The following is a 57,671-nucleotide window of genomic DNA, read 5'->3' as shown; positions in this document are numbered from 1 at the left end:
CCGATCCGCAGAGGATCGGGCCTTTCGCCGTCGTGGACCCGGGTGCACCGGGCCGAACTCAGTAGCTCGGAGCGATGAGCGACTCCGGGACCTCGGCCGCGGCCTCCTGGTCGACGAAGAAGACCGTTCGCTTGCGACCGAAGGCTCCGGCGACCGGCACCTCGTTCGTGTTCGCGCCGGCGAGCGCGAGCCCGAGAGCGGACGCCTTGTCCGCGCCCGCGAGCACCATCCAGATCCGGTCCGACTGGTTGATCAGCGGGAGGGTCAGGGTGAGGCGCTCCGGGGGCGGCTTGGGGGAGTTGCGCACCGGGAGCACGCCGGCCTCGGCGGAGCGGATCGCCGAGCGCTCGGGGAAGAGCGACGCGATGTGGCCGTCGGGACCCACTCCGAGGAACGTGATGTCGAAGCGCGGGTAGTCGCGACCCTCCGTCGCGTGCGCACGGAGCTCGGCGTCGTACAGGGTCGCGGCCGCGTCGAGGTCGATCCCGTCGTCCGACGCGGGGAACGAGTGCACGTTCCCCGCGGGGACGTCGAGGCGGGTGAACAGGTCGCCCGCCTGCACGTCGTTCCGGTCCTCGTGACCACGCGGTACCCAGCGCTCGTCCCCCCACCAGAAGTGCACCCGCGACCAGTCGACGTTGCCCGAGGCCGACGAGGAGCCGATCTCGGCGAGCGTCGCCGCCCCCATCGTTCCGCCGGTCAGGATCACGTTCGCCGTCCCGAGATCATCGAGGATGTCGATCGTCTTCGTGATGAAGCGGGCGGCGACCGACCCGGCGAGGGTCTGCTTGTCGCGGTGGACGAGCACTCGACGTTCGGTGGTCATGAGGGGTCTCCTTCGGTTGCGTCTGCCGATCGGCGGATGGTCGGCTCCGTGTCAGGAAGCGCTGCGGGCACCGGTCTGCTCGGAGAGCATGTCGACGCCGCGCGAGATGACTTCACCGTACAGGTCATCCGGGTCGAGCCTGCGCAGCTCCTCGGCCAGGCAGTCGCGGAGGCTGCGGCGGGGGAGCGAGATGTCGTGGACGGGCTGCTCCGGCTGCGTCAGCGTCGCCACGTTGGGGATCGAGCGCTCGAGCTCGATGGTCCCCGATGCGCGGATCAGCTTGACTCCGTGGATGCCGCTCGACCCGGTCGCGCTGATGGTCAGCTCGTGGTCGACCGGGATGTCGAGCTCGAGCTGGAGCCAGGCGGCGAGCAGGATCGTCGACGGCGAGTCCGGAGCACCCGACACCTCGACGGCCGTGATCGGCTCGTACGGCGGCTGATCGAGGACCGCGGCGAGCTGAGCGCGCCAGAGGGTCAGCCGCGTCCAGGCGAAGTCGGTGTCCCCGGGGGCGTAGGTGAAGGCGAGGTGGTGCAGCGCCTCCGCCGGGTTCGACTGTGCCGAGGCGTCGGTGATGCGCCGCTGGGCGATGCGGCCGATGGGCGATTTCGAGGCGCTCTCGGGGGCGCTGTTCGGCCACCAGGCGACCACGGGCGCATCCGGGAGCAGCAGTCCCGTGACCAGGCTCTCCTCGTCGTTCGCGGCGTCGCCGAAGGGGCGGAGCACGACGACCTCGCTCGCGCCGGCGTCGCCGCCGACCCGGATCTGGGCGTCGACCCGCGGAGTCGCGTCCACGGGGACGGTGGTGAGCCCGTCGTCCTTCGAGACGACGATGACCCGCATCGGGTGCTCGCGCGACGCGTCGTTCGCCGCGTCGATCGCTTCCTCCTCATGACCCCGGGAGGTCGCGATGATGAGGGTCAGCACGCGCCCGAGTGCGACGGCGCCGCCCTCCTCGCGGATCTTGACGAGGGTCTTGGAGACCTCGCTGGTCGTGGTGTCGGGCAGATCGACGATCATGGACGCCTCCAGGTGCGGCCGTCGCGGGCGAGGAGCTCGTCGGCGGATTCGGGACCCCAGGTTCCGGGGCGGTACTGCTCGGGCTGGCCCTGGGTCTCCCAGAACTCCTCGATCGGGTCGAGGATCTTCCAGGAGAGCTCGACCTCCTCGTGGCGGGGGAACAGCGGGGGCTCGCCCAGGAGGACGTCGAGGATCAGACGCTCGTAGGCCTCGGGGCTCGCCTCGGTGAACGCGTGGCCGTAGCCGAAGTCCATCGTGACGTCGCGCACCTGCATGCCCGCGCCCGGGACCTTCGAGCCGAAGCGCATGGTGACGCCCTCGTCGGGCTGCACGCGGATGACGAGCGCGTTCTGACCCAGCGACGTGGTCTGGCTCTCGGCGAAGAGCTGCTGCGGAGCGCGCTTGAACACGACGGCGATCTCGGTGACGCGACGGCCGAGGCGCTTGCCGGCGCGCAGGTAGAACGGGACACCCGCCCAGCGGCGCGTGCCGATGTCCAGGCGCATCGCCGCGAACGTCTCCGTCGTCGAGGTGGGGCTCATGCCGTCCTCCTCGAGGAAGCCGAGGACCTTCTCGCCGCCCTGCCAGCCGCCGGCGTACTGGCCGCGGGCGGTGGCGGTGGACAGGTCCTTCGGCAGACGGACCGCCGCGAGGACCTTCTCCTTCTCGGCGCGCAGGTCGGCGGCGTCGAACGAGATCGGCTCCTCCATCGCCGTGAGGGCGAGGAGCTGGAGGAGGTGGTTCTGGATGACGTCGCGCGCGGCGCCGATGCCGTCGTAGTAGCCGGCGCGGCCGCCCACTCCGATGTCCTCGGCCATCGTGATCTGCACGTGGTCGACGTAGTTCGAGTTCCAGAGCGGCTCGTACATCATGTTGGCGAAGCGCAGCGCCAGGATGTTCTGGACCGTCTCCTTGCCGAGGTAGTGGTCGATGCGGAACACGGAGTCGGGCGGGAAGACCGATTCGACGACGGCGTTGAGCTCACGGGCGGTGGTGAGGTCGCTGCCGAAGGGCTTCTCGATGACGACGCGGCGCCACTGGCCCTCCTTCTGCTCCGCGAGGCCCGAGTTGCGCAGCTGCTCGGTGACCTGCGGGAAGGACTTCGGGGGGATCGAGAGGTAGAAGGCGAAGTTGCCCATCGTGCCGCGCTCGCGATCGAGCTCGTCCACCGTCGTCTTCAGGCGGGTGAACGCCTCGGGGTCGTCGAACTCGCCCTGCACGAAGCGGATGCCCTGCGCGAGCTGGGTCCAGACCTCCTCGTGGAACTCGGTGCGCGCGTACTTCTTGACGGAGTCGTGCACCACCTGCTCGAAGTCCTGGTCGTCCCAGTCGCGCCGGGCGAAGCCGACGAGCGCGAATCCGGGGGGCAGCAGGCCGCGGTTGGCGAGGTCGTAGACCGCCGGCATGAGCTTCTTGCGCGAGAGATCGCCGGTGACGCCGAAGATGACGAGGCCGCTCGGCCCCGCGATCCGGTTCAACCGCCGGTCGAAGCTCAACCGCAGGGGGTTGAACTCGGGGGTGATGTCCACAGACATGTGCAGTGTCCTTCTGTGTGCCGGCTTCTCCGGCGCACTGCTCTCGATGAGGAGTGGGTGGGACCGATCGCGGGCACGCCGCCCCGCCCCGGCGAGGGGCGGGACGGCGTGCCCGTCGGATCAGCTGTTGAGGGCCTCGAAGAGGGCCTCGAGGTCGGCCTCGGGATCGGTCAGCGTCAGCGTCAGCACCGGTCGGCCGTGCTCCGCGAGCACGCTCGCGTCGCCGGCCGCCTGGGCGAGGATCAGCTGCCCGAAGGTGAAGGGGCTGTCCGGGATCTCGAGATCGGCGGTCGCGCGCTCGGTGATCTGGAGGAAGACGCCGGTCGGGGCGCCGCCCTTGTGGTACTGACCGGTCGAGTGCAGGAAGCGGGGACCCCACCCGAAGGTGACGGGGCGCTGGGCCTGCGCGGCGAGGAGGTCGCGGACTCCCTCCAGCTGCGGCACGGCGAGGCGGTCGACGTAGGCCTGGATGGCGACGTAGCCGCCCTCGCCGAGCTGGGCGAGGAGGCGGTCGACGGCCTCGGCGACGGTCGAGACGCCCTCGGTGACCACGGGGCTGCCCGTGACCTCGATGCCGGCGTCGGTGAAGGCCGGCGCCTCGGGCTCGGGGCGCTTCTCGAGCAGGGCCCGGGTCGCGATCTTCGCGGACTCGACGTCGGGCTGATCGAACGGGTTGATGCCGAGCAGTCGTCCTGCAACGGCGACCGCGTACTCCCAGGTCAGCATCTGCGCACCGAGCGAGCCGGAGAGCAGGATCTCGCCCTCGTGGCGGTCGCGCGGGAACAGGTGCAGAGCGGTCGCGTCGTCGACCAGGCGGACGACCTGCACGTCGGGCAGGTCCTCCGACAGCTCGGGGGCGAGCGTGCCCAGGACGACCGGCAGGATCCCGGTGCCGTCCTTGCCGGTGGACTCGGCGATCAGCTGCTCCGCCCAGTCGGCGAAGCCCACGATGTGGGTGCCGTCGGCGACGATCGCGAGCTTGTCGCGGCGAGGGCTGGTGGCGGCGATCGCCGCTCCGAGCACGAGCCCCGGGTTCTCGGGGGAGTCGACGGCGAGCCCGAGGGACGCCTCCGCCGCCTCGTCGAGCAGGGCCTCGATGTCGGCCCCGGCCAGCCCGGAGGGGACCAGTCCGAACGCGGAGAGCGCCGAGAAGCGGCCGCCGATGTTCGGGTCCGCGTTGAACACGCGGTAGCCGGCCTCGCGGGAGGACGTGTCCAGCGGCGAGCCGGGGTCGGTCACGATGACGATGCGCTCGAGCGGGTCGATGCCCGCCTCGGTGAACGCCTTCTCGTAGGCCTTCTTCTGGCTCGCGGTCTCGACGGTCGAGCCCGACTTCGACGAGATCACGACGGCGGTCGAGGCGAGGCGGTCGCGGAGGGCCGCGAGCACCTGACCGGGAGCGGTCGAGTCGAGGACGGTCAGCTCGACACCGGCCGTGCGCGTGATGACCTCGGGGGCGAGCGACGAGCCGCCCATCCCGCCGAGCACGATGTGGTCGATGCCCTTCGCGGCGAACTCCTCGCGGAGCGCGAGGATCTCGGGGATCAGCGGACGGGACACCGAGGTCGACTCGGTCCAGCCGAGGCGCTTGGCCGACTCCTCCTCCGCGGCGGCTCCCCAGAGGGTGGGGACCTGGGCGGTGATGCCCGAGGCGACCGCGTCGGCGACGAGATCGGGGACGACGCGGTCGACGGCCTTCTCGGCGTCTCCGCTGACGTGGATCTGGATCGACATGATCAGGCCTGCGCCTTCGCGCCCTCGAGAGCCGTGGTGACGGTGTCGAGCAGCTCGTTCCAGGAGACGATGAACTTCTCCACGCCCTCCTTCTCGAGCAGCTCGGTGACCTCGGCGTACGAGACGCCCTGCGCGGCGACGGCGTCGAGGACGGCGTTCGCGTCGGCGTAGGCGCCGGTGACCGTGTCGCCGGTGATGACGCCGTGGTCGAAGGTCGCCTCGAGGGTCTTCTCGGGCATCGTGTTGACGACGCCGGCCGCGACGAGCTCGGTGACGTAGAGGGTGTCGGGGAGCTCGGTCGACTTCACGCCGGTCGAGGCCCACAGCGGGCGCTGGCGGTTCGCGCCGGACTCCTGCAGGAGCAGCGCGCGCTCGGTCGCGAAGGCCTCGACGAAGACCTCGTAGGCGAGCTGGGCGTTGGCGACGCCCGACTTGCTCTTGAGCGCCTTCGCCTCGTCGGTGCCGACGGCCTCGAGGCGCTTGTCGATCTCGGTGTCGACGCGCGAGACGAAGAACGAGGCGACGGAGTGGATGGTCGACAGGTCGATGCCCGCGTCCTTGGCCTTCTCGAGGCCGGCGAGGTACGCGTTGATGACGGCGCGGTAGCGGGCGAGCGAGAAGATCAGCGTGACGTTCACGGAGATGCCGGAGCCGATGACCTCGGTGATGGCCTCGAGGCCCTCGACGGTCGCGGGGATCTTGATCATCGCGTTCGGACGGTCGACCTTCGCCCAGAGGGCCTTGGCCTGCTCGATGGTGCCCTGCGCGTCGTGCGCCAGGCCGGGCTCGACCTCGATCGAGACGCGGCCGTCGTAGCCGTTGGTGGCGTCGTAGATCGGACGGAAGACGTCCGAGGCCGCGGCGACGTCGTCGGTGGTGATCTCGAAGACGGCGTCGGTCACGGAGGTGCCGGAGGCGGCGAGCTCGCGGACCTGCGCGTCGTAGGACTCGCCGTTGGCGAGGGCGGCCGCGAAGATCGTCGGGTTCGTGGTGACTCCGACGACGTTCTTCTCGTCGATGAGCTTCTGCAGCCCGCCCGAGGAGATGCGCGTGCGCGAGAGGTCGTCGAGCCAGATGCTGACGCCGGCGGCGGAGAGGTCTGCGGTGGGGGTGTTCTCGGTCATGTCTCTTCTTCTCTTCTTCGTTCGGAGGTGATGCGGGTGTGGAGCCGGAGCCCCGACGGCGAAGGCCGCGTCCGTGGGGACGCGGCCTTCGGCTCAGGAGGCTGCGAGCGACTCCTTGGCGGCGGCGAGTGCCGCCTCCGTGGTGATCCCGAACTCGCGGAACAGGGTCTTGTAGTCGGCCGAGGCGCCGAAGTGCTCGATCGAGACCGAGCGACCGGCGTCGCCGACGTACTTCTGCCAGCCGAGGCTCAGTCCGGCCTCGATCGAGACGCGCGCCTTCACGGAGGACGGCAGGACCTTCTCGCGGTAGGCCGCGTCCTGCTCCTCGAACCACTCGAGCGACGGAGCCGAGACCACGCGGGCGTTGACGCCCTCGGCCTTCAGCTGCTCGCGCGTCTCGACGGCGATCTGGAGCTCGGAGCCGGTCGCGATGAGGATCACGTCCGGCGTGCCGCCGGGCGCCTCGGCGAGGACGTACGCGCCCTTGGCGACGTGGGAGGCGTGGGCGAAGGTCTCGCCCTCGGCCTCGCCCTCGCCGCGCTCGAACACCGGGATGTTCTGACGGGTCAGCGCGAGGCCGGCGGGGCCCTCGCGGCGCTCGAGGATCGTCTTCCAGGCGTAGGCGACCTCGTTCGCGTCGCCGGGGCGGACGATGTCCAGTCCCGGGATAGCGCGCAGGGCGGCGAGCTGCTCGACCGGCTGGTGCGTCGGGCCGTCCTCGCCGAGCGCCACGGAGTCGTGGGTCCAGACGTAGATGGCCGGCGCCTTCATGAGCGCGGCGAGACGGACCGCCGGGCGCATGTAGTCGGAGAAGATCAGGAAGGTGCCGCCGAAGGGGCGGGTGTTCCCGTGCAGGACGATGCCGTTGAGGATCGAGCCCATGGCGTGCTCGCGGATGCCGAAGTGCAGCACGCGGCCGCCCTTCTTCCCGGTCCACTCGTGGGTCGAGAACTCGGACGGCACGAACGAGCCGGCGCCCTCGATGGTGGTGTTGTTCGACTCCGCGAGGTCGGCCGAGCCGCCCCACAGCTCCGGGATCACGCCGGCGAGGGCGTTGATGACCTTGCCGGACGCGGCGCGGGTCGACACCTCCTTGCCGGGCTCGAACACGGGGAGGGCGTCGTCGACGCCCTCGGGGAGGTCGCCGCTCAGGACGCGGTCGAGCAGGACCTTCTTCTCGGGGTTGGCCGCCGCCCAGGCGTCGAACTGCTCGGTCCACTCGGCGTGCTGCGCCTGGCCGCGCTCGACGGCCTTGCGGGTGTGCTCGATGACCTCGTCGGCCACGTCGAAGGTCTTCTCGGGGTCGAAGCCGAGCACCTCCTTGAGGCCGCGCAGCTCGTCGGCGCCGAGGGCGGAGCCGTGGATCTTGCCGGTGTTCTGCTTCTTCGGCGAGGGCCAGCCGATGATGGTGCGCAGGATGATGAGCGACGGCTTGCCGGTCTCGCCCTTGGCGGCCTCGATCGCGGCGTGGAGCTCGGCGACGTCCTCGTGGTACTCGCCGGTCTTCTTCCAGTCGACGACCTGGACCTGCCAGTCGTACGACTCGTAGCGCGCCTTCACGTCCTCGGTGAAGGCGATGTTGGTGTCGTCCTCGATCGAGATCTGGTTGGAGTCGTAGATGACGACCAGGTTGCCGAGCTGCTGGTGGCCGGCCAGCGAGGAGGCCTCGCTGGTCACGCCCTCCTGCAGGTCGCCGTCGCCCGCGATCACGTAGACGAAGTGGTCGAACGGCGAGGTGCCCGCGGCGGCCTCGGGGTCGAACAGGTCGCGCTCGAAGCGCGAGGCGTAGGCGAAGCCGACGGCGGAGGCGAGGCCCTGGCCGAGCGGGCCGGTCGTGATCTCGACGCCGTCCGTGTGGCCGTACTCGGGGTGCCCGGGGGTCTTGGAGCCCCAGGTGCGCAGCGCCTTCAGGTCGTCGAGCTCGAGGCCGTAGCCGCCCAGGTAGAACTGGACGTACTGGGTCAGCGACGAGTGCCCGACAGAAAGGATGAACCGGTCGCGGCCGATCCAGGTGCTGTCGGAGGGGTCGCGGCGCATGACCTTCTGGAAGAGGAGGTACGCGGCCGGAGCGAGGCTCATGGCGGTCCCGGGATGGCCGTTGCCGACCTTCTCCACGGCATCCGCGGCGAGGACCCTCGCCGTGTCGACTGCCTTCTCGTCAATGGATTCCCATTGCAGTTCTGACACTTGGTACTGACCCTTCTCGAGACGTGGGGCAGACGCAGACCGTCCGCCCTCTCGCATGGTGGAGCACGCCGCGCGACGACTTCGGCACGATGCTCCGGCGGCGACCCTCTGGGCCTCGCGGCGACCGATCGGTCGGGGCGGGCTCGGGTGCGTGCCGGGCGCTCTGGCGAGCAGTCCCGAGTATACGGAGGGGGGTGCGCTCGCCGTCGGGGGTTGCGGGATGCATATGTAGGGAGTCGTTTGGGCAAGCGTGCACGGGGCGGGGGCGGTGTTGACGGAACCGACGGACCGGGCCCGGGCCCAGGCTCCGCGCATTACACTCGTTCGGGATTGTCGAACGTTAGAGGAGCAATGGACGTAGCCGTAGAGACCACCGCGACCGAACGGGGCGGATCGTCCGGGGCGACCCTGTCTCGCAAGGTGAAGGCCTTCGTCTCGCTGACGAAGCCCCGGGTGATCGAGCTGCTCCTCGTCGTGACGGCGCCGACGATGATCCTCGCCGAGGGCGGCATCCCGAACCTCTGGCTCGTGCTCAACGTCCTCATCGGCGGCGCGCTGAGCGCCGGTTCGGCCGGAGCCTTCAACTGCTACTTCGACCGCGACATCGACCGCATCATGAACCGGACGAGGAACCGCCCGCTCGTGACGGGGGAGATCTCGGACCGGGCCGCCCTGGTGTTCGCCACCACGATCGGCGTGCTCTCGATCGTCTGGCTCGGGCTGACGGCGAACTGGCTGGCAGCCGGCCTCTCGCTCGCGGCGATCCTGATCTACGTCGTCTTCTACACGCTCTTCCTCAAGCGCCGCACCCCGCAGAACATCGTCTGGGGCGGCATCGCCGGGTGCATGCCCGTGCTCATCGGCTGGGCCGCCGTCACCAACTCGCTCGACTGGGCGCCGGTGATCCTGTTCTCGGTCATCTTCCTGTGGACCCCGCCGCACTACTGGCCCCTGTCGATGAAGTACCGCGACGACTACCAGGCCGCCGGCGTGCCGATGCTCGCGGTGGTCCGCGGCCGCACGGTGGTCGGGCTGCAGGTCATCCTCTACGCGTGGGCGACGGTGGCCTGCTCGCTCCTGCTGATCCCGGTCGCGGAGATGGGCGTCGTGTACACGGTCGTCGCGCTCGCCGGCGGCGTCTGGTTCATCGCCGAGACGCACCGCCTCTACAGCCTCGCGATCCGCCACGAGCACGTCTCGCCGATGCGCGTGTTCCACGGCTCGATCGGATACCTCACCCTGCTGTTCCTCGCCGTCGGCATCGATCCCCTGCTGCCGTTCTGATGGTGACGCCCTTCTCGCTCCTCGCCGAGCGGGTCACGCTCTCGCCGCGGGCCCTGCGCTGGGGCACGACCGCGGCACTCGTGGCGAGCATCCTGATCATCTTCTTCGGGGGAGTGGTGCGGCTGACGGGATCGGGCCTCGGCTGCCCGACGTGGCCGGCCTGCGACGCGGGATCCCTCACCTCCACTCCCGAGCTCGGGATCCACGGCTTCATCGAGTTCACGAACCGCGCCTTCACGGGCGTCCTGATCGTCGCCGTCGGCTGGGCGATCACCGCCGCGCGACTGCAGAAGCCGCGCGACCGCACCATGACGCGACTCGCCTGGTCGCAGTTCTGGCTGGTCGTCGCCAACGCCCTCGCGGGTGGGGCGACCGTGCACTCCGGTCTGAACCCGTACATCGTCGCGGGGCACTTCGTCCTGGCGATAGCCCTGCTCACCACGACGTCGCTGACCTGGCACCGCGCGCACCGGTCGCAGTCCACGGCGTTCTCGCCCGACGCGCTCACCCGCGCCGTCAGCATCGCGCTCGTCGTCGTCACCCTCCTGGTGATCCTCGTCGGCACGCTCGTGACGGGCACCGGTCCGCACGCGGGCGACTCCGCGGAGGTGCCCCGGATGCGCTTCCACTGGGAGAGCGTCACGGCGGTGCACGGCGTGCTCGGCACGGCGTCGCTCGTGCTCGGCGTCGTGCTGCTCGTGCTCCTGCGCCGGGTCTCCGGGGCCGAGCTCGCACGCCGGCGCGTCGTGACCTACATCGCGGTGGTCGTGCTGCAGGCGCTCGTCGGGATCGCGCAGTCCCTCCTCGCTCTTCCGGAGGCCCTGGTCGCCGTCCACCTGCTGGGCTCGGCGCTCGTCTGGGTGGGCACCGTGCGGGTGCTCCTCGACGTGAACCCCCGGCTCTTCACCGTCCGCGCTCAGCGCCGCCGCGTCGCGGAGGAGCTCGAGCCCGTCCGCTGACGCTGCCGGACCGGCTCCGGGAGCGCGGGTCGTCCCCACTGATCGGATCGCCCCCGGGGCGGCGGCCGCAGGTGGCCGCGGAGCCGCAGCAGGGCGAGGGGCAGAGACCGGACCGGGAGTCCGAGCGCGAGCGCGGTGCCGAGGCGGCCGAGGAGCGCGGCCCGGGCGGGCGGGAGTCCGAGGCCCGCGGCGGCGAGCAGGAGGCGGGGGAGGAGCGGGATCGCATCGTCGTTCGGCATGGCGGAAGATCATCACGGACCACCGACACCCGTATGGTCATCGGCGTCTGGTGGCGCAGGACGTCGCACCCGGCCGACACCCAGCTGAGCGGGTTCCCATCCGGGCGCGCCTCTGTAGAATGAGTAGTTGGTTCAGGTACGACGTGAGACCCCGGCATCCGCGCGGACACGGCGTCGACAGGGACCACCGGCCCGATGACGCGCCGCAGCACTTCTCTTAGGACATCTCAGGCACGCACATCAACCGCCCCCGCGCATCGACCACGATCGCGACCAGCCGGAATGTGCTCCGGGTCGCCCCACGGGGAATGACTCCGGAACCCGACCGGTTAGCAGTGGGTAGGAAACGAGGTACACATGTCAGACATCCTGATCGACCGCCCCGAGCTCGAGAGCCTCGGCGTCTACGAGTTCGGCTGGGCCGACTCCGACTCCGCGGGAGCGTCCGCACGTCGCGGGATCTCCCCCGAGGTCGTCTCCGACATCTCCGCGCTCAAGAACGAGCCCGCCTGGATGCGCGATCGCCGCATGAAGGCGCTGAAGCTCTTCGAGCGCAAGCCCATGCCGACGTGGGGCGCCGACCTGTCGGCGATCGACTTCGACAACATCAAGTACTTCGTCCGCTCCACCGAGAAGCAGGCGCAGACCTGGGACGACCTCCCCGACGACATCAAGAACACGTACGAGAAGCTCGGGATCCCGGAGGCGGAGCGCCAGCGCCTCGTCGGCGGCGTGGCCGCGCAGTACGAGTCCGAGGTCGTCTACCACCAGATCCGCGAGGATCTGGAGGAGCAGGGCGTCATCTTCATGGACACCGACACCGCGCTGCGCGAGCACCCCGAGATCTTCGAGGAGTACTTCGGCACCGTCATCCCCGCGGGCGACAACAAGTTCGCGGCCCTGAACACCGCGGTCTGGTCGGGCGGCTCGTTCGTTTACGTCCCCAAGGGCGTCCACGTCGACATCCCGCTCCAGGCGTACTTCCGCATCAACACCGAGAACATGGGCCAGTTCGAGCGGACGCTGATCATCGCGGACGAGGACAGCTACGTGCACTACATCGAGGGCTGCACGGCGCCGATCTACAAGTCGGACTCGCTGCACTCGGCCGTGGTCGAGATCATCGTGAAGAAGAACGCGCGCGTGCGCTACACGACCATCCAGAACTGGTCGAACAACGTCTACAACCTCGTGACCAAGCGCGCGATCGCGCACGAGGGCGCGACCATGGAGTGGATCGACGGCAACATCGGATCCAAGGTCACGATGAAGTACCCGTCCATCTTCCTGGTGGGCGAGCACGCCAAGGGCGAGACCCTCTCGGTCGCGTTCGCGGGTCCCGGCCAGCACCAGGACGCCGGCGCGAAGATGGTCCACATGGCGCCGTACACGCAGTCGTCGATCGTCTCGAAGTCGATCGCCCGCGGCGGCGGTCGGGCCGGGTACCGCGGCGAGGTCCGGGTCGACGCCACCGCGCACCACTCGGCCAACACGGTGCGCTGCGACGCGCTGCTCGTCGACACGATCTCGCGGTCGGACACGTACCCCGCCATCGACATCCGCGTCGACGACGTTCAGCTCGGCCACGAGGCGACCGTCTCGAAGGTCAGCGAGGAGCAGCTGTTCTACCTGATGTCGCGCGGCCTCCCCGAGGACGAGGCCATGGCGATGATCGTGCGCGGCTTCATCGAGCCGATCGCGCGCGAGCTGCCCATGGAGTACGCCCTCGAGCTGAACAAGCTCATCGAGATGGGGATGGAGGGCAGCGTCGGTTGACGCCCGCCTCCCCCCTCGAAGGGGCGCCCGGACGGGGCGCCCCGCACCCATCGAAAGGAACCACCGCCTGATGACGGTCCCCACGAGCGCCGCGACCCCTGAGATCGACGGCGCTGCCGCTGCCGAGCGCCTGGGCATAAGCGCCCACTCCGACGGGGCCTTCACGCCCGTGCAGACGCGCTCGGAGCGCTTCGCGTCGGCCGACGTCGACGCCTTCGAGGCCGTCACCGGACGCGAGGTCGCCTGGAAGCTGACTCCGATCGCCCGGCTCGGCGATCTGATTGACGGCGAGCTCGACGGGTCCCCGACCCCTCTCGAGACCGTGCCCGTCGACGGAGTGGACGTCTCGTGGGTCGGTCGGGACGACGCCCGGATCGGCACGGCCGGCCTCCCCGAGGACCGCGCCGCGGCGAACGCCTGGTCGCGCTTCGAGCAGGCGCTGGCCGTCCGCGTGACGGGCGAGGACGAGAAGGTGGCGACGCTCGTGCGCGCAGGCCTCGGCTCCGCGCCCCGTGCCGCGCACACCGTCATCGAGGCGGCGCCGTACGCGCGCGGCGTCGTCGTGCTGCAGAACGACGGTCCGGCGACGCTCGCCGAGAACGTCGAGATCCTGGTCGGCGAGGGAGCCCAGCTCACCGTCGTCACAGTGCAGGAGTGGGACGACGAGGCGCGCCACCTGGCCAACCACTTCATCCGCGTCGGCCGTGACGCGAAGCTCAAGCACATCGTGGTCACCCTCGGCGGCTCGATCGTGCGGTTGAACCCCTCGGCGCACCTCGTCGAGCGCGGAGCCGACGGCGAGCTCTTCGGCCTCTACTTCGCCGACGGCGGCCAGCACCTCGAGCAGCAGGTCTACGTCGACCACGACGCCCCCGACACCCGCAGCCGCGTCACCTACAAGGGCGCACTGCAGGGCCAGGGTGCCCGCACCGTCTGGATCGGCGACGTCCTCATCCGCAACAGCGCGACCGGGACCGACAGCTACGAGCAGAACCGCAACCTGGTCCTGTCCGACGGCACCCGAGCCGACTCGATCCCCAACCTCGAGATCGAGACCGGCGACATCGCCGGGGCGGGCCACGCGTCGGCGACCGGCCGGTTCGACGACGAGCAGCTCTTCTACCTGCAGTCGCGCGGGATCCGCGAGGACGAGGCGCGCCGCCTGGTCGTGCGCGGCTTCCTCAGCGAGATCGTCCAGCAGATCAAGGTCGCCGAGCTGGAGGACCGCCTGCAGCTCGCGATCGAGGCCGAGCTCGCCGGCAGCGCCGGTCAGACGGGCTCCTCGCGCGGAGCGGCGGTGACCGCATGAGCAACGCCGCGATGATCTGCTCGGTCTCCGAGCTGATCCCGAACCAGGCCATGCGCGTCGAGGTCGACGGAGTCGCCATCGCCGTCGTCCAGGACTCGGCCGGCGAGATCCACGCCATCGGCGACACCTGCACGCACGGCGAGATCTCGCTCTCGGAGGGCTTCGTCGAGGGCGACAGCCTCGAGTGCTGGGCCCACGGCTCGCAGTTCTCGCTCCGCACCGGGACGCCCCTCAACCTGCCGGCCTACGAGCCGGTCCCCGTCTTCGTCGTCGAGATCATCGACGGCGACGTCTACATCGACCCGACCGTCACGAAGGAAGTCTGAATGTCCGTTCTCCAGATCAGCGATCTCCACGTCAGTGTCGAGACCGAGCAGGGGACCAAGCAGATCCTCCGCGGTGTCGATCTCACCATCAACCAGGGTGAGATCCACGCGATCATGGGCCCGAACGGGTCCGGCAAGTCGACCCTCGCCTACACGATCGCCGGCCACCCCAAGTACCACGTCGACGGCGGCTCCATCACCCTGGACGGCGTCGAGGTCCTCGACATGTCGGTCGACGAGCGCGCTCGCGCGGGCCTCTTCCTCGCCATGCAGTACCCGGTCGAGATCCCCGGAGTGACCAACACGAACTTCCTCCGCACCGCCAAGACCGCGATCGCGGGCGAGGCGCCGGCGATCCGCACCTGGACCAAGGACGTCAAGGCGGCCATGGGCAACCTGCGGATGGACCCCTCTTTCGCGGCGCGCAATGTCAACGAGGGCTTCTCGGGCGGCGAGAAGAAGCGCAACGAGATCCTCCAGCTCGAGCTGCTCGCCCCGCAGTTCGCCGTCCTCGACGAGACCGACTCCGGTCTCGACGTCGACGCGCTCAAGATCGTCTCGGAGGGCGTGAACCGCGCTCACGCGAACACGGGCCTCGGCGTGCTGCTGATCACGCACTACACGCGGATCCTGCGCTACATCGAGCCCGACTTCGTGCACGTCTTCGTCGCGGGTCGCGTCGCCGAGCAGGGCGGCAAGGAGCTCGCCACCCGCCTCGAGGACGAGGGCTACGACCGCTTCCTCACGACGGCGACGGCCTGATCATGGCCGTCACGACGCTGGAGCCGAAGCTCTTCGACCAGGTCGAGGAGGCGCTCAAGGACGTCATGGATCCCGAGCTCGGGATCAACGTCGTCGACCTGGGCCTCATCTACGACCTCGGGTGGGACGACGAGAACGACGCTCTCGTCATCCACATGACGCTCACCTCGGCGGGCTGCCCGCTGACCGACGTGCTCGAGGAGCAGACCGCCGAGTCGCTCGACGGCATCGTCGAGGCCTTCCGGATCAACTGGGTCTGGATGCCGCCGTGGGGTCCCGAGCGGATCACCGACGACGGCCGCGACATGATGCGCGCGCTCGGCTTCTCGATCTGAGACGGGTACGGCGAAGGGCCGGGAGGATGATCCTCCCGGCCCTTCGCCCTACCCGTCGCTGCGCTCAGCTCGAGCGGCGGCGGAGCAGAGCCCAGGTCGTCGGGAGCAGGGCTGCGGCGACCAGGATCTTGAGCGCGTCGCCGATCAGGAACGGCACGAGGCCGGCGGTCAGCACGGAGCCGAGGTCGGCGGGGTAGCCGAGCGAGCCGAGGGCGGTCGCGAGCCAGGGGAGTCCGACCAGGTAGATGGTCGCGGTGCCCGCGAGGAAGCTGACGAGGGTTCCGACGACGCGGCGGTCCCACTGGCGCTGCGCCAGCCATCCGGTGACGATCGCGGCGAGGACGAATCCGAGGATGTAGCCGCCGGTCGGGCCCGCGAGGACCGCCCAGCCGCTCGAGCCCTCGGTGAAGATCGGGGCGCCGAGCGCGCCGACCAGCGCGTACACGCCCATGGCGAGCGCGCCGCGGAGCGCGCCGAGCGTGGTGCCGGCGAGGAGCACGGCGAAGGTCTGGCCGGTGATCGGCACGGGCCACATCGGGATGTAGAGCTGGGCCATCCCGGCGGTGAACGCCGCCGCGGCGACCACGAGGACGAGATCGGTGGTGATCGAGCGCGCGAACAGGCGGTCGGCGAGGACCGGCCGCGACGGGGCGAGCGAGTAGCTGGACATGAGTGTCTCCAAAGACCGTGGCGCCCGGTGGCGACGAAGGACGGGCTCGAGGGTGGTCGAGCGTGCAGGTGGCCGAGCGCAGGAGCTCCGGACGCGTCCGCGCTGAGCGGACGTGAACCGGCCCCGCGGCTCAGGAAATATACTAGAGGGCTGCCGCATCGCGGCCCCTTGCCCCACACCTCCCGAAGCGACCGCCATTTCTTGGCGAGAACGGACAGCACTGTGCTGAGCGTCCACGATCTCGAACTCCGAGTCGGCGCCCGACTCCTGATGGAGAACGTCTCCTTCCGGGTGGGCGACGGCGACAAGGTGGGCCTCGTCGGCCGCAACGGGGCGGGGAAGACGACGCTGACCAAGGTGCTCGCCGGCGATCTCATCGCCGCCAAGGGCACGGTCGACCGCGGCGGCGAGATCGGCTACCTCCCGCAGGACCCGCGCTCGGGCGACCCGGAGGAGCTGGCGCGCACGCGCATCCTCGACGCCCGCGGTCTCGGCTCCCTCGTGGTGGGGATGTCCGAGGCGACCGAGGCGATGTCGAGCAGTGACCCGGCCGTCAGCGCGGCGGGGATGAAGAAGTACGGCAACCTGACCGACCGCTTCCTCGCACTCGGCGGCTACGCCGCGGAGGCCGAGGCGGCGTCGATCGCGAGCAACCTGAACCTGCCGGACCGGATCCTCGATCAGCCGTTGAAGACGCTCTCGGGCGGTCAGCGCCGGCGCATCGAGCTCGCCCGGATCCTGTTCTCGGATGCGAGCACGCTGATCCTCGACGAGCCGACCAACCACCTCGACGCCGACTCGGTGGTGTGGCTGCGCGAGTTCCTGAAGAACTACCGCGGCGGATTCATCGTCATCAGCCACGACATCGAACTGGTCGGCGAGACGGTCAACCGCGTCTTCTACCTGGATGCGAACCGCCAGGTCATCGACGTCTACAACATGAACTGGAAGAACTACCAGCGCCAGCGCGCCGCCGACGAGGAGCGCCGCAAGAAGGAGCGCGCGAACGTCGAGAAGAAGGCGGGCGCCCTGCAGCTGCAGGCGGCGCGCTTCGGCGCGAAGGCCTCCAAGGCGGCGGCCGCGCACCAGATGGTGGCGCGCGCCGAGAAGATGATGAGCGGCCTCGAGGAGGTGCGCGCCGTCGACCGCGTCGCCAAGCTGCGCTTCCCGACGCCGATGCCCTGCGGCCGCACCCCGCTGCAGGCCGAGAACCTGTCGAAGAGCTACGGCTCGCTCGAGATCTTCACCGCCGTCGACCTCGCGATCGACCGCGGGTCGAAGGTGGTCATCCTGGGCCTGAACGGCGCGGGCAAGACGACCCTGCTGCGGATCCTCGGCGGGGTGGACGCTCCGGACACGGGATCGATCGAGCCCGGGCACGGTCTGCGGATCGGCTACTACGCGCAGGAGCACGAGACGATCGACGTCAAGCGCTCGGTGCTCGAGAACATGGTGTCGAGCAGCCCGAACCTCACCGAGACCGAGGCGCGCCGCGTCCTGGGCTCGTTCCTGTTCACCGGCGACGACTCCCACAAGCCGGCCGGAGTGCTCTCGGGTGGGGAGAAGACCCGTCTGGCCCTCGCGATGATCGTCGTCTCCGGGGCGAACGTCCTGCTGCTCGACGAGCCGACGAACAACCTCGACCCGGCGAGCCGCGACGAGATCCTCGACGCGCTCGCGCACTACGAGGGCGCGGTGGTCCTGGTCAGCCACGACGAGGGCGCCGTCGAGGCGCTGAACCCCGAGCGGGTGCTCATCATGCCCGAGGGCACCGAGGACCACTGGACCGCGGACTACCTCGATCTGATCACCCTGGCCTGATCGCGGCCCGCCGCCGCCGAGCGCGGCGGCTCAGTGGTGGGCGTCGAGGAGCTCGTCCTCGATCTCGGAGTCGCTGCGTCCGCGCTTCAGCCGCCGCTGCTCGCGCCGCTGCTCCGCGGCGATGACCTCGGGATCGTCGGCGTTGAGCAGGCGGAACTCGTGCCGCACGGCCCAACCCAGGCCCCCGAAGCCCATCAGGGCGAACAGCACCCACTGGATCGCGTAGCTGATGTGGAGGCCCTCGTCGGCCACCGGCTTCAGCGCCGCGAGCGGAGGAGCGTCGACGGGCGCCGGCGACTCCGACACCAGGAGGCCGTAGGCGCTCGTGCGCACCGGCTCCCCGAGCTGCTCGCGGAGGTCGTCGAGCTGGATGGTCGCGATCTGACCGGCGGGAGCGGAGCGCCCCTCGATGCGCCCCTCGCTCGGCTTGATCCTGGCGGTCACCGTGACCTCGCCCTCCGGAGGAGCCGGCACGGCGTCGGGGGAGTCCTGCTCGGATCCGACCGGCACCCAGCCGCGGTCGACCACGAACAGGCTGCCGTCGGCGAGGCGGAGCGGTGTCAGGACCTCGAAGCCGGGATTGCCGTTGTAGGGGCGGTTGCGGACGAGGGTCTCGTCCTGCGTCTCGTAGACGCCCGTGACCTCGACGGGCCGGAACTCGAGCACGTCGTCCCAGTCGTCGTCCTCGCCGATCAGCTGGTCGAGGGCCACGGGGTCGGCGGTCCAGTTGGCGGTGACGAGCCGGTTCGTCGAGGCCGCCTCGTCCAGGCGCGCCACCTGCCAGCGCGACAGCAGCACGCAGGCGACGGCGAAGACCACCGCGAGAGCGAGGTAGCCGAACCAGCGGCGCGAGAGCACGAAGCGCCAGGACGGACGCGGCGCGGAGTCGGTCAACGCGAGGTCCCCCGGTCGGTGGTCTGGAGCGGTCTCACCTCGAGCGGGAACTCCCGTGCGGCGAGGAACTCGCGGAGGAACTCGAGGTGCTCACCGCAGGCGAGCCAGGTCTTGCGCCGGTCCTCCGCGTGGATCCGCGGATTCCGCCACTCTACGGCCCAGGTCGCGATGCTCGTGCAGCCCGCTCTCGAGCAGGTGTGCTCCTCGGGCGTCGTGCCGAGCGGGATCACGGTCGATCCGTCGTCGATCCGCCGCCCTCGGGCCGGGCGTCGTTCGAGGAGCCCGCGTCGGGAGCGGGAGCGGGCGGCGGGACCGGGCGCGACAGGACGATCGCACCGGGGCGCTGCACGTTGCCGCTCTCGCCGACGCCGCCGACGTTCGCGAGCACCACGGCGAAGTAGGGGAGGACGATGGCGCCGATCGCGAAGAACGCGAGCCACCATCCCTGGGCGAAGATCAGGCAGATGACGCAGATCATCCGGATGCCCATGGCGATGGAGTACTTGATCGCGCGCGAGCGACGTTCCGCGGTCGGCGACGGCGGGAGGGAGGTGAGCGATTCGCGGGGTTTCACAGCTGTACAAGCCTACGTCGCGGGGGAGTGGAGGAGGCGGGGTGCGCGGGATCTCCCGATGTGTTGCGCCCGGCGCCCGTAGGATGTACGGGTCGTCCGGCGCCGTCCGCGCGTCGGCAGGAGGGACACCATGACCACGCCCCGCACCGTCCTCGTCACCGGAGGAAACCGAGGGATCGGCTTCGCCATCGCCGAGGAGTTCGTCGCCGCGGGGCACCGGGTCGCGGTCACGGCTCGATCCGGATCCGGTCCCGCGGGGTCGCTCACGGTCGTGGCCGACGTCACCGACTCCGCCTCCATCGACGCCGCCTTCACCCAGGTGGAGGCCGAGCTCGGCCCTGTCGAGGTCGTGGTGGCCAATGCGGGCATCACCCGCGACACGCTCCTGCTGCGCATGACCGAGGACGACTTCACGTCGGTGATCGACACCAACCTCACCGGGGCGTTCCGCGTGGTCAAGCGCGCCTCCAAGGGCATGCTCAAGCAGAAGTTCGGGCGCGTCATCCTGATCTCGAGCGTGGTGGGCCTCTACGGCGGGCCGGGCCAGATCAACTACTCGTCGTCCAAGGCCGCGCTCGTCGGTTTCGCCCGCTCGCTGACCCGCGAGCTCGGGGCGCGCAACATCACCGCGAACGTCGTCGCTCCGGGCTTCATCGAGACCGACATGACGGCCGAGCTCCCCGCGGAGCAGCAGGCGGAGTACCGCAAGAGCATCCCGCTCGACCGCTACGGCACCGCGGCCGAGGTCGCGAAGGTCACCCGCTGGCTCGCCGGCGACGAGGCGGGCTACATCTCGGGTGCGGTCGTCCCGGTCGATGGCGGCCTCGGAATGGGCCACTGACGGGTCAACACGTTGCCAACGATTCACCATGACGACCACGGGCAAAAGAGCGAGCGGCCCTTAAGTCTCTGTTGCCGTCAGGCGAGGCCACGGGTGAGTGGACGATCTGCCCTGGACAAGGATCATGCGAGACGCCGGGTGAGGATCACGACGGCGACCCGCTGACGGGCGTGCCATGCCTCCGACCTGCGGAGATCGCGATCGTCCCTTCTCTTTGCGAAGGCGTGCAGATCGAACGAGGGGCACTTACCGGTGGAAGGCATGGCTGTCAGCTCACGTCCTCGAAGAGCCGTGTTCCGGCGGCGAGTGCGCCTGCGCCTGCGCGCCGCAGTGCCTGTGAGACTGCCGACTGCGAGATCGACTCTTGCTCCGCCAGCGTCTTCTGTGATGTCCCTCGCATTGTCCCGAGGACAAGTCGGCGGTCTCGAGCGCTCATCGGGGCTATGAGCGCATCCCGGGCGAGAAGGTAAGCGTTCACGGCGGCCTCCTCGAGCTTCGGGTCGTCGGGGCCCACGAACCACGACCGCGCAGTCGAAACCGCTCCGTCCTCGAGCTCATGTGCGCGGTTGATCGCAGTGCGAGCACGCCACCACGCCGGTCCATCCTGCAGACTGCCCGCGATTCCGAGCCCGATCACCCGGATCTCACCTTGACCGAGGCCGACCCGGCAGTCGACGCCGTCCGGCAGAGACAGGCGCGCATGTAGCGCCGCCCTGAGGGCAGCGGGAAGTGAGGAGTAGACCGCCTGGAACTCGTCGCCGACGGTCGGATGCAACGGCTCGATCGCGGGAACGATTTCGGCGAGCGAGGCGAACCCGGCCTCGATCTCGAGCTGGATCACGTCGCGTTGCTCCAGCTGGCGAGAGCCCACCAGATCGAGTAGAACGGCGACGACCGGTGCTTCACTCACCGGATAAACCTACAGCCAGTGCCCGGCGACTTCGCTGGATCTCAGACCCTCAAAGACAAGAGGTTACAAGAGCGGGCTGAGGGTGCCCGGCAGGATTCCCACGCGAGACTCGGACCGGCTCGATCGTCCGCAGAACTGAGGCCAGATTCATCGATCTATCTTTTACCTGCACGGCGGACAGTGTCCGCTATACCGCTCCTAAGGCCGAGTGGAATCAATTCTGTCTCGGTTTGGCTGCAGGTCCGGGCTTTGTTCGGAGATGGTAGGAAGTTAGCCTGAACTGGCGGGTGGCTCGTGTTGTCATCGTCGACGTGCACGCGCTTGACTCGGACTTCGTGTTACGGGCAGCTCCTGCATCTTCTCCTCGACCTCGGGTAACCCGAGCACGTGACGATACACACTATTTCTCGAGTCAGAAAGATCCCCCTCGACTCAATGCCCCGACAGACGTCCGCTTCCCGAAGCGGCACATCGACGGTCAACGAATGGTCCTGCAAGTACTGCCTTCTTTGAAAGAAGCATCGGAAGGCCTCGCTGCAAATTTTCGCTAGTACACTGATCCGTAATTTACGGATTATTACCGAAATCGAGCGTTCGCGGCGCTGACGAAGCTGATCAGACGAATCGAAGAACGACTGCTTGCACGGTTAAAGCAATGCTTGCGCTGCCCGCGAGTGAGATGGACCAGCTAATCAGGAGGTGTTTCGTCCAAGTGATTTTCGACATGACAACCACCTGCCGGGTCAGCTGAAGCAGAAGGTCCTCCTTCTCAAGGGCAGCAGCGAGCTTGACCTCGTTCCAGTTCTGCGCATGACCGAAGTAGATGAAGTTTCCCACCGACGCCCCAGCTGCTTGTCTTCTCCGCAATTGCGGTCGCACTGCTAGGAGAGCCAGGAGTGCGGCGACAGCGAGGACCGCGGCACTAATTAGAAAGGCTCCTTCGGCTATGGGGTTGTCGAGCAAAGCGAAAATCCGGTTCTCGGCCGTGAGGCTTATTGCGGCAGTCAGCACGACGGACTCGACGGTGAAGGCGAAGGCCGCCTTTGCGTCGACCCTCGCAGTCCAGTCCATCTGAGCCGCGTGGATCCGCCAAGCGTCTTCGACGGCCTCCTTTCGAGTGCGATCGACAGCATTCGCGGAGCGTTTGCGACTCAAGCGCTTCATTGTTCCTCTCAGAGTTTCCATTAGAGGAGAAATACTACGGAAGCCTCAGCCGCGCAGGCCGAGGACCGGCAGGAGCTGGCTGAGGTCGATGCCGTCGACGACGAGGTCGGCGCGCTCGCGCACGAGCGGCTTCGCGTTGAAGGCGACGGCGAGGGCGGCGACCGCCATCATCTCGAGGTCGTTCGCCCCGTCCCCGATCGCGATCGTGCGCTGCGCGGGGACGCCGGCGTCGGCGGCCCACTCGAGGAGCGCCGCGGCCTTCGCGTGCGCGTCGACGACCGGGCCGCTGACCTCCCCGGTCAGCACGCCGGCGTCCGACGCGAGGCGGTTCGCCCGCGCGTAGTCGAGGCCCAGCTCGCGGGCGACCGGGTCGAGCACCTCGTGGAACCCGCCGGACACCACGCCGATGCGGCCCCCCGCGGCGTGCACGCCCGCGATGAGCTCCTGCACTCCGGGAGTCACGCGGAGCCCCGCCCGGACGCTCTCGCAGACGGAGTCGGGGATCCCCGCGAGCGTCGCCACCCGTTCGCGCAGGCTCTCGCCGAAGTCGATCTCGCCGCGCATCGCGCGCTCGGTGACCGCGGCGACGAGGTCCTCGGAGCCGGCGTGCGCCGCGAGGAGCTCGATCACCTCGTCCTGCAGCAGGGTCGAGTCGGCGTCGAGGACGACGAGGAAGCGGGCAGGCGTCGCGGGACGCTCACTCATGACGGTCCGATCGGTCGGCCGCGCGCCGGTGACACCGGTCGCGCGGAAGCGCAGTGCTCTCGGCCCGCTGGGATGCTACGGGCGGACGACGACGCCCTTGCCGACCACGGTGATCCCCGAGTCGGTGACGGTGAACCCGCGCTCCCGGTCGTGATCGTGATCCACGCCGACCCGTGCGCCGGGCTCGACGACGACGTCCTTGTCGAGGATAGCGCGCACGACCAGCGCGTCCGGGCCGATGCGGACCTTGTCGAAGACCACCGAGTCGGTCACGGTCGCGTTCGACTCGATGACGGTCCACGGACCCACCACGCTGCGCTCGATGTGCGCACCCGAGATGACGGTGCCGAGCGAGACCACCGAGTCGACGGTCGAGCCCATGTTGCCCTTGCCGTCCCGCACGATCTTCGCGGGGGGCGAGTTGAGCTGCGACGAGAAGATCGGCCACTGCTGGTTGTAGAGGTTGAAGACGGGCAGCGCCGAGATGAGGTCCTGGTGAGCCTCGAAGAAGGAGTCGATGGTGCCGACGTCGCGCCAGTAGTAGCGGTCGCGGTCGGTCGATCCGGGGACCTCGTTGAGCTTGAGGTCGTAGACGCCCGCCTCGCCGCGCGCGACGAAGTCCGGGATGATGTCGCCGCCCATGTCGTGGTCGGAGGTCGACAGCTCGCCGTCGCGGATGACCGCGTCGATCAGCGCGTCGGCGTCGAAGACGTAGTTGCCCATCGAGGCGAGCACCTCGTGCGGCGAGTCGGCCAGGCCGACGGCGTCCTTGGGCTTCTCGAGGAACTCGGCGATCTTCGTCGGGACCACGCCGTCGCCGGCCTCGTCGCCCGCAAGCTGGATCACGCCGAACTGGTCGGCCAGCTCGATCGGCTGGCGGATCGCGGCGACGGTGGCCTTCGCTCCCGACTTGATGTGGGCGTCGATCATCTGCGAGAAGTCCATGCGGTAGACGTGATCGGCACCGACCACGACGACGATGTCGGGCTTCTCGTCGCGGATCAGGTTGAGGCTCTGGAGGATCGCGTCGGCGGAGCCGCTGAACCAGCGCTTGCCCAGGCGCTGCTGCGCGGGGACCGAGGCGACGTAGGAGTTCAGCAGGCCCGAGAGGCGCCAGGTCTGCGAGACGTGGCGGTCGAGCGAGTGCGACTTGTACTGCGTCAGCACGACGATCTGCGTGAGCCCCGAGTTGATGAGGTTCGACAGCGCGAAGTCGATCAGGCGGTACTGGCCGCCGAACGGGACCGCGGGCTTGGCGCGATCGGCCGTGAGGGGCATGAGCCGCTTGCCCTCGCCGCCGGCGAGGACGATGCCGAAGATCTTCTTTGACTGCATGGCTCCACAGTAGGGGGTGGGGCCCCGCCGGGAACCCCTGCTGTCGCCGGGGAGGGGGCTGTACTACGGTTCGGGGTGTGCGAGTCGATCTGCTGACCAAGGAATACCCGCCCGAGGTGTACGGAGGGGCCGGCGTCCATGTCGCCGAGCTCACGAAGGCGCTGCGCGACGACATCGAGGTCGTGGTCCGCTGCTTCGGAGCTCCCCGGGACGAGCCGGGCGCGTTCGCGTACCCGGTCCCGGCCGAGCTCGCCGAGGCCAACGGCGCGCTGCAGACCCTGGGCGTCGACCTGCAGATCGCGCAGGACGCGGCGGGAGCCGATCTCGTGCACTCGCACACCTGGTACGCGAACGCGGCGGGCCGTCTCGCCCAGCTGCTCCACGGCGTCCCGCACGTGGTCTCGGCGCACAGCCTCGAGCCGCTGCGCCCCTGGAAGGCCGAGCAGCTCGGCGGCGGCTACCGCGTGTCGAGCTGGATCGAGCGCGAGGCGTACGAGAACGCGGACGCCGTGATCGCCGTCTCGGGCGGCATGCGCGCGGACATCCTCCGCTCCTATCCGGCGCTGGATCCGGCGAAGGTGCACGTGGTCTACAACGGCATCGACCTCGACGCGTGGCACCCCGTCGAGGACGAGGCGGTCCTGGAGGGCCTCGGCATCGACCCCGCCCGCCCGTCGGTGGTCTTCGTCGGACGCATCACGCGGCAGAAGGGCCTCCCGTACCTCCTGCGCGCGGCGGCGACCCTCCCTCCCGAGGTGCAGCTCGTGCTGTGCGCGGGCGCTCCCGACACCCCCGAGATCATGGCGGAGGTCACCGCGCTGGTGCGCGGGCTGCAGGAGGAGCGGACCGGCGTCGTCTGGATCGACCGCCACCTCCCTCGTCACGAGCTCTCCGCGGTGCTGACCGCGGCGACGACGTTCGTCTGCCCGTCGATCTACGAGCCGCTGGGCATCGTGAACCTCGAGGCCATGGCGTGCGGCGCCGCGGTGGTCGGCACCGCCACCGGAGGCATCCCGGAGGTCGTCGTCGACGGCGTGACGGGCCGCCTCGTCCCGATCGAGCAGGTCACCGACGGCACCGGCACCCCGGTCGATCCCGATCGCTACGTCGCGGACCTCGCGGCGGTTCTCGCCGAGGTGGTCGCCGACCCCGAGGCGGCCAAGCGCATGGGCGCTGCGGGTCGCGAACGGGCTCAGAGCGATTTCAGCTGGACGCAGATCGCGCGGGACACCCGGGCGATCTACGACTCGCTCGTCTGATCCCTCCGCCCGCTCCCTTTAGGATGGGACGCATGCCCAGCGTCGTCTCGTTCTCCGATGTCTCCTTCGTCCGGAACGGCAAGCGGATCCTCGATCACGTCGAGTGGGCCGTCGCCGAGGAGGACCGCTGGGTCGTGCTCGGACCCAACGGCGCAGGCAAGACGTCGATCCTCCAGATCGCCGCCGCGCAGAACTACCCCTCGACCGGGACGGCCGGGATCCTCGACGAGACCCTCGGCCGCGTCGACGTGTTCGAGCTGCGCCCGCGCATCGGCTACGCGTCGACAGCGATGGCGCGCCGCCTGCCGGTGGACGAGTCGGTCCTGGACGTCGTGATGACCGCCGCCTACTCGGTGACCGGTCGCTGGAACGAGTCCTACGACGCCGTCGACGAGCGCCGCGCCCGCCGCGTGCTCGCCGAGTGGCGGCTCGACCACCTCGCAGACCGCACGTTCGGCACCCTGTCGGACGGCGAGCAGAAGCGCGTGCAGATCGCGCGCTCGATCATGACCGACCCCGAGCTCCTCCTGCTCGACGAGCCCGCGGCGAGCCTCGACCTCGGCGCCCGCGAGGAGCTCGTCGCGCTGCTCAGCGGTTTCGCGAAGGACCCGGCGTCGCCGGCGATCGTGATGGTCACGCACCACGTCGAGGAGATCCCCGACGGGTTCACCCACGCGCTCCTGCTGCGCGACGGGAAGGCCGTCGCGGCCGGTCCCCTCGCCGAGGCCCTGACCGAGCAGACGCTCTCCGAGACCTTCGGGCTGGACATCGCCCTCACCCGCGAGGACGGCCGGTACTCGGCTCGCGCCCGCCGCTGATCGAGGGCATCCGCCGCGCCGAGGATCCCCTCCGCGAGGGCTGCACGATCTGCTATTCTCGGTAGCTGGTTCGGGCCCGTTCGCGGTGCGCCCACCACCCTTCCACCCGTTCCCGTCGACGACAGGTGCGGTTCAGGACCACCAACGACAGGACATGCCCATGAAGACCGACATCCACCCCGAGTACGCGCCGATCGTCTTCCGCGACCTCGCCTCCGGTGAGACCTTCCTCACCCGCTCGACGGCGAAGAGCAGCAAGACCATCGAGCTCGACGGCGTCACCTACCCGGTCATCGACGTCGAGATCTCGTCGGCCTCGCACCCGTTCTACACGGGCAAGCAGCGCATCATGGACTCGGCCGGCCGCGTCGAGAAGTTCAACAGCCGCTACAAGAACTTCGGCAAGTAGCACGTCCTCCGAAGGGCCCTCGACCTCGCGGTCGGGGGCCCTTCGTCGTTCCTCCACGGAGTGCTAGCGTCCGGGCATGGTGTCCTTCGCCGACAAGCCGATCCTGCCGTTCGTCACCGCGGAGGAGTGGGAGGCGTACCTCGCAGGCGCCCCCGACCCCGGCGGTGTGCGGCTGAAGCTGCGCAAGAAGGCGGCCGTCGATCCCGGACTGACCTACGCCGAGGCCCTCGACGTCGCGCTCTGCCACGGCTGGATCGACGGGCAGGCCGGTGCGTTCGACGAGCAGTTCACGCTCCAGGCCTTCACCCCGCGTCGACGGGCCAGCCCGTGGTCGCAGGTGAACCGCGAGCACGTCGCCCGACTCAGCGAGGAGGGGCGGATGCGCCCCGCCGGACTCGCGGAGATCGAGCGCGCGAAGGCGGACGGCCGCTGGGACGCGGCGTACCGGCAGAAGGGGGCGGACGTGCCTCCGGACCTGCTCGCGGCTCTGGCGGCGGATCCCGCGGCGCTCGCGTTCTTCGAGACGGTGGGCGGGCAGAAGCGGTTCGCGTTCCTCTTCCGGCTGCAGCAGCTGAAGCGGCCGGAGTCGCGCGAGCGCCGGATCCGCGAGTACGTGGCGCTGCTCAGGGAGGGGCGCACGCTGACCTAGACGGCGTCAGTGGCGCACGGGCCAGGCGCCGTCGGCGACGAAGGCCTCGTCGCGCACGCGGCGCATGTACTCCTGGAAGGACTCGGCCTGGTCGCGGCACCAGTCGATCTGCAGCGCGTGCAGGGCGTCGGCCCCCACTCCGAGCTCGTCGGCGAAGGCACGGCCGAGGGCCTGGGCGACCCGGCCGGCCGCGACGGCGTCGGCTCCTGCGTCGTGGGCCTCGGTCAGGCTCACTCCGTAGTGCTCGGCGGCGAGGGTGAGGGTGCGCTTGCCCTTGCGGTAGCGGTCGACGGCCTTGTCGATGACGAGGGGATCGACGACCGGGCTCGGATCGATCAGCACCGGCACCCCCCAGCGCCGCGCCTCGTGGGCGAGCAGCGAGAGGTCGTAGGGGGCGTTGTAGACGACGACCGGGACGCCGCGGGCGAGCAGCGAGCGCAGCGCCTCGGACACTTCGGCGACGACCTCGCCGGCGGGACGGCCGTGCCGGCGCGCGTGCCCGGTGCTGATGCCGTGCACCGCGCTGGCGCCGGCGGGGATCTCGACGCCGGGATCGGCGAGCCAGGTGGTGCCCTCGATCGGCTCGCCGTCGGCTCCGATCACCCCGACGTGCGCGGTGACGATCCGGCTCGTCCGGACGTCGATGCCCGTGGTCTCGAGATCGAAGACGGCGAGGAGGTCGAACCAGGGTGCGCCCTCGGCCGGGGCGAGCTCGGCGGAGGCCGGGGCGGCGCGATCCTCCTCGAACGGCGCGCTCTCGAAGGCGCCGTCGTCGAACAGGGTCGGCTCTGTCGCTGCGGTGATGCTCACGCGGACAGCCTAAACGGGGCCTCCGACATCGGTCGGAGGCCCCGCGGCGTGCTCACGGTCGCGAGCGGATCAGCGGTCGTGGTCCGTCTTCGCGACGTGCAGCCAGAAGAAGCCCTGCGTGCCGAGCGTCATCGTGAGGGTGCCGTCGGCGGAGAAGCCCGGGAAGCGGCCGCCGCCGAACAGGTCGGTGAGCGCGGAGCCGGGGTTCTCGGGGTCCGTGATCGTCACCGACACCGGGTTGTGATTGAAGCTGAAGACGCAGAGCACCTCCTCGGGCTGGTCGCCCATGGCGCTGCCCGACCCGGCGTAGTCGCGGACGAAGGCGAGCACCGACTCGTGGTCGGTCTCGAGCACGCGCATGGAGCCCAGGCCGAAGGCCGGGTGCCCGCGGCGCACGTGCAGCACGTTCCGCATCCAGTGCAGGAGCGAGCGGGACTGCGCGAGCTGCGCCTCCACGTTCACCTGGTTGTAGTGGTAGACGAGCGACTGCACGATCGGCTGCACGAGCTTGCCGGGATCGGCGGCCGAGAAGCCGGCGTTGCGGTCGGGCGTCCACTGCATCGGCGTGCGGGAGGCGTCGCGGTCGTTGAGCCAGATGTTGTCGCCCATCCCGATCTCGTCGCCGTAGTAGAGGAACGGGCTGCCCGCGAGCGAGAAGAGGAGCGCGTTGATCAGCTCGAGCTCGGCGCGGGAGTTGTCGAGCAGCGGCGCGAGGCGGCGCCGGATGCCGATGTTGGAGCGCATCCGCGGGTCGTAGGCGTACCAGCCGTACATCGCCTGGCGGTACTCCTCCGAGACCATCTCGAGCGTGAGCTCGTCGTGGTTGCGCAGGAACACGCCCCACGCGGCTCCGGTGGGGATGTCGAAGGTCTCGGACAGGACCTTCTTCAACTCGTTCGCCGTCTGCGCGCGGAGCGAGTAGAAGATGCGCGGCATGACCGGGAAGTCGAAGGCCATGTGGCACTCCGGCTCCTCCTCGGTGCCGAAGAACGCGGCGACCTCGCGAGGCCACTGGTTCGCCTCCGCGATCAGGATGCGGCCCGGGTAGTCGCGGTCGACCATCTGGCGGAGGTTCTTGATGAAGTCGTGCGTCGGTGGCTCGCCCTCGCCGTTGCCCTCGTCGGACTCGTAGAGGTAGGGGATGGCGTCCAGGCGGATGCCGTCGACGCCGAGGTCGAGCCAGAACTTCACCACGTCGTGGATCGCCTCGTGCACGGCCGGGTTCTCGAAGTTGAGGTCCGGCTGGTGCGAGAAGAAGCGGTGGAAGTAGAACTGGCGGCGCTCGGAGTCGAAGGCCCAGTTCGAGTCCTCGGTGTCGACGAAGATGATGCGGATGTCGGGGTAGCGGTCGTCGGTGTCGTTCCAGACGTAGAAGTCGCCGTAGGGGCCCTCGGGGTCCGAGCGCGACTGCTGGAACCACTCGTGCTGGTCGCTCGTGTGGTTGAGCGGGAAGTCCATGACGATGCGCATGTTGCGCTCGTGCGCCTTGCGCACGAGATCGCGGAAGTCCTCCATGGTGCCGAACTCGGGGAGGATCGCCTTGAAGTCCGAGACGTCGTAGCCGCCGTCGCGCAGCGGCGACATGTAGAAGGGCGGCAGCCAGAGCGCGTCGATGCCGAGCCACTGCAGGTAGTCGAGCTTGGACGCCAGTCCGTTGATGTCCCCGGCGCCGTCCCCGTTCGAGTCGTAGTACGACCGGATCATGACCTCGTAGAACACCGCACGGCGGTACCACTGGGGATCGAGGGCGAGTCCGGGGAGTTGGATCGGCGACGTGAAGCTCACGGTGCTCCTTCTGCTGCTGCCTGAGCGGATGACCGTCACGGAGGACGGGGCGGTGCGTCGCGAAGCGAACGCGTCCTCATGCTCCCGGCTCGGATCGGGGCCACGCAAGGCGTTGCGGCGAGAAGTTCCGGCGGCTTTGCCTACGATGGGGACCGAGATGACCGCCGCTTCGCCTTACGCCGCCGACCTCGGACGACTCCCGATCAGGGAGGCCTCCGCGGCCGTCCCGGGGGCGTCCACCGCCTACTGGAGCTACGGCTCGGACGACGCGGCGACGGTGATCGTGCTCGTGCACGGCTTCCGCGGCGAGCACCACGGCCTCGAGCCGGTGATCGCCCGCCTGCTCGCGGGAGGGGCGGACGTCCGCGTGGTCGCCCCCGACCTGCCGGGTTTCGGCGCGTCCCCGCCCATGACGGCGCACGCGCACGACGTCGACGGCTACGCGGCCTGGCTGGGGGAGTTCCTGGACGTTCTCGGACTGCGCGGCGAGGCCGTGGTCCTCGGCCACTCGTTCGGCTCCATCGTCGCCGCGGCGGCCGTCGCGGCGGGGCTGCCGACTCCGCTGCTGGTGCTCGTCAATCCGATCGCGGCTCCCGCCCTCGCCGGACCTCGGGGAGTGCTGACGCGGCTCGCGGTGCTCTACTACCGGCTCGGAGCGGTGCTGCCGCGGGCTCTCGGGTACCGGCTGCTGCGCGATCCGCTGATCGTCCGCGTGATGAGCCTCTCGATGGTGAAGACGAAGGACACCGGCCTGCGGCGCTTCGTGCACGATCAGCACGACCGCTACTTCAGCGCCTTCGCGTCGCGCGACACCGTGCTGGAGGCGTTCCGCGCCTCGGTCTCGCACGACGTGAGCGAGTACGCGGCGCGCCTCGCGGTGCCGACGCTGCTGATCGCGGCGGCGCAGGACGACATCACCCCTCTCGCGGCGCAGCACCGCCTGCTCTCGGCCCTCCCGCACGCGCGGCTGCACGTGATCGACGGGGTCGGCCACCTCATCCACTACGAGACGCCCGACGAGGCAGCCGCGGTCCTCCGCGACGCCCTCGAGGAGGGGATCGACCGATGAGGATCGTCGTCGACTGCCGCTACACCCGGCTCGAGCGCCACGACGGCATCAGCCGCTACACGTCGGAGCTCGTCCGCGAGCTGTCGGTGCTGCACGACGTGACGATGCTGATCAGCGACCGCCGCCAGCTCGCGCTGCTGCCCGATCTGCCGTGGGAGAGGGTGACGTCGCCGACCGGTCCGTTCGAGCCGTTCGTCGCGCTGCTCGTGAACCGGCTGAAGCCCGACGTGGTCTTCTCGCCGATGCAGACCATGGGCTCGCTCGGGCGGCGCTACCGCCTCGTGCTGACCGTGCACGACCTCATCTACTACAGCCACCGCACACCCCCGCGTGAGCTGCCCCTGCCCGTCCGCGGCCTCTGGCGGCTGTACCACCTGTCCTGGTGGCCGCAGCGCCGGCTGCTCCAGCGCGCCGACGCCGTGGTGACGGTGTCGGAGACGACGCGCGAGCTGATCCGGGAGCACGGCCTCACGACCCGCCGGGTCGTGGTCGTGCCGAACGCGGCTGGCGAGCCCGACGAGGCCGGCGCCGCGCTGGCCGCGTCGCTGCCCGATCGCTCCGATGCCCGCTCGCTCGTCTACATGGGCTCCTACATGCCCTACAAGAACGTCGAGACGCTCGCCCGCGCGATGCGGCTGCTGCCGGACTACGAGCTGCACCTGATGAGCCGGGCGAGCGACGAGACCGTCGAGACGCTGCGCTCGCTCGCGCCGACGGCGAAGCTGGTCTTCCACCAGGGCGCGGACGACGCCACCTACCGGTCGGTGCTCGCCCGGGCGACCGCTCTCGTCAGCGCGAGCCGCGACGAGGGGTTCGGGATCCCCCTGGTCGAGGCGATGGCGCTGGGCACCCCCGTCGTCGTCAGCGACATCCCGATCTTCCGGGAGATCGGCGGCGACGCGGCCGTGCTGGTGGATCCGACCAGCGCCAAGGACGTGGCGAGGGGTGTCCGCTCGCTCGAGGACCCGGCGGTGTGGGCGGAGCGGTCGGCGCGGTCGCGCGAGCGCGCGGCGGCCTACTCGTGGCGCGACTCCGCCCGGGTGCTCCTCGAGCTGCTGACCGGGCTCGGGCGGCGCTAGGCGCCGGTGGCGGTGATCCCGCTGTCGTCGGGTCCTAGGGAGCGGTGGGGCTGAGGACGTCGTCGAGGTCGGCGTCCACGACCACCACGTCGCCGGAGTCGTCGAAGGCGACGATGCGCAGCGCCCCGTCGACGATCGCGAAGTCGTGCCGCGAGCCGTTGCCGACGGTGATGCCCTGCGGCGGCAGCGCGTCCTCGCTGAGCGCGCGGAGGAGGCTGCCGATGACGGCTCCGTGCGTCGCCACGATCACCCGCTGGTCGGGGAAGCGCTCCGCGACTTCGAGCAGAGCCTCGGTCGCCCGTGCGACCACCTCGGCGCGGGTCTCGCACCCCGGGATGCGCTCGCCCTCGATGCCGCCGGGGAAGAGCGCGCGGAGATCGTCCGCCGTCATGCCCTCGGCTTCGCCGTAGGCGCGCTCGGCCAGCCCGGGCACGACGAGGGGCTCGTCGAGGCCGAGACCGCGCGCGATGACGGCGCCCGTCTCGTAGGCGCGCTGCAGAGGACTGGCGACGACCGCGTCCCACTCCCGCTCGCCGAGGATCCGCGCGGCGGCGCGGGCCTGCGATCGGCCGGTGTCGTTCAGCGGGATGTCGCTCGCGCCCTGGATGCGGCGCGCCGCGTTCCAGTCGGTCTGGCCGTGGCGGACGAGGGTGAGCTGGGTCACGGGAGCCTCTCGAGGTGCGGGGAGGGGAGGTCGCCCGGGTCAGCGGGCGGGCAGGCGGTCGGCGAGGATCCGCAGGACCTCGCTCGTGCCGCCGTCGATCTTGATCGCGGCGCGGCCGTCGCCCTTGGTCGTGCCGCGGTTGACGATGACGATCGGCATCTTGCCGCGGCGGGCGATCTCGAGGAAGCGGATGCCGGAGTTGACGACGAGCGAGGACCCGGCCACGAGCAGGGCGTCGGCGCCGGCGACGATGGCGCGCGCCTCCTGGAACCGCTCGGTGGGGATGAACTCGCCGAAGAAGACGATGTCGGGCTTGAGGATCCCGCCGCAGACGGTGCAGTCCGGCACGGTCATCGCCGAGACGTCGTGGACCTCGGCGTCGCCGTCGGGGTTGAGGGAGGAGACCCCCGGGTCGTCGAGCCAGGGGTTCGCCTCGGCGATCCTGTCGGCCACGGCGTCGCGGGCGAAGTACTGCCCGCAGGTCATGCAGCGGACGCGGTCGGCGGAGCCGTGCAGGTCGACGACGCGCCGCGACCCGGCGCGCACGTGCAGCCCGTCGACGTTCTGCGTGACGACCCCGCTCAGCACGCCCCGCTCCTCGAGGCGCGCCAGAGCGCGGTGCCCGTCGTTGGGGAGGGTGCTCGTGAAGCGCCGCCAGCCGATCTGGCTGCCGGCCCAGTAGCGCTTGCGGTAGTCGGGATCCGCGACGAACTGCGAGTACGTCATCGGGGTGCGCACCGGCGCGCCCGCTCCGCGGTAGTCCGGGATTCCGGAGTCGGTGCTGACGCCCGCGCCCGTGACGGCGGCGAGGCGCCGCCCGCTGAGGAGTTCGACGGCCTGCTCGATCGCGTCGGCTCGCGTGCCGTCCTCGACCGGTGTCGGACTCGACTCCATCCGCGCCTCCCGTCAGTGGGCCTCCGCGTGCGCGGCGGGCCCGTCTCGAAGTCTAGAGCGCCGCGGTGCCCGAGGGCTGTGAACAGGGGATCGCCGTCGCGTGCGCGGTATCCCGGTCGACAGGCTCTAGGGTGCCGGGATGCCGATCGTGCACATCGCGGACCTCGACCACCCCCTCCTCGCCGACTACCACCGGCTGACGGACGTCGCCCTGCGGCGGGTGCTGGAGCCGGAGGGCGGCCTCTACATCGCAGAGTCGGCCAAGGTCATCGGGCGGGCCCTCGACGCCGGGCACCGGCCGCGCTCGGTCCTCGTGCAGGAGAAGCGGCTGGGCGACGCGGCGGACGTGCTCGAGCGCTTCCCCGAGGTCCCGGTCTTCGTGGCGCCGGACGCGGTGATCGAGGAGCTGACCGGGTTCCACCTGCACCGCGGCGCGCTCGCCTCGATGCACCGGCCCGTGCTGCCCACCGTGACGGAGCTGCTCGCCGATGCGCGCCTCGTCGTGATCCTCGAGGACCTCGTCGACCACACCAACGTCGGCGCGGTGTTCCGCGCGGCCGCCGGGATGGGGGCGGACGCCGTCCTCGTGACGCCGCGGTGCGCGGATCCGCTGTACCGGCGCAGCGTCCGGGTCAGCATGGGCACGGTGCTGCAGGTGCCGTGGACCAGGACGCCGGAGTGGGGGCCGGCGCGGGAGGAGCTGCTCGCTTCGGGTTTCTCGATCGCGGCGCTCGCACTCGCCCCGGACGCGGTGCCGCTGGACGTCTACGCCGACCGCCGGCCGGAGCGCGTGGCGATCGTGCTCGGAGCCGAGGGGGACGGACTGAGCCGGGCGGCGCTCGACGCGGCGGACACCGTGGTCACGATCCCGATGCTGCACGGGGTCGACTCGCTCAACGTGGCCAGCGCCGGAGCCGTGGCGCTGTGGGCGCTGACGCGCGCGGCCGCATCCTCCCCGGATCGAGAGGGCGCCGCGCCTACGATGACGGAGTGAGCTCCCCGACGCGACCCGACGACTCGCCGATCGACGTGTTCGGGGCGGTCCTGCCGGAGCAGCCGGAGGATCCCGGCATCCCGCCCCGCCGCCGTCGCGGGGGCGCGATCATCGGGGGCGCGCTCGCCGTCGTCCTCGTCGTCGCGGGCGGTGCCTACTCCGCGACCGCGGCGAGCGCCGAGCTGCCCGCGGCGACCGCGCTCGTGGCGCAGACGCCCGGGGCGACGACCGACGCGCCGGTGCTCGCCTGGCCGGCGTACGGCTCGGGGGCGATCGGCGCCGTCGGGTTCGACGACGCGGAGCAGGACGGGGTGCTCGCGCGCTACGGATCCGACGATCCGGTTCCCACGGGGAGCATCGCGAAGGTCGTGACAGCGCTGGTGATCCTCGCCGAGCGTCCGATCCCCGACGGGAGCGACGGCGCGGACATCACCTTCACCGCTGCCGACGTCGGCTACTACGCCGAGTCGCTGGCCGAGAACGGCTCGGTCGCCCCCGTGTCGGCGGGCCTCGAGCTGACGCAGCGCGAGGCGCTGACGGTGCTGATGCTGCCCTCCGCCAACAACTACTCGAAGTCCCTCGCGATCTGGGCGTTCGGCTCGGAGGAGGCGTACCTCGCCGCCGCGCGCGCCTGGCTCGACGAGCAGGGACTGACCCGCACGGTCGTCACCGACACGAGCGGTCTCTCGCCCGACACCGTGAGCACGACCTCCGACATGGTGCGCCTGGGCGAGCTGCTCGTCGCCGATCCGGTGCTGGCGCCGATCGTCGCCCTGCCCCGTGCGGACGTCCCCGGGGTCGGCGTGGTGCAGAACACGAACACCCTGCTCGGGCGCGGGGGAGTGGACGGGATCAAGACGGGGACAACGGACGAGGCGGGATCGTGCCTCCTGTTCTCGGTGGACACCGTCGTCGAGGGCGAGCCGGTGACGCTCGTCGGCGTCGTGGTGGGTGCGCGGACGCATCCGCAGCTCGCCTCGGACATCCTGACTCTGCTGCCGAGCGTCGAGGCGGGGTTCCGCACGGTGCCGCTGACCACCGAGGGGCAGGACTTCGGCTCCTACACGAGCCTCTGGGGCGACTCCGTCGTGGCCGAGACGCCCGAGGCGCGGTCGGTGCTGACCTGGGGCGCCGTCACGACCTCGACGACGGTCGAGCTCGATCCGCTCGGCACGGTGGCCGACGGCGCGGACGTCGGCACCGCGACCGTGAGCGTCAACGGCACGCCCTACGAGCTGCCCCTCGTCGCCGACGGCTCGATCGGCGACCCGGGCTTCGGCTGGCGCGTCTCGCACCCGGCGGAGCTGCTCGGCTAGTCGCCCTCGACGACGATGCGGACGCCGGCGGTCGCGATGTCCGCGGCGACCTCCTCGGGCGTCGCGTTGCCCGGTGCCGCGGTGCCGGGCGCGGAGGGGGCGGGCTGCGCACGCTCGGAGTCCGCCCGGTAGGGCTCGGCGGACGGGCGCTTGGCCGTGATGAAGTCGCCCGAGGACTGGTGCCGCACGCGGCGCAGCACCCAGGGCACGAGGTACTCGCGCGCCCACTTCACGTCCTCGGTCCGCGCCGCACGCCAGGTCGGAGTGGGCAGCGGCTCCGGGGCGAGCGGGCGGAGCGAGTTCTCGACGGCGAGCGCCTCGAGCACCATGCGGGCGACCTCGTGGTGCCCGTGCGGGTTGAGGTGCAGGCGGTCGGGCGCCCACATCCGCACGTCCTGGATCTCCTGCAGCGACCACTGGTCGGCGACGATGCAGTCGTAGCGCTTGGCGAGCGCGCGCAGGTTCTCGTTGTAGATCGCGACCTTGCCGCGGATGCGCCCGAAGACCGGCGAGAAGCCGACGTCGACGCCGGTGAAGAGCACGACGGTCGCGTCGTCGGCCCGGAGCCGGGCCAGGCCCGACTCGAAGCGCGCCGCGATGTCGTCCGGGTCGGTGCCCGGGCGGATGACGTCGTTGCCGCCCGCCGAGATCGTGATGAGGTCCGGACGCAGCTCCAGCGCCGGCTCGACCTGCTCGTCGAGGATCTGCTGGAGGAGCTTCCCGCGGACGGCGAGGTTCGCGTAGGCGAAGTCGTCGACCTGGCTGCCGAGCACCTCGGCGACGCGGTCGGCCCATCCGCGGTGACCGCCGGGGCTGGCGGGCTCGGGATCGCCGATCCCCTCGGTGAACGAATCGCCCAGGGCGACGTAGCGGGACCACGGATGACGCTGCTCGACCATCCCTCCATTCTGCTCCGCGACGCGGCGAGCCGGATCCGTCGCGCGGACGATCGCGACACGCCCAGCACACGCCCGTCGCGGCGCCCGATCGCGCGGACCCGGCCCCCGCGTCGGTGGCGTCGGCTACCGTTGGCGCACGTGAACAGTCCCTCGAGCTTCGGTCATCAGGTCGGCACCTCCGCTGCGGAGCACCTGTCCCCGTCGTTCCCGGGACGCGCTCCGTGGGGCACGGCGAACAAGCTGCGCGCATGGCAGGCGGAGGCGCTCGAGGCGTACTTCCAGACCGAGCCGCGCGACTTCCTCGCCGCCGCGACGCCCGGAGCGGGCAAGACGACCTTCGCTCTCCGGCTCGCAGCCGAGCTCCTGCACAACCGCACCGTCGACCGCATCACGGTGGTCGCTCCGACCGAGCACCTCAAGCGGCAGTGGGCCGAGGCCGCGCACCGCGTCGGCATCCGCCTGGACCCCACGTTCACGAACCGGATGGGGCGGCACGCCCGGCACTACCACGGCGTCGCGGTGACCTACGCCCAGATCGCGGTGCGCCCGGAGCTCCACCGCGAGCTCACCCTCTCGGGGCGCTCGCTCGTGATCCTCGACGAGGTGCACCACGGCGGCGACGCGCTCAGCTGGGGCGACGCGATCCGCGAGGCCTTCGAGCCCGCCGTGCGCCGCCTGTCGCTGACCGGGACGCCGTTCCGCTCGGACACGGCACCGATCCCGTTCGTCAGCTACCTCCCGGACGAGGAGGGCATCCGCACCTCGCTGACCGACTACGCCTACGGCTACGGCCGCGCCCTGGCCGACGGCGTCGTCCGCCCGGTGCTCTTCATGGTCTACGCCGGCCAGATGCGCTGGAAGTCGAAGGCCGGCGACGAGATGGAGGCGCGGCTCGGCGAGGGCAACACCAAGGACATCACGTCGCAGGCGTGGCGCACGGCGCTGGACCCCAAGGGCGACTGGATCCCGTCGGTGCTGCGTGCCGCCAACACGCGCCTCAGCGAGGTGCGCCGCGCGATCCCCGACGCCGGCGGGCTGGTGATCGCGACCGACCACTACGCGGCCCGCGCATACGCCGCGATGCTGCGCGAGATCAGCGGCGAGCCCGTCACCGTCGTCCTCTCGGACGAGAAGGAGGCGAGCGACCGGATCGAGGAGTTCTCGAAGGACACCAGCCGGTGGATGGTCGCCGTGCGCATGGTGTCGGAGGGCGTGGACGTGCCGCGGCTGGCCGTGGGCGTCTACGCGACGTCGGCGTCGACTCCGCTGTTCTTCGCGCAGGCGATCGGCCGCTTCGTGCGGGCCCGGCGCCGCGGCGAGACCGCGTCGATCTTCCTCCCGAACGTGCCGGGCCTGCTCGCGCTGGCGAGCTCGATGGAGCAGCAGCGCGACCACGCGCTCGACCGCAGGAGCTCCGACGACGAGGAGTACCCCGAGGCCGACCTGATGGCCGACGCCGAGCGGCAGGAGAAGGCGTCCTCCGATCTGCTCGAGGAGGGGCGGTTCGAGTCGCTCGGCTCGGCGGCGACCTTCGACCGCGTCGTCTACGAGGGCGCCGAGTTCGGCATGGAGGTCGAGGTCGAGAGCGAGGAGGAGCTCGACTTCATCGGACTCCCGGGACTGCTCGAGCCGGACCAGGTGCGCGAGCTCCTGCAGCACCGCCAGCAGCGGCAGGCGAAGCGCGCGGGCACCCGTCCGGGTGCCGCGGCCGCACCGGAGGCGAAGGAGAGCGAGATCCCCGCGCCGCTCTACCGCACCCTGAAGGAGCAGCGGAGCCTCCTGAACTCGCTGGTCGGGCTGTGGGCGCGCAACACGGGGGAGACCCACGGCCAGGTGCACACCGAGCTGCGGCGGCTCTGCGGCGGGCCGGCCGTCGCCCAGGCCAGCGTCACCCAGCTGCAGGCCCGCATCGACCTGCTGCGGCGGAGGATCGGCTCGCACTGAGCGCGGCGGATCGCTAGCCGATCGGCCCGGCGCGGCGCCAGCCCCTCCGGCGCGATCGGCGCCGCCCGTACTGTTCCAGACGTGACCCCGCCGCTCCTCCCGATCGTCGCGCCGAGCCCGCTGCCGGCGTGCTCCCGTGCCGTCGAGGACGGCTGCCGGTGACCCCCGCCGACGAGGAGCTCCCGGGTTCGCCGGAGGAGCCCCTCGCTAAGGTGGGCAGTCGGTCCGTCGCGAAGGTGATGGACCATCACCCCCGACGTCGGGCATCCGCGGACCGAACGACGGCCTCATCCGGATCGCCCGAGACCACACCCCAGAGGAGTCTCGTGGAGACCTGGCCCGGAACCGCCTACCCCTTGGGCGCCACTTTCGACGGAAGCGGCACGAACTTCGCTCTCTTCAGCGAGGTCGCCGAGCGCGTCGAGCTCTGCCTGTTCGACGACGACGGCACCGAGACGCGCGTCGACGTGCTCGAGTCGGACGCCTACGTCTGGCACTGCTACCTGCCGCAGGTGCAGCCCGGCCAGAAGTACGGCTACCGCATCCACGGACCGTACGACCCGGCCGCGGGACAGCGCTGCAACCCGAACAAGCTCCTGCTCGACCCCTACGCGAAGGCCGTCTCGGGCGAGATCGACTGGGACCAGTCGCTCTTCTCGTACACCTTCGGCGACCCGGACTCGACGAACGACGAGGACTCGGCGCCGCACATGATGATGGGCGTCGTCATCAACCCGTTCTTCGACTGGGCCGGCGACCGCCGTCCGCGCATCTCGTACGACCGCACGGTCATCTACGAGGCGCACGTGAAGGGGCTCACGAAGAGCCACCCCGACATCCCGGAGGAGCTGCGCGGCACGTACGCGGGCGTCGCCCACCCCGCGGTCATCGCGCACCTCAAGCACCTGGGCATCACCGCGATCGAGCTCATGCCGGTGCACCAGTTCGTCAACGACTCGACCCTGATCGAGAAGGGCCTCTCGAACTACTGGGGCTACAACACGATCGGCTTCTTCGCTCCGCAGAACACCTACTCGTCCACGGGCGACCAGGGCCAGCAGGTCCAGGAGTTCAAGAGCATGGTCCGGGCGCTGCACGCGGCCGGCATCGAGGTCATCCTCGACGTGGTCTACAACCACACCGCCGAGGGGAACCACCTCGGCCCTTCGCTCTCGTTCCGCGGCATCGACAACGAGGCGTACTACCGCCTCGTCGACGACGACAAGCGCTACTACATGGACTACACCGGCACGGGGAACACCCTCACGTCCGGCACCCGCACTCGCTGCAGCTGATCATGGACTCGCTGCGCTACTGGGTGACCGAGATGCGCGTCGACGGCTTCCGCTTCGACCTCGCCTCGGCGCTCGCCCGCGAGTTCTACGACGTGGACCGGCTCTCGACCTTCTTCGAGCTCGTGCAGCAGGACCCGGTGGTCTCGCAGGTCAAGCTGATCGCCGAGCCGTGGGACGTCGGACCCGGCGGCTACCAGGTCGGCAACTTCCCTCCGCAGTGGACGGAGTGGAACGGCAAGTACCGCGACACGGTGAGGGACTTCTGGCGCGGTGAGCCGTCGACGCTGGGCGAGTTCGCCTCGCGCCTCACCGGCTCGGCCGACCTCTACGCCCGCTCCGGTCGACGCCCGGTCGCCTCGATCAACTTCGTGACGGCCCACGACGGCTTCACCCTGCGCGACCTCGTCTCGTACAACGAGAAGCACAACGACGCCAACGGCGAGAACGGCAACGACGGGGAGTCGCACAACCGCTCCTGGAACCACGGAGCCGAGGGCCCGACGGACGACCCGAAGGTCCTGGGTCTCCGCGCACGCCAGCAGCGCAACTTCCTCGCCACCATGCTCATCTCGCAGGGCGTGCCGATGATCCTGCACGGCGACGAGCTGGGCCGCTCGCAGAACGGCAACAACAACACCTACGCCCAGGACAGCGAGCTGACCTGGATCGACTGGTCCACCGCCGACCGCCCGCTGCTGGAGTTCACGGCCGCGCTGATCCGCCTGCGCGCCGAGCACCCCACGTTCCGCCGCGGCCGCTTCTTCGACGGCAGGCCCGTCGTCCGCGGCTCGGAGGAGCCCCTGCCCGACATCGTCTGGTTCAAGGCCGACGGCACCGAGATGTCGCCGGAGGACTGGGACTCGGGCCTGGGCCGCTCGGTGGGCATCTACCTCAACGGCAACGGGATCCGCGAGCGCGACGAGCGCGGCCTGCCCGTGACGGACGACAGCTTCCTGCTCTACTTCAACGCCGACGACGTCGACGTGGAGTTCGCGGTGCCCAGCGACGAGTACGCCGCGCTGTGGAGCGTGCTCGTGGACACCGCGGGCGCCGAGGCGGACTCGATCCCGCGCCCCGCCGGCGCGATGCTGACCGTCCAGGCCAAGTCGCTCGTGATCCTCCAGGAGCACAGCGCCCCGGAGCCGGAGGTGGACCACTCGGTGGCCGCGTCGCTCGCCTCCCTCGCGGCGACCTCCGCGATCCCGATCATCGCCTCGACCAGCCCCCACTCGGAGTCGACCGACTCCGCGACCGCCTCTTCGACAGGAGCCTGACGTGCGACTGCCCGCTTCGACCTACCGACTCCAGATCCGCTCCGGCTTCGATCTCGACGAGGCGGCGCAGGTCGCCGACTACGTGCGCTCCCTGGGCGCCGACTGGCTCTACTTCTCACCGCTGCTGACGGCCGAGCCCGGCTCCGACCACGGCTACGACGTCGTCGACCACTCGCAGGTCGACCCCGCCCGCGGCGGCGGCGAGGGTCTGGCCCACGCCTCCGCGGCGGCGAAGGCCGAGGGCCTGGGCGTGCTCATCGACATCGTGCCGAACCACATGGGCGTCGCGACGCCGAGCGAGAACTCGTGGTGGTGGGACCTCCTGAAGAACGGGACGTCCTCCCGCTACGCGTCCGCGTTCGACATCGACTGGGAGGCGGGCGGCGGGAAGCTGCGCGTGCCGATCCTGGGCGACGGTGCGAGCGAGGGCGACAGCGACAGCGAGCTCGACGCGCTCGAGGTCGTAGGCGACGAGCTGCACTACTACGAGAACCGCCTGCCGATCGCTCCCGGGACCGCTCAGCCGGGCGACTCCGGGCGCACGGTGCACTCGCGGCAGAGCTACGAGCTGGTCAACTGGCGGCGCGCGGACGCCGAGCTGAACTACCGCCGCTTCTTCGCGGTGAACACCCTCGCGGCCATCACGGTCGAGCGCCCCGAGGTGTTCGACGCCTCGCACGCCGAGATCGTGCGCTGGTTCACAGAGGGGCTCGCCGACGGCCTCCGGGTCGACCACCCGGACGGACTCGCCGACCCGGGCGGCTACCTCGACGACCTCGCCCGCGCCATCGGCGGGGCGCCGGTCTGGGTCGAGAAGATCCTCGAGGGCGACGAGGCGCTGCCCGCGCACTGGGCGACCGTCGGGACCACCGGCTACGACGCCCTCGCCGACATCGACCGGATCCTCGTGGACCCGGAGTCGCGGAGCGTGCTCGAAGGACTGGACGCCGAGCTCGGCCACGGCGGATCGCCGGTCGTCTGGGCGGATCTGATCCACGACACGAAGCGCGGCATCGCCGACGGGATCCTCCGCTCCGAGGTGCTCCGCCTCGCGCGGCTGATCCCCTCGGTGGACGGGGCCGACGACGCTCTCGCCGAGCTGCTCGCGACCTTCCCGGTCTACCGCAGCTACCTCCCCTACGGCGCCGAGCACCTCGAGCACGCCCGCCTCGACGCGGTGCGGCGCCGCCCCGAGATCGCCGACACGATCGACCGGGTCGCCGCGCTGCTCGGCGAGACCGGCACCGCCGTCTCCGTCCGGTTCCAGCAGACCTCCGGCATGGTGATGGCGAAGGGCGTCGAGGACACGGCGTTCTACCGCTACAGCCGGCTCACCTCGCTCAACGAGGTCGGGGCCGATCCGGACGAGTTCGCGATCGATCTGGAGGAGTTCCACCGCCGCCAGGGCGTGCGGCAGTCCTCGTTCCCCGCTTCGCTGACCACCCTCTCGACGCACGACACGAAGCGCGGCGAGGACACCCGGGCCCGGATCACGGCTCTGGCGGAGGAGCCCGAGGTCTGGGCCGACACGCTGCGCTCCCTGCACTCGCTCGTCGGCTTCGGCGACGGACCCGTCGAGCACCTGCTCTGGGAGGCGATCGTCGGATCGTGGCCCGCGTCGCGGGAGCGGCTGCACGCGTACGCCGAGAAGGCGTCCCGCGAAGCCGGCAGCTCGACGAAGTGGACCGCGCCCGACGAGGCGTTCGAGGAGCGGATGCACGCCGCCGTGGACGCCGCCTTCGACGACTCCCGTGTGCGGAGCCTGATCGAGGAGACCGTCGCCCGGGTGAAGGGGATCGGCTGGTCGAACAGCCTCTCGGCCAAGCTCGTGCAGCTGACCGCCCCCGGGATCCCGGACGTCTACCAGGGCAGCGAGCTGTGGGAGACCTCCCTCGTGGACCCCGACAACCGCCGTCCGGTCGACTTCGCCGAGCGCCGCGCGCTGCTCGAGCGGATCGACGGCGGCTGGCTGCCTCCGATCGACGAGGAAGGGGCTGCCAAGCTGCTCGTCACCTCGCGCGCGCTGCGGCTGCGCCGCGACCGGCCGGAGCTGTTCACCCGCTACGCACCGGTCTCGGCGATCGGCGAGGCGGCCGAGCACGCCGTCGCCTTCGACCGCGGCGGCGCCCTGACGGTCGCGACGCGGCTCCCGCACCGGCTGGCCGAGGCCGGCGGCTGGGGCGGCACCGTCATCGTGCTGCCGGGCCACCCGGTCGAGGACCTGCTCACCGGGCGGACCTTCGCCGGCGGAGTCACCCCCGTCGCGGAGATCCTCGGCGGCGGCCTCCCCGTCGCCCTGCTCGTCCCGGTCGTCTGACCGATCGGCCGGGTCCTCCGGGCCCGGCCGGCTCCGTTCCCGCTCGCACGACACCGTCAGGAGATCACCGTGATCAGCACGACTCCCTACCGCTACGCCCTCGCCGCCTCCGGATCCGACCGCTTCGACGTCTGGGCGCCGGCGGCCTCCGCCGTCGAGCTGGTGCTCGGCGGCGGCGACGCCGTTCCGATGACCCCGACGGGTTCGGAGGGGTGGTGGCGCGTCTCCGGCTCCGTCCCCTCGGGCGAGGTCGACTACGGCTACCGCGTCGACGGCTCGGGACCCTTCCCGGACCCGCGTTCGCGCCGTCAGCCCGAGGGCGTGCACGAGCTGTCGCGCACCTTCGACCCGAGCGCGCACACCTGGCAGGACGGAGCCTGGACCGGGCGCCAGCTGGCCGGCGCGGTGATCTACGAGCTGCACATCGGCACCTTCACGCCGGAGGGCACGCTGGACGCCGCCGCCGGGAAGCTCGACCACCTGCGCTCGCTGGGGGTCGACTTCATCGAGATCCTGCCGGTGAACGCGGTGAACGGCACGCACAACTGGGGCTACGACGGAGTGCTCTGGTACGCCGTGCACGAGCCGTACGGCGGGCCGGAGGCGTACCAGCGCTTCGTCGACGCGGCGCACCGCGCCGGCATGGGGATCGTGCAGGACGTGGTCTACAACCACCTCGGCCCGAGCGGGAACTACCTGCCGGAGTTCGGTCCGTACCTCAAGAACGAGAAGGCCAACACCTGGGGCAGCTCGGTGAACCTCGACGGCGAGGGGTCGGACGTCGTCCGGGGCTACATCATCGACAACGCCCTGATGTGGCTGCGCGACTACCACGTCGACGCGCTGCGCCTGGACGCGGTCCACGCCCTCTCGGACGACGCGCGGTGCACGTGCTCGAGGAGATGGCATCGGAGGTCGCGGTGCTCTCTGCTCACGTCGGCCGACCGCTCACCCTGATCGCCGAGTCCGACCTCAACGACCCGACGCTGATCACTCCGCGCGAGGCGGGCGGCTACGGACTCGACGCGCAGTGGAGCGACGACTTCCACCACGCGGTCCACGTCGCGCTGACCGGGGAGACGACCGGGTACTACGAGGACTTCGCACCGCTCGGCGCTCTCGAGAAGGTGCTCACGCGCGGGTTCTTCCACGACGGCACGCTCTCGACGTTCCGCGGGCGTCACCACGGTCGTCCGATCGACACCGAGCGGATGCCCGCCTGGCGCCTCGTGGTCTGCAGCCAGAACCACGATCAGATCGGCAACCGCGCCATCGGCGACCGCCTGACGGCCACGCTCGACGAGGGGCGGCTGGCGATCGCCGCGGCGCTGACCCTGCTCGGCCCGTTCACTCCCATGCTCTTCATGGGCGAGGAGTGGGCCGCGTCCACCCCGTGGCAGTTCTTCACCTCGCACCCCGAGAAGGACCTGGGCGAGGCGACGGCGAAGGGCCGGATCGAGGAGTTCGCGAAGATGGGCTGGGACCCGGAGGTCGTGCCCGACCCGCAGGACCCCGAGACCTTCACCCGCTCGCGCCTGGACTGGTCGGAGGCGGAGGAGGGGCGCCACGCCCGGATCCTCGGCGTGTACCGGGAGCTCGCGGCGCTGCGCCGCCGCTTCCCCGAGCTGACCGATCCGCGCTTCGGCTCGCTGGTCGTCGAGTTCGACGAGGAGCAGCGCTGGCTGACGCTCGGACGCGGTCGGGTGACCATCGCCATCAACGTGGGCGAGACGGCGGCCCGGGTGCCCCTGCCCGAGGTGGCGGAGTCGCTGCTGGGCGTCGGCGAGTACGCCGTGCAGCCCGGTGACACCGAGGTCGACCTCGGCGCCTCGTCGCTGCTGATCACGCTCACGACCACGGACTGACTCCGACCGCTCGGAGAGGGACGGCTCGCCTCGGCGGGTCGTCCCTCCGTCGTTCGCCCCGGTGGTCTCTGGACGGTCCGGTTCCCGGTCGGTCCGGTTCCCGGTCAGCGGATCGACGCCGTGTACTCGGTCTCGGCGACGACGCGCACGCCCTCGTCGTGCACGAGCAGGAGCGCGCGCAGGGGGATCGCGCGGCGGTGGCACGCCGCGGCCAGGTAGCGGGCGAGCACCCGATCGGTCTCGCCGAGGAAGGCGCGGCCGGGCCGTTCGAGTGCGAAGGCGAGCGAGCCGACCTCGTGGTGGGCGACGGCCTTGGCGAGCGTGGCGACGATCCGCTCGGTGCGCTCCTCGTCGGGATGCACGGGCAGCCCGTCGACGGGGTAGAGGATCGGCAGCTGGAACCCGGCCCGGTCGAGCAGGATCGGCCAGAGGGCTCGCCGGTAGGCGGGGCCGATGAGGGAGGTGACGCGCTCGCGCAGATCGCGGTCGTCGAGCAGCGGCGCGTCCAGGTGCGGGAGCGGACCGGCGGAGTGGGTGGTCGTCATGGGATCGCTTTCTCGTGGAGCGCGCGGTCGCGGGAGCGGTCGCCGCCGGGTGGCCGTGGTCATCGGAAGTTGCGGGAGGTCGTGCGGGCGCCGACCGAGAGGGGTTCGAAGCGGTCGGCGAGGAGGTTGGTGACGCCCTCCGCGGAGCGCTCGAGGACGCCCCGCACGAGCAGGGCGGGCGCCTCGCGGGCGATCCGCCGGTAGCGGTTCCATACTCCGACCGAGCAGATCACGTTGAGGATCCCGTGCTCGTCCTCGAGGTTCATGAAGGTCACTCCGCCGGCTGTGGAGGGACGTTGGCGGTGGATCACCACGCCGGCCACCTCGATCCGGGTCCCGGAGGAGGTGCCCGGCAGATCGGCCGTGGACCGCGCGCCGCGCGCTCGGAGATCGTCGCGCAGGTGCCGGAGCGGGTGGTCGTCGGGGGAGATCCCGGTGGCCCAGAAGTCGAAGAGACGCGCTCCTGCGCCGAGAGCATCGGCAGCAGCGGCGGCTGCACGGCGACGACGGATCCGGGCAGGAACTCCTCGCGGTCGGCGGCGGCGGTGCCCGCCTCCCACAGCGCCTGGCGGCGGTCGAGCCCGAGGGAGTCGAAGGCACCCGCGGCGCCGAGCGCCTCGAGCTGGGTCGCGTTCAGCCCGACCCGACGCGAGAGGTCCGACATGCTCGCGTAGGCGCCGCCGCGCTCGCGCTCGGCCACGATGTGCTGGGCGAGGGCGTCACCGATGCCCTTCACCCCCGAGAGCCCGAGGCGGATCACGAAGCCCGCGTCGCGCCGGTGGTCGTCGGTGTGGAAGTGCGCGGTGCGGTCGAAGAGACCGGTCGGCGGCTGGTGGACGGCGAGGCACTCCTCGCTCCCGTACCCGGCCCCACCCCGGCGCCGGGGAGGCGCATCCTGTGCGGCCTCGAGCCCGGGGTGGGGCAGCGAGCGGTTGACGTCGGGGGACTCGACGCGCACCCCGTGCCTGCGCGCGTCGGCCACGAGGGTGTGCGGGGCGTAGAAGCCCATCGGCTGGGCGCGCAGCAGCGCCGCGGTGAACGCCGCCGGGTAGTGCAGCCGCAGCCACGCGCTCGCGTAGACCAGCAGGGCGAAGCTGATCGCGTGGCTCTCGGCGAAGCCGAAGTTGGCGAAGGCCTGGATCCGGGTGTAGATGTCGTCGGCGACCTCGCCCGTGATGCCGTTGCGCGCCATGCCCTGGTAGAGCCGCTCGCGCAGCGTCTCGATCTTCTCCGTCCCCCTCTTGGAGCCCATCGCGCGCCGGAGGAGATCGGCGTCCTCGGCGTTGCAGTCGCCGACCGCGACCGCGACCTGCATCAGCTGCTCCTGGAACAGCGGGACGCCCAGGGTCCGCTTGAGCGGGGTGACGAGCAGGGGATGCTGGTAGGTGACCGGCTCCTCGCCGAGCTTGCGGCGGATGTAGGGGTGCACCGCGCCTCCCTGGATGGGGCCCGGCCGGATCAGCGCGACCTCGATCACCAGGTCGTAGAAGCGGCGCGGCTGCAGGCGCGGCAGGGTGCCCATCTGGGCGCGGCTCTCGACCTGGAACACGCCGATGGAGTCGGCGCGGCAGAGCTGGTCGTAGACGCCCTTCTCCTCTCGCGGGATCGTGGAGAGGTCCCACTGCTCGCCGACGTGCTCGGCGACGAGGTCGAAGGTGTACTGCAGGGCGGCGAGCATCCCGAGCCCGAGCAGGTCGAACTTCACCAGGCCCATCCAGGCGCAGTCGTCCTTGTCCCACTGCAGGACGGTCCGCTTCTCCATCCGCGCCGGCTCGATCGGGCAGACCTCGCCCACGGGGCGGTCGGTGAGGACCATGCCGCCGGAGTGGATGCCGAGGTGCCGGGGTGCACCGAGGACGCGGGTGGCCAGGGCGACGACGTCGTCGGGGATGTCGTGGTCGGTGCTCTCGGTGATGGCCCCCCAGGCCTCGACCTGCTTCGACCAGCCGTCCTGCTGCCCGGGACTGTAGCCGAGGGCCTTCGCCATGTCGCGGACCGCGAACTTGGGCCGGTAGGTGATCACGTTGGCCACCTGTGCGGCGTTCAGGCGCCCGTACTTCTCGTAGACGTGCTGGATCACCTCCTCGCGCCGCTCCGAGTCGAAGTCGACGTCGATGTCGGGCTCCTCGTCGCGGATGCTCGAGAGGAACCGCTCGAACGGGAGGTCGTAGAAGATCGAGTCGACCGCGGTGATGCCCAGCACGTAGCAGACGGCCGAGTTGGCGGCGGATCCCCGGCCCTGGCAGAGGATCCCCTGCCCCTTGGCGAAGTGCACGATGTCGTGCACGATCAGGAAGTAGCCGGGGAAGTCCTTCGCCTCGATGACCGCCAGCTCCTTCTCGAGCCGCTCGAGCACGTCGGAGTCGGCGCCCGGGTACTTCTGCGGGACGGCCCGGTGCACGAGCTCGCGGAGCCAGCTCATGGGGGTGTGCCCCTCCGGGACGTCCTGGCGGGGGAGACGGGGGCGGACCTTCCCCAGTTCGAAGGCGATCTCGTCCGCGACGCGGACGGTGTTCTCGACCGAGCCGGGATAGCGCGCGAACCTCTCGGCCATCTCGGCTCCGGAGCGCAGGTGGGCGCCCGCCGCCGCCGGGAGCCAGCCGTCCATCTCCTCGAGGCTGCGCCGGGCGCGGACGGCGGAGAGCGCGGTCTGCAGGGGGCGGTCCTCGGGTCGGGCGTAGTGCACGTTCCCGGTGGCCACGACCCGCAGCCGCAGCCGCTCGGCGACGACCGCCAGGCTGTCGTTGTGCAGGGAGGCGAGCGGATCTCCGTGGTCGTAGAGCTCGACGAGCACGTTCGCCGCTCCGAAGAGGCGCACGAGCTCGCGCACCTCGGCCTCGGCCGCCGCCTCGCCCTCGGCGACCAGCGCCTGGCGCACCGCGCCCTTGCGGCAGCCGGTGAGCACGATCCAGTGCCCGTCCGCCGCGCGGGCGAGCTCCTCGAGGTCGTAGCTCGGCTTGCCCTTCTCGGCCCCGGCGAGCTGGGCGGTGGTCAGGGCGCGGGCGAGCCGGTGGTAGCCCTCCTCGCGGCGGGCGAGGACGAGCAGGTGCGAGCCCTCGGGATCGGCGATCCCGTTCTGCGGGGTGCGGAGTCCGAGCGAGAGCTCGGCCCCGAAGGCGGTCCTGACGGGATGGCCCTGCGCGGCCTCGGCCATCCGGACGATCCCGTAGAGGCCGTCGTGGTCGGTCAGGGCGAGGGTGTCGATGCCCAGGCGCACGGCCTCCTCGACCATCTGCTCCGGACGGTTGGCGCCGTCGAGGAAGCTAAAGTTGGAGTGCGCGTGCAGCTCGGCGTAGGGCACCGTGAGCTCGGGGGAGCGCACGTCGTCGCCCGCGGAGTAGGCCGGCCGCTTGTGCGACCAGGCCGGGCTGTCCCCTCCGTCGCCCCGGACCTCCGTGCCATCGGCCCGGCGGCCGGTGGAGAGGCGCCGTTCGAACTCCGACCAGGGGATCGGCGGGTTGTTCCAGCCCATGCGGGGCTCCTTCGTGATCGTGATCGACGTGCGGGAGGGGGAGGGGCGGGGTCAGTCGTACCGGGCCTCGGCGGCCCACTCCCCGTCCCGGCAGACCAGGAGCCAGGCGGTCCCGGCCGAGTCGACCACCTGGAAGCGGTCGTAGCGGGTGGCGGTCCTCGCGTCCCACCAGCGCTCGTCGACGGGCCACGGCCCCGCCCAGCCGGCCACCGGTTCGAGGCGGGCCTGCGAGGTGCCGGGCGTGAAGTAGGCGGGGACGGAGACGAGGGACCCGCGGTCGTCCACCGACACCGGCTCCCCGCGCGGACCCCGCACGAGTGCCGCCACCGGCTCGGTGAACACCGTGGGCGGGTGGGGCGGCGGGAGCGATCCGGGCCACGGCAGTCCCTTCGGCCGGGCGTCGCCCGGTTCGCGGTCGCCCCACGGGACGAGGTGCTGCCGATCGCGGAGCGCGCGGCCGCCGCCGATCGACGCGGTCACGACGGCCTCGTGCCCGAGCATGCTCTGCACCCTGCTGAGCCCGTGGTGGACCCGCTCCTCGGGGGCGGTGCCCCAGAGGCCCTGCTCGTGGTTCCCGATCGCGTCCACCGCCTCCGGCTCCACGGTGATGCGCGCGATCGGGGAGCGCAGGCCCGCGTCGATCGCCCCGCTGCCCTGCAGCTGCCAGCGCACGCGGTCGAGCACGTCGCCCGGGGTGAACCAGCGCGGATGCAGCCAGCTGCGCGAGGAGAGCTCGCCGCGATCGCTGGTGACGTCGATGCGGATCGCGGTGGCCACCAGCTGCGCCCGGGTGAGACCCGCGACGAACTCCTCCGCGGGGATCCGGAAGGCGAAGGCGGCCTGGTCGATCCGGTCGAGCGGGGGCTCGAACTCGAGCGACCGGTCGAGCCGCTCGGGGGGCAGGCGCGGCACGACCGCCTCGGTCTCGGCTCCGCGGGCCAGGAGGTGGGACCGGGCCCCGTCCGGTCCGAACCGGGCGGCGACGTCCTCGGCCGGCAGTGCGGCGAACGCGCCGAGCGTCCGCACGCCCAGCCGGCGCAGCAGGGTCACCAGATCCTCACCGCGGACCGGCTTCGAGCGCGTCGTGGCGGCTCCGACAGCCTCGGTGCCGAGCGCCTCGAGGGGGAGCGGCGCGAGGAACTGCGCGGTCGTCCCCGCGGGCACGATCGCGACCTCCTCGCCCGAGTGCTTGGCGGCGAGCTCGGAGGCGAAGAGCCCGTCGGCGATGCCGATGCGGGCCCGATCGACCCCGAGCTCGGCCAGCCGTCGCAGCACCGCCTCGGCCGCGGACCGCTCGCTCCCGTAGTACCGGCGGGGGCCCCTGGCGCGGATCGCGCAGAGACCGGGCCGGATCAGCTGCACACCCGGGGTGATCTCCTCCAGCGCCTGCACGAGCGGCTCGAACGCCCGGTGGTCGAGCACCGGGTCGTAGGGCAGCACGGTGAGCCCGGTGCAGCGCGACTGCGCCTCGCGGATCCGCATGCCGCGTCGCACCCCCTCGGCGCGCGCGGTCGGGGAGCAGGCGAAGACGCGACTCTTCTCGGTGAGCGCCAGCGGCGCCTCCGCGGGCAGGCCGGCGTCGCCCGCCGCGGCGAGCAGCGGCCAGTCCGGGCACCACACGAGGATCGTGCGGCGCAGCTCGGGTGCGGTCGCCACCTCACACCGCCCGTTCGCGCAGGCGGGAGTGCTCGTGGTGCACTCCGAAGGCCTGATCGGCTCCCGGCATGCTCATCCGCACGGTTCGCACGCGGGTCCCCGCGCGCCCGACGACGTCGACGAGGGCCTCCCGGGAGCGCAGATACCCGTGGCCGGCCCCCAGCCCCTCCCAACGGCTGCTGCGGATGCTGAGCCGCGCCTCGGCCTGCGGCCACTCGCCGAGCACGACGAGCGCCGCTCCGCGCTGACGGAGCCGGGCGCCGAGCCGGGAGACGTCGGCCGAGGAGACGGAGGCGGGCGGCCGGGTCAGCACGACGGTGAGGACGTCGACGAGCGCGGCCGTGACTGTGAGCCAGTGCTCCGCCGGAGCGGGCACGAGCACCAGCCGCTCGAGATCGATCCCGATGCCCGCCGCCGCCTCGGCGCCGAACTCGGGCACGCCGACGACCCCGCACCACGACCCCTCGGAGGACGGGCCCGCGAGCAGCCCCATCGCGAGGCCGAGGGACCCCTCGACCGAGTAGGCGGCGCCCTGCTTCAGCGCGCCTCCCGGCAGCACCGAGGCGAACGCCGGCAGCGTCGCCAGGCTCTTCGTCTCGAGCGTGGTGGCCTGCATGTCGCGGATCCGCGACTGCAGCTCCTTCACCGACGCGAGCTGGCGCAGCAGCGGCTCCGCAGCCTCGGCCGTCCCCTCGGAGAGGGTGGGGGAGGAGGCTGTCATCTGCCCATATTCGAACATGTGTTCGAGTATGTCAATCGCCACCGACATCCCCGCTGCGGTCCTCGGAGACTACGTCAGAGCACCGTCATCGCAGCCCTGGGGAGGAGCCTCCACCCGTCCCGGACCGCTGCTCCGCCGCGCCGATCCGCAGTCCGTGCCCGAAGCGGAACAGCGGATCCGCGGTGTCGAACGGCACGTCGGGCCGCCGCGCGGAGGCCGCCGCCATCGAGCGCGGCAGGTCCATCGGCAGCCTCCCCCGGGGAGCCGACCCGCCGACCAGCACGTCCAGCACCGCCTCGTCCGACGCCCCGAACTCGGCGAGCAGCGCCGCGGTCGATCCCACGAACGGAGTCAGGACGGCCGGCCGGTCCAGGAACACGACGACGATCGTCGGCACCCGCCCCGCGACGTCCAGCACGTGCGCGACCACCTCGTCCGGGAACTCCAGCGACCCCGCGTGGAAGAAGCCCTCGAACGCCGTCGTCCGCTGCTCGAAGGGCGCCTGCATGCGGATCACGGCGAGCTCCGCCTCTCCCGGCGACTCCACCACCTCGCCGTATCCGGTGGCAGCCTCGGGGGAGACGCCCTCGACGTACAGCCGCACGCCGCGCCGCACCGGCAGGACGTCGTCGTGCGCGAGCACCGTGACGGCCGCCCGCTGGGCGTCCTCGCCCGCCGCGCGGAACTCCGCCGACCCGACCACCTCCTCCGCCCGGACCGGGTCGACCGAGCGCGCGTCGAAGAGCCCCAGCACGAACTTCTCCCGCAGCAGCCGTCGCACCGAGACGTCCAGGCGCTCCTCCTCGACCACCCCGTCGCGCACCAGGCCGACGAGCACCTCCGGGATCGCCTCGCCGCCGAACTGGTCGCGCCCGCGTCCAGCGCCTTCGCCATCCGCTCCGGCACGGTGAGGTGCTCGACGCCCCACGCGCGGGCCGGGTGCCGGTCGCCGAGGATGTCGGCGTCCGTGAGCAGCCCCCAGTCGGTGCAGACGACGCCGTCGAAGCCGAACCGCTCCCGCAGCAGCCCCGTGATCACCGAGCGGTTGAAGCCGAAGCCGACCTCCTCGTGCTCGGTGCCGACCGGCATCCCGTAGTAGGGCATGATCTGGCTCGTCCCGGCCTCGAACGCCTTCTCGAACGGCCGCAGGTGGTACTCGGCGTTGCCGCCCGGGTACACCTGCTCGCGTCCGTAGGCGAAGTGCGGATCCTCGCCGTCCTTCTGCGGTCCGCCGCCCGGGAAGTGCTTCGTCATCGTCGCGACCGACTCGGGGCCGAGCTCGGCGCCCTGGAACCCGCGGATGTAGGCCGCGCCCAGTCGCCCCGTGAGGTCGGCGTCCTCGCCGAACGTGCCGACCTGCCGCGCCCAGCGCGACTCCGTCGCCAGGTCGATCTGCGGATGCAGCGCCACCCGCAGTCCGACGGCGAGGTACTCCCGCCGCGCGATGTCGCCGAAGCGCTCGACGAGGCCCTCGTCCCCGATCGCCCCCAGTCCCAGCGGCTCCGGCCACTGCGAGAACGCCGCGGAGGACGAGCCCGTGCCGGGGTTGTCGGTGAAGGAGTGGCGCGGATCGGTGGACACGGTCACCGGGATCCCCAAGCGCGTCGAGGCCGCGAGCTCCTGCAGCCGGTTGTGCCACTCGGCGATCTCGCGCGCCGACGCCTGCGTGCCGCCGAGGAGGTTGAAGTGGGTCATCCTCCGCTCGAGCACCATCTCGGAGGTGGAGGGGAGTCCGAAGGCCTCGTCCGCTCCGGCGAGCGCCCCGCTCTCGCCCAGCACGATCATCGTCTGGAAGAGCAGGCCCGCCTTCTCCTCGAGGGTCATCTGCCCGAGCAGGATCCGCACCCGCTCCTTTACGGGCCGGAGCGGATCGAGGTAGCGGCGGTCCACGGGGGAGCCGGTGGGCGGGGAGGCTGACGACACTGTCACGGGAGGTCCTTCCGACGGAGAGCCCTCATCGGCTCCTCCGGGCACGCTACCCGATTACCGACCGCCGCTCGGTAATCGGGGAGGGAGTGCTCAGCTCTACCATGGGGGCCATGCCCGACGCACTGCCCGACTCCGCCGCCGCTCCCTCCTCCGACACGGCGATCGCACCGCGCAGGCGGACCCTCGTGGTCAAGATGGGCTCGAGCTCGGTCACCAAGCAGTCCGGACCCGACCCCGTGCTGCTGGCCGGCGCCCTCGAGAGCGCCTTCACGGCCCGCGACCTCGGCTGGGACGTCGTCCTCGTCTCCTCCGGCGCCGTCTCCTCCGGCCGCGCCCTCTTCGCCCGCTCGCAGGACGAGCCGATCAGCTCGAGGCTCGCCGCCGCGGTCGGCCAGACCGTGCTGATGGGCTTCTACCGCTCGGTCGCCGAGCTGTCCGGGTCCCTGGTCGCCCAGATCCTGATCGGCGAGTCCGATCTGGCCTCGCCGCGGCAGATGTCGCACGTGGCCGAGGCGATCCGCCACGCGCTCGACGCCGGAGTGGTCCCGATCGTGAACGGCAACGACACGATCGACTCCGAGGGCTCCGACAACGACGGGGTCGCCGGCGGCCTCGCGATGCTCCTGGGCGCCGATCTCCTCCTGCTCCTCACCGACGTCCCCGGCGTCTTCGCCGGCAGCATCGCCGAGGGCGTGCACCTCGACGAGCTGGGCATCGCCGAGCTGCGCGGCATCGGCGTGCAGAAGGGCGGCACCGGCCGCGGAGGCATCCGCTCGAAGCTGAAGGCGGCCGAGCTCGCCGCGCACAACGGGGTCTCGACGAGGATCGCCGGCGCGCGGACCCCCGAGGTCATCCTGCGCGCCCTCGAGAGCCCCGGCCCCGGCACGCTCGTCCGTGCGGTGCACGCGCACCCCGCGGTGGAGCAGCGCTGGATCTCGGGCGTCGCCACGGCGCGCGGCCGGGTCGAGATCAACCTCGAGGCCGAGCGGAGCGTCCACTCCGGATCGAGCCTCTTCGCCTCCGGGATCAAGCGGGTGTCGGGGGAGTTCACGGGCGGCGACGTCATCGAGGTGCGCGCTCTGAGCGGCGAGCTGCTGGCCCGCGGAGTGACGCGCGTCTCCTCCCGCCTGCTCACGCTCGTGCGGGCCCTGCGCGTCGACGAGATCGCCCGCGTGTTCGTGGCCGTCCTGGCGCACGCCGCGGCCAGCGGAGTGGAGGCGCGGCCGGCCGACGGCGAGCGCCCCCAGCTCGCCCGCGCCCTCGAGTACGCCCGAGCGCTGTCGTTCGAGCACGCCAGGGCCGTGGCGATGGAGATCGTCGGGCTGTTCCCCGCCGAGAGCATCTCGGCCCTGCTGGGCCAGGGCGCGGAGGAGGGGGAGCTCGTCGAGCGCTACACCCGCCTCGTCCGCACCCTCGCCATCGTCGAGAACCAGCACCTTTCGGTCTTCCGGGACTGATCCGGAGGCGACGCTTCGCGCCACGCCTGACCTCGATTCCGCGCCACCGCGTCATGGGACGGCCCCTGCCGTGTCTCCCTGGTGACGGCGCCGATTCCGGGCGCCCCGAAGGATCGGACCACCATGAGCGCGACCACCTCGCCCCTGACCACCGCCTCCGACGAGCGGATCACCGTCGAGGGCTTCGAATCCGAGCGTCTGGCTCGGCGCCTCGAGCTGCTCGAGCAGTCGATCGCCGACGGCGAGCGAGCCCTCCGCGGAGCGACCGACCCCGTCTCGGGACGCCTCGTCCCGCCGGCCCGGGGCGGGTACCGCGAGCAGATCCTCAGCAATCTCGCCGTCGAGCGCGCCCTCGCCGACACGATCAGGAGGGCGCTCGCGTCCCGCCGGTGACGCGGCAGCACGGCGCAGGGGCGCGGCGGAGGCGGATGGGGCACCATGAGGGCATGGTCACCCTCACCGTCGCCGGCACCGCGCAGCACTTCCACCCCGCCGAGCGCGGGACGGTCCGCCTCGAGATCCGCCGCGAATCGCGGTCGCGCTCGGCGGTGCTCGCCGAGGTCTCGTCGCTGCACGCCACCGTCCGCGACCAGGCCCGCGCCGAGCAGCAGTCGGGGGCGGCGACGTGGTGGTCGGCCGACCAGGTGTCGGTCTCGACCGTCCGCCGCTTCCTCAAGGACTCGGACGTGGCCGAGGTCTTCCACGTCGCCGCGGCGAGCGTGCGGGTCAAGTACCGGGACTTCGACGCCCTCGGCCGCTGGGTGTCGACGGTGTCCGGGCTGCCCGGCGTCGTCGTCGCGGGAGTGGAGTGGGACCTGACGGCCGCCCGGCGGGCGAGCGTGGAGCGCGACGTGCGCGTGGCGGCGTCCGCGACGCGCAGGAGCGGGCCGCCGCGTACGCCTCCGCCCTGGGACTCGGCCAGCCCCGCGTGCTCACCCTGTTCGAGCCGGGCCTGCGCCCGCACACCTCGGGCGCGGGCGGCGGCTACGGAACGATGAGCCGCGCCGCCGCCTTCGGCTCCCAGGAGGAACCCCTCGCCCTGAAGCCCGAGGACATCGAGATCGCCGCCTCGATCTCGGCCGACTTCGAAGCGCAGTGAGATCCGGCCCGGGGGAATACCGCGCCGTCCGCCGGCGCTGAAGCACGCATGGTCTCGCGCATCGGCTTCCTCTCCTTCGGCCACTACCAGTCCGTGCCGGGGTCGATGACCCACACTGCCCGCGACGTGCTCCTCCAGACCATCGAGCTCGCCGAGGCCGCGGAGGAGATCGGGCTCGACGGCGCCTACGTCCGCGTGCACCACTTCGCCCCGCAGCTCGCCTCGCCCTTCCCGCTGCTGGCCGCCATCGCCGCGCGCACCCGCCGCATCGAGATCGGCACGGGCGTGATCGACATGCGCTACGAGAACCCGCTCTACATGGCCGAGGAGGCGGCGGCCACCGACCTCATCTCGGGCGGCAGGCTCGAGCTCGGCGTGAGCCGGGGATCGCCGGAGACCGCTCTGCGGGGCTCCGAGGCGTTCGGCTTCGTGCCCCCGGAGGGCATGACCGACGCCGACCTGGCCCGGCACAAGGTGCAGCTCTTCCGCGAGGCGCTCTCCGGTTCGCCGGTGGCGCAGTCCGATCCGGCGATGACGCGCCAGTCGCTCCCGCTCGCGATCGAGCCGCGCTCTCCCGGGCTCGAGGACCGCATCTGGTGGGGCGCCGGCAGCTTCGCCACGGCGCGCTGGGCCGCCGAGCAGGGCATGAACCTGCAGTCCTCGACCCTCCTGCTCGAGGAGGAGGGCATCCCCTTCGACGAGCTCCAGGCGCGGCAGATCCGCGAGTACCGCTCCGCCTGGGCCGAGGCCGGCTGGCAGCGCGAGCCGCGCGTCTCGGTGTCGCGCAGCGTCCTGCCGATCACGAGCGAGCTCGACCGCCTCTACTTCGGCGGCCGCGGGGGAGCGGACCAGGTCGCGTCCCTCGAGGGCGTGCCCGCCCGCTTCGGCCGCAGCTACACCGGCGAGCCCGACCTCATCGCCTCCGAGCTGGCCGCGGACGCGGCGGTGCAGGAGGCGGACACCCTCCTGCTCACCGTCCCGAACCAGCTGGGCGTCGAGTACAACGCGCGGCTCCTGCAGACCATCGCCGAGTCGGTGGCGCCCGTGCTGGGCTGGACGTCCGCGCGCGCGGCCGCCGTCTGAGTCCGATGCCGGGAGAGCGCGCCGCCGCGACCGTCGTCG

General features: G+C 71.2%; 44 protein-coding genes and 5 pseudogenes. 25 read left to right on the top strand and 24 right to left on the bottom strand.

Features of this window, described 5'->3' with window-relative positions; genetic code table 11:
- Window positions 1–58: 58 nt before the first annotated feature.
- The 6 genes from pgl to tkt form a co-directional block, all read right to left on the bottom strand.
- Complete coding sequence (gene pgl / locus B0T42_RS08915) at window positions 59–826, bottom strand: 6-phosphogluconolactonase (protein ID WP_077222845.1); 768 nt, start codon at window positions 824–826, stop codon at window positions 59–61.
- A 51-nt stretch (window positions 827–877) separates the two neighbouring features.
- Entirely contained in the window at window positions 878–1,846 is a 969-nt protein-coding gene (locus B0T42_RS08910) for a glucose-6-phosphate dehydrogenase assembly protein OpcA (protein ID WP_077222844.1), read from the bottom strand.
- Window positions 1,843–3,381 (bottom strand): glucose-6-phosphate dehydrogenase, encoded by a 1,539-nt coding sequence (gene zwf, locus B0T42_RS08905; protein WP_077222843.1) that lies wholly within the window; start codon window positions 3,379–3,381, stop codon window positions 1,843–1,845. The genes B0T42_RS08910 and zwf overlap by 4 nt, the downstream gene beginning before the upstream one ends.
- A 120-nt stretch (window positions 3,382–3,501) precedes the next feature.
- On the bottom strand, window positions 3,502–5,115 hold the full coding sequence (locus B0T42_RS08900) for a glucose-6-phosphate isomerase (RefSeq protein ID WP_077222842.1): 1,614 nt from the start codon (window positions 5,113–5,115) through the stop codon (window positions 3,502–3,504).
- 2 nt (window positions 5,116–5,117) lie between these two features.
- The gene (gene tal, locus B0T42_RS08895) at window positions 5,118–6,239 is read right to left on the bottom strand and encodes a transaldolase (protein ID WP_077222841.1); all 1,122 of its coding nucleotides are present in this window, start codon (window positions 6,237–6,239) and stop codon (window positions 5,118–5,120) included.
- A 93-nt stretch (window positions 6,240–6,332) separates the two neighbouring features.
- On the bottom strand, window positions 6,333–8,426 hold the full coding sequence (gene tkt / locus B0T42_RS08890; protein ID WP_077222840.1) for a transketolase: 2,094 nt from the start codon (window positions 8,424–8,426) through the stop codon (window positions 6,333–6,335).
- Window positions 8,427–8,777: 351 nt separating this feature from the next.
- Between tkt and B0T42_RS08885 the strand changes: the two genes are divergently transcribed.
- The 7 genes from B0T42_RS08885 (at window position 8,778) to B0T42_RS08850 (ending at window position 15,416) form a co-directional block, all read left to right on the top strand.
- Window positions 8,778–9,710 (top strand): heme o synthase, encoded by a 933-nt coding sequence (locus tag B0T42_RS08885; RefSeq protein ID WP_077222839.1) that lies wholly within the window; start codon window positions 8,778–8,780, stop codon window positions 9,708–9,710.
- Complete coding sequence (locus tag B0T42_RS08880; protein WP_077222838.1) at window positions 9,710–10,669, top strand: COX15/CtaA family protein; 960 nt, start codon at window positions 9,710–9,712, stop codon at window positions 10,667–10,669. The genes B0T42_RS08885 and B0T42_RS08880 overlap by 1 nt, the downstream gene beginning before the upstream one ends.
- Window positions 10,670–11,265: 596 nt before the next feature.
- Entirely contained in the window at window positions 11,266–12,684 is a 1,419-nt protein-coding gene (sufB, locus tag B0T42_RS08870) for a Fe-S cluster assembly protein SufB (protein WP_077222836.1), read from the top strand.
- A 70-nt stretch (window positions 12,685–12,754) separates the two neighbouring features.
- On the top strand, window positions 12,755–13,993 hold the full coding sequence (sufD, locus tag B0T42_RS08865; protein ID WP_077222835.1) for a Fe-S cluster assembly protein SufD: 1,239 nt from the start codon (window positions 12,755–12,757) through the stop codon (window positions 13,991–13,993).
- A complete protein-coding gene (locus tag B0T42_RS08860; RefSeq protein WP_077222834.1) occupies window positions 13,990–14,319 on the top strand; it encodes a non-heme iron oxygenase ferredoxin subunit in 330 nt (109 codons plus the stop codon). The genes sufD and B0T42_RS08860 overlap by 4 nt, the downstream gene beginning before the upstream one ends.
- Complete coding sequence (sufC, locus tag B0T42_RS08855; RefSeq protein ID WP_055792001.1) at window positions 14,320–15,081, top strand: Fe-S cluster assembly ATPase SufC; 762 nt, start codon at window positions 14,320–14,322, stop codon at window positions 15,079–15,081.
- A gap of 2 nt (window positions 15,082–15,083) precedes the next feature.
- Window positions 15,084–15,416 carry a metal-sulfur cluster assembly factor gene (locus B0T42_RS08850; RefSeq protein ID WP_055792004.1) on the top strand — a complete coding sequence of 111 codons (333 nt, stop codon included), beginning with the start codon at window positions 15,084–15,086 and terminating at the stop codon, window positions 15,414–15,416.
- 64 nt (window positions 15,417–15,480) lie between these two features.
- Here the strand turns inward: B0T42_RS08850 and B0T42_RS08845 are convergent, their stop codons facing one another.
- Window positions 15,481–16,086, bottom strand: coding sequence for a biotin transporter BioY (locus B0T42_RS08845; RefSeq protein WP_077222833.1), 606 nt, complete (start codon window positions 16,084–16,086; stop codon window positions 15,481–15,483).
- A 222-nt stretch (window positions 16,087–16,308) separates the two neighbouring features.
- Between B0T42_RS08845 and abc-f the strand changes: the two genes are divergently transcribed.
- Complete coding sequence (abc-f, locus tag B0T42_RS08840; protein WP_077222832.1) at window positions 16,309–17,907, top strand: ribosomal protection-like ABC-F family protein; 1,599 nt, start codon at window positions 16,309–16,311, stop codon at window positions 17,905–17,907.
- Between the two features lie 30 nt (window positions 17,908–17,937).
- On the opposite strand, the gene B0T42_RS08835 is transcribed toward abc-f, so the two are convergent.
- Genes B0T42_RS08835 through B0T42_RS08825 form a run of 3 tightly spaced genes read right to left on the bottom strand, consistent with a single transcriptional unit; the run spans window position 17,938 to window position 19,375 of the window.
- On the bottom strand, window positions 17,938–18,801 hold the full coding sequence (locus B0T42_RS08835; protein ID WP_077222831.1) for an SURF1 family cytochrome oxidase biogenesis protein: 864 nt from the start codon (window positions 18,799–18,801) through the stop codon (window positions 17,938–17,940).
- Window positions 18,798–19,031: a hypothetical protein gene (locus B0T42_RS08830; RefSeq protein ID WP_077222830.1), complete on the bottom strand. Its 234-nt coding sequence runs from the start codon at window positions 19,029–19,031 to the stop codon at window positions 18,798–18,800. The genes B0T42_RS08835 and B0T42_RS08830 overlap by 4 nt, the downstream gene beginning before the upstream one ends.
- Window positions 19,028–19,375 (bottom strand): DUF3099 domain-containing protein, encoded by a 348-nt coding sequence (locus tag B0T42_RS08825; RefSeq protein ID WP_077222829.1) that lies wholly within the window; start codon window positions 19,373–19,375, stop codon window positions 19,028–19,030. The genes B0T42_RS08830 and B0T42_RS08825 overlap by 4 nt, the downstream gene beginning before the upstream one ends.
- Before the next feature lie 130 nt (window positions 19,376–19,505).
- Between B0T42_RS08825 and fabG the strand changes: the two genes are divergently transcribed.
- On the top strand, window positions 19,506–20,216 hold the full coding sequence (fabG, locus tag B0T42_RS08820; RefSeq protein WP_077222828.1) for a 3-oxoacyl-ACP reductase FabG: 711 nt from the start codon (window positions 19,506–19,508) through the stop codon (window positions 20,214–20,216).
- A 268-nt stretch (window positions 20,217–20,484) separates the two neighbouring features.
- Here fabG and B0T42_RS08815 read toward each other — a convergent pair whose 3' ends face one another.
- From B0T42_RS08815 to B0T42_RS08800, 4 genes are all read right to left on the bottom strand, one after another.
- Window positions 20,485–21,126 carry a SatD family protein gene (locus B0T42_RS08815; protein WP_077222827.1) on the bottom strand — a complete coding sequence of 214 codons (642 nt, stop codon included), beginning with the start codon at window positions 21,124–21,126 and terminating at the stop codon, window positions 20,485–20,487.
- 615 nt (window positions 21,127–21,741) lie between these two features.
- Window positions 21,742–22,290, bottom strand: a complete 549-nt coding sequence (locus B0T42_RS08810) for a Pycsar system effector family protein (protein WP_476748434.1) — start codon at window positions 22,288–22,290, stop codon at window positions 21,742–21,744.
- Between the two features lie 45 nt (window positions 22,291–22,335).
- Entirely contained in the window at window positions 22,336–22,995 is a 660-nt protein-coding gene (gene serB, locus B0T42_RS08805; RefSeq protein ID WP_077222825.1) for a phosphoserine phosphatase SerB, read from the bottom strand.
- Between the two features lie 75 nt (window positions 22,996–23,070).
- Window positions 23,071–24,330: a glucose-1-phosphate adenylyltransferase gene (locus B0T42_RS08800; RefSeq protein ID WP_055792030.1), complete on the bottom strand. Its 1,260-nt coding sequence runs from the start codon at window positions 24,328–24,330 to the stop codon at window positions 23,071–23,073.
- Window positions 24,331–24,407: 77 nt separating this feature from the next.
- Here B0T42_RS08800 and glgA point away from each other — a divergent pair, with 77 nt between their 5' ends.
- The 4 genes from glgA (at window position 24,408) to B0T42_RS08780 (ending at window position 27,465) form a co-directional block, all read left to right on the top strand.
- Window positions 24,408–25,589 carry a glycogen synthase gene (glgA, locus tag B0T42_RS08795; protein ID WP_077222824.1) on the top strand — a complete coding sequence of 394 codons (1,182 nt, stop codon included), beginning with the start codon at window positions 24,408–24,410 and terminating at the stop codon, window positions 25,587–25,589.
- A gap of 32 nt (window positions 25,590–25,621) precedes the next feature.
- The gene (locus tag B0T42_RS08790; protein WP_077222823.1) at window positions 25,622–26,407 is read left to right on the top strand and encodes an ABC transporter ATP-binding protein; all 786 of its coding nucleotides are present in this window, start codon (window positions 25,622–25,624) and stop codon (window positions 26,405–26,407) included.
- A 160-nt stretch (window positions 26,408–26,567) separates the two neighbouring features.
- Window positions 26,568–26,816, top strand: a complete 249-nt coding sequence (locus B0T42_RS08785) for a type B 50S ribosomal protein L31 (protein ID WP_055792039.1) — start codon at window positions 26,568–26,570, stop codon at window positions 26,814–26,816.
- A gap of 76 nt (window positions 26,817–26,892) precedes the next feature.
- Window positions 26,893–27,465, top strand: coding sequence for a YdeI/OmpD-associated family protein (locus B0T42_RS08780; RefSeq protein ID WP_077222822.1), 573 nt, complete (start codon window positions 26,893–26,895; stop codon window positions 27,463–27,465).
- Between the two features lie 6 nt (window positions 27,466–27,471).
- Here the strand turns inward: B0T42_RS08780 and B0T42_RS08775 are convergent, their stop codons facing one another.
- Together B0T42_RS08775 and treS are read right to left on the bottom strand one after the other, a co-directional pair.
- The gene (locus B0T42_RS08775; RefSeq protein WP_077222849.1) at window positions 27,472–28,269 is read right to left on the bottom strand and encodes a 3'-5' exonuclease; all 798 of its coding nucleotides are present in this window, start codon (window positions 28,267–28,269) and stop codon (window positions 27,472–27,474) included.
- A 75-nt stretch (window positions 28,270–28,344) separates the two neighbouring features.
- On the bottom strand, window positions 28,345–30,060 hold the full coding sequence (gene treS, locus B0T42_RS08770) for a maltose alpha-D-glucosyltransferase (protein WP_077222821.1): 1,716 nt from the start codon (window positions 30,058–30,060) through the stop codon (window positions 28,345–28,347).
- A gap of 157 nt (window positions 30,061–30,217) precedes the next feature.
- On the opposite strand from treS, the gene B0T42_RS08765 reads away from it, so the two are divergent.
- Entirely contained in the window at window positions 30,218–31,129 is a 912-nt protein-coding gene (locus tag B0T42_RS08765) for an alpha/beta fold hydrolase (RefSeq protein ID WP_077222848.1), read from the top strand.
- On the top strand, window positions 31,126–32,208 hold the full coding sequence (locus tag B0T42_RS08760) for a glycosyltransferase family 4 protein (protein WP_077222820.1): 1,083 nt from the start codon (window positions 31,126–31,128) through the stop codon (window positions 32,206–32,208). Before B0T42_RS08765 ends, B0T42_RS08760 begins: the two co-directional genes overlap by 4 nt.
- Before the next feature lie 34 nt (window positions 32,209–32,242).
- On the opposite strand, the gene B0T42_RS08755 is transcribed toward B0T42_RS08760, so the two are convergent.
- Both B0T42_RS08755 and B0T42_RS08750 read right to left on the bottom strand, forming a co-directional pair.
- Window positions 32,243–32,872, bottom strand: a complete 630-nt coding sequence (locus B0T42_RS08755; protein ID WP_077222819.1) for a histidine phosphatase family protein — start codon at window positions 32,870–32,872, stop codon at window positions 32,243–32,245.
- A gap of 39 nt (window positions 32,873–32,911) precedes the next feature.
- A complete protein-coding gene (locus tag B0T42_RS08750; RefSeq protein ID WP_077222818.1) occupies window positions 32,912–33,766 on the bottom strand; it encodes a Sir2 family NAD-dependent protein deacetylase in 855 nt (284 codons plus the stop codon).
- A 139-nt stretch (window positions 33,767–33,905) separates the two neighbouring features.
- On the opposite strand from B0T42_RS08750, the gene B0T42_RS08745 reads away from it, so the two are divergent.
- Together B0T42_RS08745 and B0T42_RS08740 are read left to right on the top strand one after the other, a co-directional pair.
- The gene (locus B0T42_RS08745) at window positions 33,906–34,760 is read left to right on the top strand and encodes a TrmH family RNA methyltransferase (RefSeq protein WP_077222817.1); all 855 of its coding nucleotides are present in this window, start codon (window positions 33,906–33,908) and stop codon (window positions 34,758–34,760) included.
- Window positions 34,757–36,076 (top strand): D-alanyl-D-alanine carboxypeptidase family protein, encoded by a 1,320-nt coding sequence (locus B0T42_RS08740; protein ID WP_139344462.1) that lies wholly within the window; start codon window positions 34,757–34,759, stop codon window positions 36,074–36,076. The genes B0T42_RS08745 and B0T42_RS08740 overlap by 4 nt, the downstream gene beginning before the upstream one ends.
- Here the strand turns inward: B0T42_RS08740 and B0T42_RS08735 are convergent.
- Complete coding sequence (locus B0T42_RS08735; RefSeq protein ID WP_077222847.1) at window positions 36,073–36,975, bottom strand: SGNH/GDSL hydrolase family protein; 903 nt, start codon at window positions 36,973–36,975, stop codon at window positions 36,073–36,075. The two genes, B0T42_RS08740 and B0T42_RS08735, sit on opposite strands and share 4 nt — an antisense overlap.
- A gap of 138 nt (window positions 36,976–37,113) precedes the next feature.
- Between B0T42_RS08735 and B0T42_RS08730 the strand changes: the two genes are divergently transcribed.
- The 4 genes and pseudogenes from B0T42_RS08730 (at window position 37,114) to treZ (ending at window position 45,670) form a co-directional block, all read left to right on the top strand.
- The gene (locus B0T42_RS08730) at window positions 37,114–38,919 is read left to right on the top strand and encodes a DEAD/DEAH box helicase (protein WP_236720190.1); all 1,806 of its coding nucleotides are present in this window, start codon (window positions 37,114–37,116) and stop codon (window positions 38,917–38,919) included.
- A 326-nt stretch (window positions 38,920–39,245) separates the two neighbouring features.
- Window positions 39,246–41,488 (top strand): annotated as a pseudogene (gene glgX, locus B0T42_RS08725) (glycogen debranching protein GlgX).
- Between the two features lies 1 nt (window position 41,489).
- Window positions 41,490–43,805 carry a malto-oligosyltrehalose synthase gene (gene treY / locus B0T42_RS08720; RefSeq protein WP_077222814.1) on the top strand — a complete coding sequence of 772 codons (2,316 nt, stop codon included), beginning with the start codon at window positions 41,490–41,492 and terminating at the stop codon, window positions 43,803–43,805.
- Window positions 43,806–43,874: 69 nt separating this feature from the next.
- Window positions 43,875–45,670 (top strand): annotated as a pseudogene (gene treZ, locus B0T42_RS08715) (malto-oligosyltrehalose trehalohydrolase).
- Window positions 45,671–45,774: 104 nt separating this feature from the next.
- Here treZ and B0T42_RS08710 read toward each other — a convergent pair.
- From B0T42_RS08710 to B0T42_RS08690, 5 genes and pseudogenes are all read right to left on the bottom strand, one after another.
- Window positions 45,775–46,215, bottom strand: a complete 441-nt coding sequence (locus B0T42_RS08710; protein WP_077222813.1) for a hypothetical protein — start codon at window positions 46,213–46,215, stop codon at window positions 45,775–45,777.
- Between the two features lie 59 nt (window positions 46,216–46,274).
- Window positions 46,275–49,687 (bottom strand): annotated as a pseudogene (locus B0T42_RS08705) (error-prone DNA polymerase).
- Between the two features lie 51 nt (window positions 49,688–49,738).
- Complete coding sequence (locus B0T42_RS08700) at window positions 49,739–51,343, bottom strand: DNA polymerase Y family protein (RefSeq protein WP_201788513.1); 1,605 nt, start codon at window positions 51,341–51,343, stop codon at window positions 49,739–49,741.
- A 1-nt stretch (window position 51,344) separates the two neighbouring features.
- On the bottom strand, window positions 51,345–52,064 hold the full coding sequence (locus tag B0T42_RS08695) for a hypothetical protein (protein ID WP_077222812.1): 720 nt from the start codon (window positions 52,062–52,064) through the stop codon (window positions 51,345–51,347).
- Between the two features lie 85 nt (window positions 52,065–52,149).
- Window positions 52,150–53,993, bottom strand: a pseudogene (locus B0T42_RS08690) (glycoside hydrolase family 3 protein).
- 110 nt (window positions 53,994–54,103) lie between these two features.
- Here B0T42_RS08690 and proB point away from each other — a divergent pair.
- The 4 genes and pseudogenes from proB (at window position 54,104) to B0T42_RS08670 (ending at window position 57,632) form a co-directional block, all read left to right on the top strand.
- Window positions 54,104–55,450 carry a glutamate 5-kinase gene (proB, locus tag B0T42_RS08685; RefSeq protein WP_158078083.1) on the top strand — a complete coding sequence of 449 codons (1,347 nt, stop codon included), beginning with the start codon at window positions 54,104–54,106 and terminating at the stop codon, window positions 55,448–55,450.
- 123 nt (window positions 55,451–55,573) lie between these two features.
- Window positions 55,574–55,843 (top strand): hypothetical protein, encoded by a 270-nt coding sequence (locus B0T42_RS19500; protein WP_077222810.1) that lies wholly within the window; start codon window positions 55,574–55,576, stop codon window positions 55,841–55,843.
- A 35-nt stretch (window positions 55,844–55,878) separates the two neighbouring features.
- A pseudogene (locus B0T42_RS22665) lies at window positions 55,879–56,549 on the top strand (SIMPL domain-containing protein).
- A 48-nt stretch (window positions 56,550–56,597) separates the two neighbouring features.
- Window positions 56,598–57,632 carry an LLM class flavin-dependent oxidoreductase gene (locus B0T42_RS08670; RefSeq protein ID WP_077222808.1) on the top strand — a complete coding sequence of 345 codons (1,035 nt, stop codon included), beginning with the start codon at window positions 56,598–56,600 and terminating at the stop codon, window positions 57,630–57,632.
- The last annotated feature ends 39 nt before the right edge of the window (window positions 57,633–57,671 follow it).

This window comes from Rathayibacter rhapontici (assembly GCF_001995175.1).
Classification (GTDB): domain Bacteria; phylum Actinomycetota; class Actinomycetes; order Actinomycetales; family Microbacteriaceae; genus Rathayibacter.
This window is presented reverse-complemented; position numbering and strand designations above follow the sequence as displayed.

Coding starts and splice junctions, on each gene's coding strand:
- B0T42_RS08790 (WP_077222823.1), top strand. CDS start 25,622: ATGCCCAGCGTCGTCTCGTTCTCCGATGTCTCCTTCGTCCGGAACGGC.
- B0T42_RS19500 (WP_077222810.1), top strand. CDS start 55,574: ATGAGCGCGACCACCTCGCCCCTGACCACCGCCTCCGACGAGCGGATC.
- tal (WP_077222841.1), bottom strand. CDS start 6,239: ATGACCGAGAACACCCCCACCGCAGACCTCTCCGCCGCCGGCGTCAGC.
- B0T42_RS08860 (WP_077222834.1), top strand. CDS start 13,990: ATGAGCAACGCCGCGATGATCTGCTCGGTCTCCGAGCTGATCCCGAAC.
- sufB (WP_077222836.1), top strand. CDS start 11,266: ATGTCAGACATCCTGATCGACCGCCCCGAGCTCGAGAGCCTCGGCGTC.
- B0T42_RS08810 (WP_476748434.1), bottom strand. CDS start 22,290: ATGAAGCGCTTGAGTCGCAAACGCTCCGCGAATGCTGTCGATCGCACT.
- B0T42_RS08695 (WP_077222812.1), bottom strand. CDS start 52,064: ATGACAGCCTCCTCCCCCACCCTCTCCGAGGGGACGGCCGAGGCTGCG.
- fabG (WP_077222828.1), top strand. CDS start 19,506: ATGACCACGCCCCGCACCGTCCTCGTCACCGGAGGAAACCGAGGGATC.
- serB (WP_077222825.1), bottom strand. CDS start 22,995: ATGAGTGAGCGTCCCGCGACGCCTGCCCGCTTCCTCGTCGTCCTCGAC.
- B0T42_RS08710 (WP_077222813.1), bottom strand. CDS start 46,215: ATGACGACCACCCACTCCGCCGGTCCGCTCCCGCACCTGGACGCGCCG.
- sufC (WP_055792001.1), top strand. CDS start 14,320: ATGTCCGTTCTCCAGATCAGCGATCTCCACGTCAGTGTCGAGACCGAG.
- B0T42_RS08900 (WP_077222842.1), bottom strand. CDS start 5,115: ATGTCGATCCAGATCCACGTCAGCGGAGACGCCGAGAAGGCCGTCGAC.
- B0T42_RS08745 (WP_077222817.1), top strand. CDS start 33,906: ATGCCGATCGTGCACATCGCGGACCTCGACCACCCCCTCCTCGCCGAC.
- B0T42_RS08885 (WP_077222839.1), top strand. CDS start 8,778: ATGGACGTAGCCGTAGAGACCACCGCGACCGAACGGGGCGGATCGTCC.
- B0T42_RS08750 (WP_077222818.1), bottom strand. CDS start 33,766: ATGGAGTCGAGTCCGACACCGGTCGAGGACGGCACGCGAGCCGACGCG.
- sufD (WP_077222835.1), top strand. CDS start 12,755: ATGACGGTCCCCACGAGCGCCGCGACCCCTGAGATCGACGGCGCTGCC.
- B0T42_RS08780 (WP_077222822.1), top strand. CDS start 26,893: ATGGTGTCCTTCGCCGACAAGCCGATCCTGCCGTTCGTCACCGCGGAG.
- B0T42_RS08765 (WP_077222848.1), top strand. CDS start 30,218: ATGACCGCCGCTTCGCCTTACGCCGCCGACCTCGGACGACTCCCGATC.
- B0T42_RS08850 (WP_055792004.1), top strand. CDS start 15,084: ATGGCCGTCACGACGCTGGAGCCGAAGCTCTTCGACCAGGTCGAGGAG.
- B0T42_RS08735 (WP_077222847.1), bottom strand. CDS start 36,975: ATGGTCGAGCAGCGTCATCCGTGGTCCCGCTACGTCGCCCTGGGCGAT.
- B0T42_RS08845 (WP_077222833.1), bottom strand. CDS start 16,086: ATGTCCAGCTACTCGCTCGCCCCGTCGCGGCCGGTCCTCGCCGACCGC.
- B0T42_RS08880 (WP_077222838.1), top strand. CDS start 9,710: ATGGTGACGCCCTTCTCGCTCCTCGCCGAGCGGGTCACGCTCTCGCCG.
- B0T42_RS08785 (WP_055792039.1), top strand. CDS start 26,568: ATGAAGACCGACATCCACCCCGAGTACGCGCCGATCGTCTTCCGCGAC.
- B0T42_RS08670 (WP_077222808.1), top strand. CDS start 56,598: ATGGTCTCGCGCATCGGCTTCCTCTCCTTCGGCCACTACCAGTCCGTG.
- B0T42_RS08760 (WP_077222820.1), top strand. CDS start 31,126: ATGAGGATCGTCGTCGACTGCCGCTACACCCGGCTCGAGCGCCACGAC.
- B0T42_RS08800 (WP_055792030.1), bottom strand. CDS start 24,330: ATGCAGTCAAAGAAGATCTTCGGCATCGTCCTCGCCGGCGGCGAGGGC.
- pgl (WP_077222845.1), bottom strand. CDS start 826: ATGACCACCGAACGTCGAGTGCTCGTCCACCGCGACAAGCAGACCCTC.
- proB (WP_158078083.1), top strand. CDS start 54,104: ATGCCCGACGCACTGCCCGACTCCGCCGCCGCTCCCTCCTCCGACACG.
- B0T42_RS08910 (WP_077222844.1), bottom strand. CDS start 1,846: ATGATCGTCGATCTGCCCGACACCACGACCAGCGAGGTCTCCAAGACC.
- zwf (WP_077222843.1), bottom strand. CDS start 3,381: ATGTCTGTGGACATCACCCCCGAGTTCAACCCCCTGCGGTTGAGCTTC.